This window comes from Pseudomonas sp. HP_14 (genome assembly GCF_055283875.1).
Genome location: NZ_JBTOQI010000003.1, coordinates 1 through 54,831, shown reverse-complemented (window position 1 = coordinate 54,831; position 54,831 = coordinate 1). Strand labels below are relative to the sequence as shown.

Below are 54,831 nucleotides of genomic sequence, written 5' to 3'. Positions count from 1 at the left end.
TGCCAGCCATCATTGATAAATATTTTCCGTATCAAGCTGTTACGTGATTTAAATTCCTGACAAAATGAATGCTAATAATTCTCATAAGCATTGATCTCATCGTTTTAACAGGAAGTTAGTCATGTCCCGCTCTACCCCGCTGCACTGTTTCAGCCCGTCACGCAATCTTCTGGCAATGGCCATCTGCATGGCCACCCTGACTCCGGCGATGGCCGATGACAGCAGCGAAGCGCAGGCGCAATCCAGCCCGACCACGGTAGAACTGGGCGCCAGCGAAATCACCTCAAGCCAATTGGGCAGCACCACCGAAGGCTCCAGTTCGTACACCACCGGCGCAATGTCGACAGCCACCAAGCTGCCGCTGACCATGCGCGAAACACCTCAGGCTGTCACCGTCATTACCCGTCAGCGCATGGACGATCAGGCCATGACCAGCATCAACGATGTAGTCAGAGCCTCTCCGGGGTTATTCCTCAATTACTCCAACGGCCCAGGTCGACAGTCCTACACGTCACGCGGCTTCGACATCGACAACCTCATGTACGACGGCATCCCGAGCGGCTATAACGGCGTGTCGGTCGGTGCACAGCCTAACCTCGCGATGTTCGACAGGGTTGAGGTGGTTCGCGGCGCGACCGGTCTGGTCACCGGCGCAGGTAACCCTTCAGCAGCGATCAACCTGGTGCGCAAGCGTCCATTGGCCGAGCAGAAAGTCACCCTGACCGGCGCTGCTGGCAGCTGGGATGACTATCGCGGTGAGCTGGATGCCTCCAGCCCGCTCAACGACAGCGGCACCCTGCGCGGCCGTGTCGTCGCCTCGTACCGCGACGCCAACAGTTTCATTGATGGCGCAGAAGAGGACCACGGTCTGTTCTACGCCGTCACAGAAGCGGACTTGAGCGATGACACTACGTTGACAGTGGGCTTCTCTCATCAGAAGGACAAGACCAACTACTTCTGGGGTTCAGCGATGATTGGCGAGAATGGCCATCACCTGGACCTGCCGCGTTCGTACAACCCCGGCACCGACTGGGAGAACAAGGATCAGGAAATCAACACCGTTTTTGCCGAGCTGCGTCAGCGTCTGGCCAATGACTGGAAACTTCAGATCAACGCCAATTACGCCGAACAGAACGCACTATTCTCCGGCTCGTACCAGTCACGCTGGGCCGCCGACAGGACGCTGCAGCGCACGGTTTACCAAGCCGCCAATGATGAGAATCAGGCCGGTCTGGACGCTTTCGTCAGTGGTCCGTTTGAAGCGTTCGGGCGGACACATGAACTGGTAGTGGGTGCAAGCAAGCGCATTTACGACATGACGACCCAGGACTACGACCCGTTCAACTACTTCTACTGGCCGCTCAGTGCGGGCAAGCCCGACTTCGTCCACACCACAACCGGACGCGAAGTGACGACTCAGGATGGCGTGTACATGACCACCCGCCTGAGCCTCGCCGATCCGCTGAAGCTGATCCTCGGTGGCCGCCTGGACTGGTATGACTACGACAACCGTGATGGCGACGGCGACTACAAGGTCACCCGCAACGTTACGCGTTATGCCGGTCTGATCTACGACCTTGATGATCACCACTCGGTCTATGTCAGCTACAGCGATATCTTCACGCCACAGAGCGCCAAAGACACTTCCGGCACTCCACTGAAACCGATCGTAGGCAAAAACTACGAGATCGGCATCAAAGGCGAATACTTCGACGGTGCCCTTAACGCGAGCATGGCGCTGTTTCGTGTAGATCAGGAAAACCGCGCGGTTACCGTGGTGACGCCAGACTGCCCGCAATCCTCTTGCTCTGAAGCCTCCGGCGAAATTCGCAGCCAGGGTGTCGACTTCGAACTGCAAGGTGCGCTGACCGAAAACTGGCAAGTTGGCGGTGGCTACACCTATGCTCGTACGCATACCGTCAAGGATGCGGCAGACCCGAGCAAGGTCAACAAGCAATTTGACACTGACCTGCCTGAGCACCTGTTCAAGCTGACCACCAGTTATCACTTCCAGGGCCCGCTGGAGAAACTGCGCGTCGGCGGCAACGTCTCCTGGCAGAGCCGCATGTACAACGACATCGCCCTGGCCGATGGCGGTAGCTATCGACTGGAACAGGGCGGCTACGCCATCACCGACCTGATGGCGGGCTACCAGGTCAACAAGCACCTGGACCTGCAGCTCAACGCCAACAACGTCTTCGACCGCAAGTACTACTCAACCATCGCCAACTCCTCAGACTACGGCGGCGACAGCTATGGCACGCCACGTAACATGATGCTGACGGCTAAATACAGCTTCTGATTGATCGCAGCATGCGGACCGGAATAAAGACGCGCCGGTTTTGATTTTTTTGCTTTGCATAAAGTCTGAATTGACCGCCAGAAGGCCCGGCGGTCAATCCATACGCCAGCACCTAAAGCGGCGGACGCTGAAGGTTCACCCACTCCTGCACACTCGGCCTTTGCCATTGGCGCTGCGCAAAATCCACCAGCGCAGGGGGCACCAGATCGCCATTGAGTATCAGCCGGTTAAGCATCACGGCCAGATCCACGTCAGCGATTGACCATTCGCCGAACAAGTAATCGGGGCTGTCGGCAAGCAGTGCTTGTGCAGCACTGAACAGCTTGCGTGTTGCTGACTCGGCCTCTGTGGACAGCGGACCGGCTTTGCCCCCATAGAAAACCACCAGCGTGGATCGCTCCTGACGAATCGGCAGCAGATCACTGCGGATCCATGCCTGAACTTGCCGGGCTTTTGCACGCTGCCTGGAATTTTGTGGATAAACCGGAGACTGTGGGAAAACCTCTTCCAGATACTCGGTGATCGCAGAGGACTCGGACAGTGCAAAGTCTCCATGTATCAGTGTCGGGACCCGCTGAGTCAACGAAAGGCTGGCGTAATCAGCTGACTGATTTTCAGAGGCGTCCAGATCCACAGTACTCATCTCGAAATCGAGGCCCTTCTCGCGCAGCACCACGAAAGCCGACATGGCATAAGGGCTGGTGAATTGGGCATCAACATACAAGCGCAGGTTGTTCATAGCGTCATCTCCTTATGTAGAGAACGCACGCTACGAGATCCATGAAGATAATTAAAATTCATGATTTTCATGGGCGTATTCCAGAGCGGAATACGCCCATAGAATTACGCAGCACCTGTAGGAGCTCACCGAGGTTACGAGGCCAGCGATAGCGGAGTGTCAGACAAACCGCTATCGCTGGCCTCGTAACCTCGGTGAGCTCCTACAGTTTTTATATTCCGCCAGATATCCCGTCGGTGCCGATTGCGGTTTATCTGACACACCGCCATCGCAGCCTTCGGCAGCTCCTACAAGGAGCAGGCCTTCACGCCGTCTCGCGAGCCCGTTTTCGCAGCAAATCAATGAAGTGCTGCAACTCACGACTGACCGGCTCGCCTTTGCGGCGTAGCAAGCCGAATGGCGCCATCTGTGCGTCGAGGGTGACCGGTAGCGCCTTGACCAGGCCCATCTTCAGGTAATCACGCATCGCCGACTCGGAGAGCACCATCAAAGCATCGGTCAGTTGCACCAGTTGCTGCATGGAGTACACCGAGCTGCACTCGATGATGTCAGCCGGTATCGGCAGTTCGAGCTTTTGCAGCGCTTGCTCAATGGCGATGCGCGCCGGGCTGGTTTCGGGTTGCAGGATCCACGGCCAGTCCCTGACCAGTTCTGCCCATTCCAGTTTGCGGCGCCGGGCCAATGGATGCCCGCTGTGCACCACCGCAATCAGCCGCTCGTTGCCCAAGGGCTCGAACTCATATTGCTCACGATCGGTGATGAGGTTGCGACGGGTAACCGCGATATCAACACGGCCTTGTTCCAGTAACTGGACCACCTGATCGCTGGTATCGCCCATGATCCGGATGCGTAATTTCGGGTTGAGCCCTTTGATTTCGGCGACGGCGTTCATTACCAGGTCCGGTGCCGCGCCCATGATCGTGCCAATCGACAAGTACCCGTAACCACCCTGCTTGCGCACGGCAATATCCGCAGCGCAGCGATCCAGCCCACTCAAAGCCGCCTCGGCAAATCGCAGCAGTTCACGCCCCAATGCGGTCGGGCGCATGCCCCTCGGCAAACGCTCGAACAACTCGCAGCCGAACATGTCTTCGATTTCCTGAAGCATCCGCGTTGCAGCAGGCTGGGACATGCTCATGCTCAACGACGCGCGGTGCAAATTGAGGCTGGAGCCAAGCACGACCAACATCTGCAGATGCTTGTAACGCAACCGACCAAACAGCTGATGGGGAGACCGCTCGACACTCATGCTGCCCTCTGCAATCGATAACTTTAAGGTATCGACTATAAGCTTAATTCGATTAGTCACGCATCCCAGGTAGCAGTAGAGTCCTCAGCACAAGAAAACAACACCCACCGAGGTGAATCCAATGAAACGCTCTGCCGTCCTTTATTTGCCGCCCGCTTACATCCCTCGCGCTCCGCAACCCAGTCCGTCATCTGCATCCTGTTGAGGCTCAACGCCCTTCACCTGCTTTGAAAATTTACGCAGTCAAATAATTCCAAAAAGGAAACTGACGTGAACACTCTACCCGCGACTTTACTGCGCAAGGTCTCCTGGCGGCTGCTGCCGTTTCTGTTGCTGATGTACATCATGGCGTTTCTTGATCGCGCCAACGTCGGCTTTGCCAAACAGGCATTCCAGGCCGACACCGGTATCAGCGACGCCGCCTTTGCGTTCGGCGCTGGTGTTTTCTTCGCCGGTTACGCGTTGCTGGAGGTGCCCAGCAACCTGATCATGCACAAGATCGGCGCTCGCCTGTGGATGTGCCGGATCATGGTGACCTGGGGGCTTGTCTCCGCCGCCATGATGTTCGCCCACAACGAAACCACCTTTTACATCCTGCGCTTTTTACTCGGCGTCGCTGAGGCCGGTTTCTTCCCAGGCGTGATTCTGTACCTCACCTACTGGTTCCCCAGTGCCTCGCGCGGCAAGGCCATGGGCTTCTTCTATTTCGGCGCACCACTGGCGTTCATCTTCGGCAGCCCGTTGTCTGGCTTGCTGCTTGAACTGGACGGTTTCATGGGCACCCACGGCTGGCAGTGGCTGTTCGCGGTCGAAGGATTGATGGCCAGCGTGGTCGGTGTCTGGGCTTATTTCTATCTGGACAATCGCCCGGCCGATGCCAAATGGCTCACGCCTGAAGAACGTAGCCAGTTGCAAGCCGTGCTGGATGCCGAGGACAGCCAAAAACAATCCCATGGCAGCCTGCTGAAAATCCTTTGTCAGCCTGCGGTCCTGTATTTGTGCCTGATCTACATGCTGATTCAGGCCAGCGTTTACGGCGTGGTCTTCTACCTGCCGAGCCAGGTTGCAGGGCTGCTGGGCACCAAGGTCGGCTTGATGGTCGGTCTGGTCAGCGCCGTCCCATGGATCTGCGCGTTACTGGCTGCCTGGAAAATCCCCGGCATCGCTGACCGCACCGGCCAGCGCCGCACGGTTGCCGCGTTGACTCTCGTGGTTTCAGGGCTGGGAATCGCCGCCTCGGTGACTTTCGCCAGCCCGCTGCTGGGCATCCTCGCCCTGTGCTTCGCCGCCTCGGGTTTCATCGCGGTACAGCCGGTGTTCTGGACGTTCCCCGGAAGCTTTCTGGCAGGTGCCGCCGCAGCCGGTGCCATCGCGCTGATCAACTCTTTCGGCGCACTGGGCGGGTTCATCGCGCCCATTCTGAAGAACTGGGCGGAAGCCTCCTTCCACTCTCCAGCAGCAGGCTTGTACGTGCTGGCCTTCACCACACTCATTGCAGCAGCCCTGATCATGGGCATTCGCCCGCCGAGTCAGGCTGTCCCTCGTAAGCAACCGACTTTCCAAGTCTGACCAGGAGAAATCACATCATGGCCATTCCAACCATCAAACATGTTCGCGCCTTTGTCCTGCGCGGCGGTGGCGCTGACTATCACGATCAGGGCGACGGTCACTGGATCGACGACCACATCGCCACGCCGATGAGCAAATACCCGGAGTACCGCCAGAGCCGTCGCAGTTTTGGTATCAATGTGCTCGGTACTCTCGTCGTTGAGGTCGAGGACTCGGAAGGCAATATCGGCTTTGCCGTCACCACGGGCGGCGAACCGGCGGCCTATATCGTCGAGAAACACCTGGCGCGCTTTGTCGAAGGCGCGAAGGTCACCGACATCGAGCGTATCTGGGATCAGATGTACTTCTCCTCGCAGTACTACGGCCGTAAAGGGCTGGTGATCAACACGATTTCCGGTATCGACCTGGCGCTCTGGGATCTGCTCGGCAAGGTGCGCAAGGAGCCGGTGCACCAATTACTCGGCGGCGCGGTGCGTGACGAACTGCAGTTCTACGCCACCGGTGCTCGTCCGGACCTGGCGCAGAAAATGGGTTTTATCGGCGGCAAGCTGCCGCTGCACCATGGCCCGGCAGAAGGTGAAGAAGGCCTGCGCAAGAACCTCGAAGAGTTGGCAGTGATGCGCGAGCGCGTCGGCAAGGACTTCTGGCTGATGCTCGACTGCTGGATGAGCCTGGACCTCAACTACGCCACCCGCCTTGCGCAAGGTGCCCATGAGTTTGGTCTGAAATGGATCGAAGAAGCGCTGTCACCTGACGATTACTGGGGCTACGCCGCGCTTAAAAAAGCGGTACCCACCGGCATGCTGGTCACCACCGGCGAGCATGAAGCAACACGCTGGGGTTTCCGGATGCTGCTGGAAATGGGCTGCTGCGACATCATTCAGCCGGATGTCGGCTGGTGTGGCGGTATCACCGAACTGATCAAGATCTCGGCACTGGCCGACGCTCACAGCGCAATGGTCGTGCCTCATGGCTCGTCGGTTTACAGCTATCATTTTGTGGCCACGCGCACCAACAGCCCATTCGCTGAATTCCTGATGATGGCGCCCAAGGCCGACGAAGTCGTGCCCATGTTCCATCCACAATTACTGGGTGAACCGGTCCCGGAAAACGGTCGCATGCGTCTTTCGAAGCTCGATCAACCAGGTTTTGGCGTGACGTTGAACCCTGAGTGCCAACTGCATCGCCCTTACCAGCACTGAGTCAGCCAACCCTGGATGTCGGGTCTGACTCGACAGGAGTCCCTATGAAAATGCCACGCAACGGCTTCAAGGCCGCCTTGGCCAAAGGCGAACCGCAATACGGTATCTGGGCAGGATTTGCCACAGGCTATGGCGCCGAAATCACCGCCAGCTTCGGCTACGACTGGATGCTCATTGATGGCGAACACGCCCCGAACACCGTGCCTTCGATCCTCGCCCAATTACAGGCAGTAGCGCCCTACTCCACAGCGCCGATTGTGCGTGCGGTCAGTCACGACCCGGTGCTGATCAAGCAGTTGTTGGATATCGGTACTCAGAGCCTGATGATCCCGATGGTCGAGACCGCCGCGCAGGCTCGCGCACTGGTGCAGGCCACCCGCTATCCGCCACACGGCATTCGCGGCGTCGGCGGCGGGTTGACCCGCGCCACTCGCTGGGACGGCGTGCCGGACTACATCAACACGGCCCATGAAGAGCTTTGCCTGATTGTGCAGGTCGAGTCCCGCGCAGGCGTGGATAACGTCGCGGAAATCGCTGCGGTGGAAGGCGTCGACGCGGTTTTCATCGGCCCCGCAGACTTGTCCACGGGGCTGGGCCATATCGGCAACCCGTCACACCCTGAAGTACAGGAAAAAATCCGTCACGCCATCGATGCCACGCTTGCGGCCGGCAAAATCAGCGGGATTCTGGCTCCGGCTGAAGAGGATGCGCGCCGCTATCAAAGCTGGGGCTGTCAGTTCATCGCCGTGGCTATCGACATCAGCCTGATGCGTCAGGCGGCACTCAACAACCTCGCGCTTTATCGCGACACCACCGAACAACGCCCGGCCTCACGCACCTATTGACTGGAAGGAGCCCGACCATGTCTTCAGTACCGGTTTACGAAAACTATATAAACGGCGAATTTGTCCCCAGCGCGGAGCACTTTGAGGTGCTCAACCCGGCCACTGGCGCAGTACTCGCCAGAGTCCCCGCCTCGGATGCCGATCAAGTGGATCGTGCGCTGGCCGCAGCACGCTCGGCCCAGTCCGCATGGGCAAAGCGCCCGGCCAACGAGCGTGCAGGTTATCTGCGCAAGATCGCCAGCAAGCTGCGCGAAAACGTTGCCCACCTGGCCCGTACCATTACGCTGGAACAAGGCAAGATCTACGCGCTGGCCGAAGTAGAGGTCAACTTTACTGCGGACTACCTCGACTATATGGCCGAGTGGGCACGGCGCATTGAAGGTGAAATCATCACCAGCGATCGTCCCGGCGAAAACATCTTCATGTTCCGCAAACCGCTGGGCGTCGTGGCGGGCATCTTGCCATGGAACTTCCCGTTTTTCCTGATCGCACGCAAGATGGCTCCGGCGCTGGTTACGGGTAATACCATTGTGATCAAGCCCAGCGAAGAGACACCCAACAACTGCTTCGAGTTTGCCCGACTGGTCGCTGAAACCGACCTTCCTGCGGGCGTGTTCAACGTGGTGTGCGGCGATGGCCGGGTGGGCGCGGCGCTGACCTCACATCAGCAAGTGGACATGATCAGCTTCACTGGCAGCGTTGAAACCGGCGCACGAATCATGAGCGCCGCGGCACCCAACATCACCAAACTCAACCTTGAACTGGGCGGCAAAGCGCCCGCCATTGTGCTCGCCGATGCGGACCTGGACCTTGCCGTCAAAGCCATTCGCGATTCGCGGATCATCAACACCGGGCAAGTGTGCAATTGCGCTGAGCGGGTGTACGTCGAACGGGGCGTCGCCGACGAGTTCGTCGACAAGATCAGCGCTGCCATGGCGGCCACCCGCTACGGTGATCCACTGGCCGACAGCTCTGTCGAAATGGGTCCGCTGATCAACCGGCAAGGCCTGGAAAGCGTCGCCGCCAAAGTCAAAAAAGCTCAGGCACAGGGCGCCAGCCTGATCACCGGCGGCAACATCGCCGACCTCGGCCAGGGCTTTCACTTCCAGCCCACCGTGTTGACGGGTTGCAGCGCGGACATGGAAATCATGCGCAAGGAAATATTTGGCCCGGTGCTGCCCATCCAGATCGTCGATGACCTGGATGAAGCTATTGCCCTGGCCAACGACTGCGAATACGGCCTGACGTCGTCGCTGTACACCAAGGATCTGAGCAAGGCCATGTACGCCATCCGCGAAATCGACTTCGGCGAGACGTACATCAACCGTGAGAACTTCGAAGCCATGCAGGGCTTCCACGCGGGTGTCAGAAAGTCCGGTGTGGGCGGCGCGGACGGCAAGCACGGTTTGTATGAGTACACCCATACGCATGTTGTCTACATTCAGGCTTGAAAGTAATCCGGGGGCTCGTTAGTGCAAACGAAGGGCCCCCGGCTTTGCCTCCAACGCTCGCAGTCTGACCTCAATGTATTGAATCTGCCCTGCATAGTCCGGATCCACTTTACGGACGATTTGCAGGGCTTTTGAATACGCATCGCGGGTCGGTAGCAAGCAGCCTAACCTTGATCAACAAGCTCTAGAGCAGTAGCCGCCAGTTGCTCACCCACCCGCTCCTTCAGCGTATCGATAAAGCGGCTGATCTTCGCATCGACGAATTGCCGCGAGGTATAGACCGCATAAACGTTGCGCTCGTGGGTATGGTATTCCGGCAAGACCCGCACCAGTTTCCCTGAGCGCAAATCGTCGATGGCTGAAAAACCGGCCAGCAAGCCGATGCCTGCTCCGTCGCGCACCGCAACGGCCATGGCCTCCATATCGTTCACGCTGAAGCTCGGGCCCGTGGGGACGAAGGTGGCGTTGTCGGTTTTGCTCTTTAGTTGCCACTCATCTCGTGCGTAGTCGACAGTGCCGAGCAACAGGCATTGGTGGTCGCGCAGGTCCTGCGGTTCCTGTGGCGCTGCGTGTCGTGACAGATAGTCGGGGGACGCCACCAGCACGCAGTGACTGACTCCGATTTTCTGGCTGACATAGGCCGAATCCGGCAGCGTTCGGGCAATCAGAATAGAGACATCCAACTGGTCCTCCAGCAGGTTGGGCATGCGTTGCGAGAGCAGCAAATCCACGGTGACGTCCGGGAATTTCCTGCGGTACTCCAGCGCCGCACACGTGACGAGATGCCGCGCAAGGCCTGGCACGCAATGCACGCGTAGCGTGCCTCTGGGCTCCAGCAGTGCATTGCTCGCTTCAGCTTCTGCGATCTCAAGATCCGCGAGGATTGTCTTGCATCGCTCGTAAAACCGCCGCCCCGCATCGGTCACCGAAAGGCGTCGGGTTGAGCGCTGCAGCAGGCGAGCATCAAGCATCGTTTCCAGGGCAGAAACCGCTCGGGACACATTGCCCACTGTCGACTCCAGATGGTTGGCCACAGCGGTAAAGCTGCCCATCTCAACGACCTTCACGTACACAGACATATTAGAAAACTTGTCCATCTATTGCATCCCTTAAAGCCTGTTGCACAGCGGTGAAGCGGCATCATCGCCGCTCATTATTGGCGGTGCAACCCGCTCTGCCCGGACTGATATTTCCTTTTGACACAACAATGATTCCCTTCTTGCCGGCTAAATCAAATGCGTTGCCCTCCATAGACTTGGTTGCACAGGCCGCCTGTAACGGCACTGCGGCAAGCCATTGAAGCGTCGAGATACGCAACTGGCTTCAACCCGAATCCTGACAACCATGAAGGCCAACGCCATGAACACTGCTTACGACCCGCTTTATCTTTTCATCGGTGGTGAGTGGATCGACGCTCAAGGGCGCGATACCGCTGCTGTCGTCAATCCGGCAACCGGGCACGAAATCGGAAGCGTACCGCTGGCCACGCAAGCTGACCTTCAGCACGCACTGGAAGTCGCCCGAATCAGCTTCGACACCTGGCGCAAAACGGTGCCTGACCAGCGTGCGAAAGTTCTCAAACGTGCTGCCGATCTGATCCTCGAACGTGCACCGCATATCGCTGCCCAGATGACACTGGAAGAAGGCAAGCCGCTCACCGAAAGCCTGGATGAAGTAAAGCGCGCAGCGGAGTACTTCGAATGGTTCGCTGAAAGCGCGCGCCGTATTGACGGTCGTGTTGTACCCGCCAACCGTCCGGGTGTTCTGCAACTGGTGAAGCGTCAGGCAATTGGTCCGGTAGCCGCCTTTACCCCGTGGAATTTCCCGGCCATCACCCCGGCCCGCAAGCTTTCAGCAGCCCTGGCAGCCGGTTGCAGTGTGATCCTCAAGCCGGGCGAAGAAAGCCCGTCCACAGCCTTGGCCCTGGCCCGTGCGCTGGACGATGCAGGTTTGCCCAAAGGCGTGCTGCAAATCGTTTTCGGCATCCCTGATCAAGTCTCCAGCAAACTGATTGCCTCACCGATCATTCGTAAAGTGACGTTCACCGGATCGGTGCCGATTGGCCGCCTGCTATCTGCCCGTGCTGCCGAAGGCGTCAAGCCCATCACCCTTGAGCTGGGTGGTCACGGGCCGGTATTGGTGTTTGCAGATGCGGAGGTTGAAAAAGCGGCGGTAGAAGGCGTTGCAAACCGGTTTCGCGGCACCGGACAGGTGTGCATTTCGTCCACACGCTTTCTGATTCAGAAAGCGGTGTATCAAACGTTCGTTGATCACTTTGTGACGGCCACCCGCGCCTTGAAAATCGGCAATGGTTTACAGCCAGACACTCAGGTCGGCCCGCTCGCCAACCCAAGGCAACTGGCCAAGATGGAAGAGCTGGTGGCCGATGCCGTTGCTCAGGGTGCGCGACTGCTCGCAGGCGGCAAGCGTCTGCCGGGTGACGGTTATTTCTTCGAGCCTACTGTGCTGGCCGATGTGCCCATGAGCGCTCGGGTCATGCACGAAGAACCCTTCGGACCCATCGCGATATTAATGCCATTCGATGAACTGGAAGACGGTCTGGCAGAAGCAAACCGCCTGCCTTACGGCCTGTCTGCCTACGCGTTCACTTCAAGCGCACGCACCGCAATCGATGTTGCTGACGGCCTGGAGGCCGGCATGATCGGCATCAATCAGTACCGGATCGTGGCCACTGAACTGCCCTTCGGAGGCATGAAAGAAAGCGGTCACGGCTCCGAAGGCGGCGTTGAGGGTATCGAGCACTACCTGACTCACAAATTCATCAGCCAGATCTGAGGACGTCTCCCATGCCGAACATCAATTTCAGTAGCCCGCGCGAAGCCGCCCGAGCCTTCACCCCAAAACTGTCGCAGTTCGTTGACTCGACCTTGTACCCGCAGATCTGGAGCGATCCGGCACTGTCGCCACGCGACCGCAGCCTGGTCACCGTGGCAGCCCTGATTGCCGGGGGTCACTCTGAAGAACTGCCTGCCCACCTCAAGCGTGCAGTCAGCAATGGAGTCAGCCACAGCGAAATCGCCGCAGCAATCACTCACCTGGCGTTCTATGCCGGTTTTCCTGCGGCCATTACCGCATCCGCCATTGCCAATGCGACCTTCACTGAATCGGAGACAACCCAGCCATGAAAGCCATCATCATTGAAAACTTCGGCGATGCCGATGTACTGAAACTGCAAGACGCGCCAAGTCCCGAAGTACGCCCGACCGACCTGTTGGTGCGCGTCTACGCTGCCGGAGTCAATCGGGCAGACCTGACCCATCGCACCGGCGGCTATGGTCGACCAGACTTCGGCGACTCACCGATCATCGGGCTTGAGATAGCCGGTGAAGTCATTGAAACAGGCAGCGACGTGTCGGGCTTCAAAGTCGGCGATCGGGTAATGGGCGTGGTGGGTGGCGGTGCCTATGCCGAACAGGCGCGCATCGACTACCGCATGGCGATGCACATTCCCGCGCAACTGGACTATGTGCATGCTGCAGCCATTCCCGAAGTGTTTGTCACCGCCCATGAAGCGATGATGCATCTGGCTCGACTCAAGTCTGGCGACTCGGTGCTGATTCACGCGGCGGCGGGAGGCGTCGGTTCAGCGGCCGTCCAACTGGCCTATGCCACAGGCGCCACTGTTTATGCGACAACCGAAGGCAGCAAACTGGCGCGTGTCGAGCACCTAGGCGCCGATGTTGCCATCGATTACAAAACCACTGATTTCGCCGAAGTCATTGCCGACAAGACCGGTGGTCGCGGTGTGGATGTGGTCATCGACTTTGTCGGCGAACCTTACTTCGCACGCAACATTGCCTCGCTCGCCAACGGCGGCAGGCTTATCCAGGTGGGCATTCTTGGCGGCGGCGGCCAAGTGTCGATAGCGCTGGAGCACATCCTTTACCGCCACCTGCAAATCATCGGCACGGTGATGAAATCCCGCACCCAACCGGAGAAGCACGACATGATCAAACGCTTTCGCGAGCACTGGCTTGAGCGGTTTGAAGGCGCTGGCAGCCTGGAGCCGGTGGTGGACAGCACCTTCGCGCTGTCACGTGCGGCGGATGCACATCGCCGGATGGAGTCAGCCGAAAACGTCGGCAAGATCATCCTGACGATGCAGCCTGAAGACTTGCTCTAAGTCAGGAAACTGATTCGGATGCCCGCAAAATCCGGGGCATCCGACTATGCCTGTCATCGACAATGCAATCGACTCAAAGCGCTCGACCGGGATCTGGTTTAGAATTTCGAACCCGCACCACCCAGCATTGACTCGCCGAGCCGAAAACATGAACCGCCAGAAAAAACTACAGCAGCTATTCAAGGCCAAAGCCAAAAAGGCCAACGCCAAGCTGGCCCCGAAAAAGCCTAAATACATCAGTAAAGCTGAACGGTTGAAAATGGACGCCGAGACCGCTCAGGACTCTACTACGCCTTCCGAGAGCTGATCCTGGCTCACTCAATCGGCCCTGAACGCTACGCGATCAAGCAACGTAGCGCCAGCGAGCCTCTACGCTAAGCAATCGCTGAATTTGTCCGGCGGTCACTTGGCAAACACATACTCCCCACCCTGCTCCAGCGCCTTGCGATACGCGGGTCTGTCCTGAAAGCGTTGCACCCACGCGGCAACATTCGGATAAGGCTGCAACATGCCCTGAGCCTTGGCGAACTCGCCGATGAAACTCATCTGGACATCCGCACCGGTTAGCTCGTCGCCCACCAGAAACGGCGTCAGCCCCAAGGCCTCATCCAGATAGCCCAGATAATTCGCCAGCTCGGATTCGATACGAGGATGCAACGGCGCACCCGCCTCCCCCAGCCGCCCAACGTACAGGTTGAGCATCAGCGGCAGCATGGCCGAGCCTTCGGCAAAGTGCAGCCATTGCACATATTCATCGTAGGTGGCCGTGGCAGGGTCCGGTTGCAGGCGACCATCGCCATGGCGACGAATCAGGTAATCGACAATCGCGCCGGACTCAATCACCACGTGCGGGCCGTCTTCAATGACCGGGGACTTGCCCAGCGCATTGATCGCCTTGAGCTCTGGGGGCGCCAGATTGGTTTTTGGGTCGCGCTCATAGCGCTTGATCTCATAAGGCAGGCCGAGTTCTTCAAGCAGCCAGAGAATGCGCTGGGAGCGCGAGTTGTTGAGGTGATGAACAATGATCATGAAAGCTCCGCCGGGCGAGAGTGAGGTCTATGAACAGACTACACCCGGCGGAGATAGTTGTGGCTTTGCGCAGGAATACGCAGTGAGAACGGGCCTGCCTGTTAAAGCAGGTTCTTCATGCGGAAATAGACGAAGCCAGCCGTCCCTAAGACAGCAAAGATGGCGATCAGGCTTTCGCGCTGCAGCAGATGCCACGGCAGCCGTCCAGCCTGGCGCTTGACTGCCGCCAAAGCCCGCGCCCCAAGTGAAACCTGGCCGCCGCTCAGCGCTTCATCGGTGAAGTAAAGCGTGCCTAATAACACCAACATCGGGCCCATCGGTATTAACGCCGTTGTACTGGCAGACCATACCCAGGCCAGCGCCGCAGGCACCAGACAGGGCACAATGTGCCGGAACAACAACAGTCCGGCACCTTGTCGGTACCAGCGATGCGGGACTAACTCCCGACTGATGATTACATCCAGCTTTCCCAATGCCACGGCCACCATGGCCCACACGTGATACGCCTTCATGCCGATCCACATCACCACCGGCACAAACACTGTCAGAAAAATGATCGGGGCCAGTAGATCAGTCTTACCTGGCCCAAGCAGCGCCGAAGCTATAAGGACAGCAGAAAGCGCCAACCACAAGAAAATGTAAATGCTTCGATAGCTGGAGGGTGGCAACCAGTCCCGCCAGTTTTCAAGCGGTTGCAGCCCCAGCCTGCGAGGTATATCAGGGTTCTGATACTCGATGCTCTGCGCAAGCTGAGTAAAGCGTTGCCAGTCGAGGCCGGTGAAATAGTCGGCCATGCTACGTCGGCGGTGATCACTCATGGGTTTGAGCAGCAAGGCAGCGGCCTGCCCGTGGAGTTTGTCGGCGTCATATCTGGCCAGTTCGCTGCGTATGGTTTCTTCCATCGCCCGCGCTTCACACCTGTAAATCAGTCGGTCCCAGCGCCAGTAGTCGCACGGAATACTGCCTTGGGCTTCGTCCCAGTGCATTGCCTGACACACGGCATCGAAGAAGGCTGGCGACCATTCAGGGGCAGACTCAAGCCAATCCAGTACCCGCTGCTCGAACTGCTGGCGGCGCTCGAAAGGCAATAGCCAGTCGCTCGCCAGCCAGATGCGCAGTGCATCCAGGACCTGCCGCTCTTTACCCTCGTCCAGCCACTGCTGTATCTGCTCCAGAGAAGGGTCTGGCGGGCTGACGTCGTCGAGTACCTCAACACGCTCAAAAGGCATCACTAAGGCAGGGACGTCAGCTTGCAGCGTCGACTGCGCAGCCGTGTCTTCAATCGTTACCAGCGCAGGCTCATCGATAACCTCGTCATCGGCCTGCGCACGCCAGCGAGCTTCAGCCAGGGAGCTTTCATAAGCTTCACGCAGGCGCTGGAACGCTTCGGGATCATCATCTGGCCGATGGGTTTTGAGCAGCCGCGCATAGGCGCGCTTGATGCTGCGTTCGTCCGCATCCGGAGTCAGATCGAGCAATTGCCAGTGGCTCATGACGGCTTAAACCTCTCGCTCGAAATGGACCAGGCGCTGGGTAATATCGCTACGAGCTTCGCGTATCTGGCGTTCGTCCTGTGTGTCGAGCATTTGCTGGAAATGGTTCGCCAGGGCGGCAATGTGCAAACGACCGTCACCGAGGCTTTCCTGATACAAGCGATCCAGTCGGGCGAGCAGCAGAGTATTGACCTGCTGATCACGCGGATGCACTTTCAGCGCCTCAAGAGCCGTCAGACGCCGGGCGATTTCTTCAGGAGCCAATACGCCAGGGTTGTTCTCGATCACCAGACGCAGGGTTTCGCCATTGATTGGCAAATGGACCTGCGCTTCGAGCAAGCCATTGTTGTCGTAGGTAAAACGTACGTCCAGGCTGACTTCACCGGCCTTGCGCGGCGGCACCGGAATTTCCAGCTGGCCAAGGAAAATATTGTTGCTCACCAGGCGGCTTTCGCCCTGGTAGATCAACAGATTGACCACCTTCTGGTTATCACTGAGGGTGGACACCGAGCGGGAACGGCTGACCGGCACCACGGTATTGCGCTCGATGATTGGCAGGTAGTGACCGCTTTGATAACCGGCACCGACCTGCACCGAAGTCTCGATCCCCAAGGTATAGGGGCATACATCGGTCAGCACCACCTCTTCCAGAGATTCATGGCGTGCCACCAGCGCAGCCTGAATCGCCGCGCCCTGCGCGACCACCTCGTCCGGGTTGAGCTGCATCGCCGGGATTCGTCCGAACAGTGCCGCGACCAGTTTGCGCACCAACGGCATACGCGTTGTGCCACCCACCAGCAATATTTCGTCGAGGTCTGCGACCTTGATTCGGGCATCGCGCAACGCGCGCTCGATCGGGGCGCGTAAACGATCCAGTAACGGACGGACAATCTCAGCGAGGTCGCTCTGCGTCAGCTCAAGGCTCCATTCGCGTGTCTGCTCACGCAGGGTGAAATGCGCAACCTGCGCTTGCCCCAACGAGTGACGAATACGCTGTGCCTCGCGCCGCAACCGCTGGGCTATCGCCGGCAGGGTTGTGTCTGGCAGGTCAGAGGCGCCGATTTTGGCGATGAAGTGCTGCACGAGCAGATCATCGAAATCTTCGCCGCCCAGAAAGTTGTCCCCCGCACTGGCACGAACCTCCATGACGCCTTCGAACAGCTCAAGGATGGACACGTCAAAGGTGCCCCCGCCAAGGTCGAATACCAGAAAGGTCGCTTCATTTCGCTGCTGAAGGCCATAAGCCAACGCTGCGGCGGTGGGTTCGTTGACCAGCTTTTCAATCTTCAGCCCGGCAAGTTCACCAGCGATCCGCGTGGCCTTGCGCTGAGCATCACTGAAATACGCAGGCACGCTGATGACCGCTTCGTGGACTGGCTCACCCAGAGCACGTTCGGCGTCAGCCTTGAGGCTGCGCAGCAACATTGCAGAAAGCTCTTCCGCGCGATAGGCGCGACCGCCGAGACTGGTTTCACGGGCACTGCCCATGTAGCGCTTGAACAGCGACGCGGTCAGCTTGGGATGGGTATGCAAACGCTCACGGGCGATGTCACCGACCACCAACTGACCATGGTCGTCGAGGCCAACCACGCTGGGGGTCAGGAAGTTGCCCAGGGCATTGGGAAGTATCCGGGCCTGCTCGCCATCCCAAGCGGCCACGAGGCTATTGGTGGTGCCCAGGTCGATACCAATGATCACAGTCACTCTTCCTTAAATGACGCGACCTTCAAGCACAACGCTTTGGTCGCAAATTCAGTCATTGCCGTTATAGCGACGGCGCACGTATATGGCCGGTGTTATCGGCAGCGAGGGCGGTAGCTTTAGAATCACGAATGAAGCGTTCAGAGTATCGGGATCACCATGACATCCCTAAAGCAGATCGTGATTGCACAAAACGTCGGCAAGGCAGGATGATCCAGACGCACATCTGGAAGAATGGCCTGATCTATCGCCCCGCCGACCGGGACAATCCTGCAATAAGGAGTACGGATGCATCTTATTGATCGTTACCTGCCTGACTATCAGTTCAGTGAAACCCACTGGCTGGAAACCGCAACCTGCCCGGCCCGGCTGATGACTGAAGCCGTTCAATACCGGCCTGAAGATGACCGGTTCTTTCGTTACGCCATTCAGTTACGCGAGCTGCCCATGCGGTTATTCCAGCGCTCGGCAGCAAACGACAAAGCGAATTTTGGCATGGACAACTTCACCCTGCTGCATCGCGATGGCGACACAGAAGTCGTCTACGGACTGGCAGGAAAGTTCTGGCAGGCTGACTACGGCCAGGCCCATTTGGCTGATGGAGAAGCCTTTCAACACTTTTGTGAACCGGGCAGCGTCAAGCTCGCGATCAACTTTACTTGTCAGCGCCTGGAGTCAGGGCTAACCCGGATGACAACTCACACGCGGGTGCATTGCGTTGATCGTCAGGCGCTCAGACGTTTCACGCCTTATTGGTACGCGATACGGCCAGTGAGCGGCATGATTCGTCGCCGCATGCTTCAGGCAATTGCCCGGAGATCTTTAGAAAGTGGGCACTGATTGAAAACTGTCCGCTGACGTCTCGGCCAAGGGAAGTTTCAAGACCGCCTCAAACCCATCCACCAGATTGGCGAACGACAACTCCCCCTGACTGCTGATGACAATGGCATCGACGATGGCCAGACCAAGCCCGCTTCCCCCAGCATGCCCCTTGTGCCAGAAGCGTCTGGTGATGTCTTCAAGCTCGGTCGCTGAAACACCAAAGCCTCTATCCCTGACGCGGAAGCTGACCCTGTTTCGGTCTTTGGAGATTATCAGGTCAACCTGGGTATCCGGCCGGGTATGGCGCAGAGCGTTATCTATCAAGTTACGCAGTGCGGCGGTGGCGAGGGCAGCCGGCACATTGAGCGGTAACCGGGCCACATCGTCCTGAATCACCAACGTGACGGCCTCATGCCGTTCCGAATCTGCCAACGCCTGCCTTGCAACGTCCACCGGCAGTGTCGGGACTCCATCCTCGAATGACAAACGCCCCTCTACTCTCGCCAGCAATAAAAGCTGTTCCAGAATGCGCTGTAAACGATCAGCGCCCTCTTCCGCTTTTGCCATGGCATTTTTTGCCACATCGCCCTCAGTGAGCTGAGCAACCTGTATGTGTGTCTTGATTGCAGTCAGCGGGCTGCGTAATTCATGAGCAGCGTCACCTGTGAGTCTACGCTCTCGCTCGATAGCCTCGGCAATTCGCGCCAGCAAGGCATTCTGTGAATTGACAAGCACCTTCAGTTCGGCAGGGAGTTTGTTGATATCCAGAGGATCGAGACAGTCTGCATTACGCCGGACCAGCGCGTCCTTGATGCGTAACAGCGGCGCGAGCCCTTTGCCAATGCCGATCCACAGAAGAATCAGGCTGCCGACCAAGGCAAGCAGCACCGGCAAGGCTGCTGCAAGGAGAATCGAGTATTGCAGGCTACGGCGTTGATCCACCCGGTCGGCGGTACTGATCCGGACGCCATTGGCCTCCAGCGTAAAAGTACGCCATTCGATACCATCGGCCATCTGGTCATGGTAACCCTCACCCAGCGCGCCGAATGTCAGGTCCGGTGCGTTATGGCTCTGAACGAACACTTCACCCCTCAGGGACGTGAGCTGGCAGGCCATCCCGCTGGCGAGCGCCGCCTCGCCCGTCGGCGAACGAACCACGCTGGAGAGATCAGCCTGTTCAATCGGCGAAGCTGACAGTGGGACCAGGCTGATGATCAGCCGGGCCGTTGCAGCCAGCCGCTCATCCAGCGACGTGCTCACGTTACGTTGCAGGTCACACAACATCCAGGTCGCAGCAAGCGCCCACAACAGAATAAAACTGGAGCCCAGTATCAGGCTCAGACGACTTCTAAGACTCATGGGATTCATCCGTCTCTGCCGGGCCGATTCGATAGCCCATTCCTCGAACGGTTTGCACAATGTTGTTGCCCAACTTGCGTCGCAGATTAAAGATATGAACGTTGAGTGCGTTGCTTTCTACATCGTCTGCAAATCCATACACCGCGTCTTTGAGCTGGTCAGAACTCATAATCCGGCCCTTACAGTCCAGCAATGCTTTGAGCAGCGAATGCTCTCTTCTGGAGAGGTCCACAGGCTGACCGTCGAGAAAGGTTTCGCGCGAAACAGGGTCGATAGAAAGGCTGCCGTGCCGGATCAGGTTGGAACTTCTACCGAGAAATCTCCGGTGCAGGGTGTGCAGTCTGGCGGCCAGTTCTCGAAGGTCGAAGGGTTTCAATAAATAGTCATCGCCCCCCGACTCCAAGCCTGCGACCCGATCGGCGATAGAGTCCCGGGCAGTAAGGATCAGCACGGGAATATCAAATGAACGCTCCCGCAGCCGCCGCAACAATGTCAACCCATCCTTGTCCGGCAAACCAAGGTCCAGAATCATCACATCGAATTGGGCGGCAAGTACCATGGCTTCGGCACCCGCAGCGTTCATGACGTGTTCAACAGTAAAGCCTTGAGCGCCCAAGCCCGCTATTACGCCTTCGGCAATCAATTTATCGTCTTCTGTTAACAGGACACGCATGCTGGCCACCCGCAAATAAAAGGAGCTTATGCCCCTGACATTAAGGGAACATTAAATGATTCAGCAGCTGTTTAAAATTAGTTTTTTTCAGCACACACCCCAACTTCTTAATCCTCTCTTAATTGCGCACACCCATCATGGCATGACGTTCTTCAACACCCCTTCTTAATCCTGGAAGCGTCACCATGAAAAACTGCATTGTTGTTGTCTTGCTGCTTGTTTTATCCGGCTGTGCCGCAACGGTTCCCACGCCGGATCAATCGTCCAGTATTGTCTATCTGTCCGCCGATAACAGAAGCACACTCCTGGCTGAAAAACTGGATGGCAGCTCAGTGGGTGACGGTCGTTATTTCAAGCTCAATGCCGGGCGCCATAGTTTGCAAGTATTGGTCATGACTGAACACTATAACGATTCCGTATGCACCCGGTTCCTGACGTTCGAGTACGACAATTTTCAGCCACAAAAAGCATACCAACTGCTACTGACCGGCACTACATTCAGCCGCGCATTGCAGTTACGGGATCAAGAGAGAAACCTGATTAAAGACGTCACACTGTAAACCTCGTTATTGATGCCCTGCGTACTGTTAGTCCCCTTAAAACATTAAAAACCCCTCCGAGAAAGTAATATGACCGACCTCAAAAAAGACTACGTTAGTTTAGCGGCGCGACTGCTTTTAAGCGTGCTGTTTCTATACAGCGGCCTAGGCAAACTTATGGCCCCTGCCGCAACGCTCAACTACATCGCCAACGCCGGCCTCCCGTTTCCCGAGATCGCCTATGCAGGTGCCTTATTTGTCGAACTGGGATTGGCAACGGCGTTGGTCCTGGGGTTCCATACTGCCGCTGTTGCAGCCGTCATGACCGTATTTACTCTGGTGACAGCGGCTGTGTTTCACACTAACTTCGCAGACAAAATGCAGCTTATTGCCTTCCTGAAAAACATCTCGATCTGCGGTGGCCTGCTGCAGGTAATGATCAGCAGTCCTGGCGCCTTCAGCCTGGACGCAAAACTAAAGCGAAACGCTTGACGACCAGGGAAGGCTATGACGCGAAGCGGCGGTGACTCGGGCTCTGCGCGCGACATCGATCAAGCTCGCGTCACTTTTCAATGAAACGTGGAGCATTCTGCAGCACTTTCGATAGCCTATAGCGAGCAAGCTCAGCTCCCGCAGGCTTTGGTAAGGCCCGTCGCAACAGAGAAGCAACCTTCCTGGATCATATGTCCGCCCCTAACGCTGGTAAAACCCTGCCCCACCAAAAGTAGTTTTCACTCACAACAATGAGTACCCTGCGCTGCATTCAAATAGCGTGACGCAAGGAAGCCAATTCATGTTTATCAATCGATGGAGCGGCACTCTGCTCGGGTGCCTGCTGTCGCAACTGTGTCTGGCCGACACACTTCAGATAGATCCACATGCTGAGAGCCTCTACCAGCAGGCTGTCCCTTATCTACAGCATGCGCAGGACAAACTCGACGTAATCCCGGCTACGCCTCCGACAGCCAGCGCGGAGGTGAGAGCACGTGCCGAAGCACTGTCGATTGAAGCGGGGTCTTTTCTGAAACCAGCCATCGAATTGCTTGATCAGGCCGTAGCCCTTGATCATCCCGTCGCCCAGTATCGTCTTGGATTGATCTACGCAATCATATATCCGCTGGATGCGGTTCAGGCCAACGCTTGCCCTTTGTTTGAACGAAGCGTGGCTCAAGGCTTTGCTCCGGCAGCACTGTTAATTCCATCCTACTGTTGGGCGTTCAGCGACACGCCTCAGTTCCAGGCTGCACTGCAAGGTATGCAAGCCAGCATGCCCTTCTATGAGAAGTACTTTCCACAGCCAGCCGTAAAGCTTGAGTGCAGTCAGGAGCAACCCGTGGGCCTGACCATGCAATGGGGCACCCGCCGTGAGTATCAGGCTGAAATCTTCCTGATACAGGGGGACATTAACCGGCCACTACGCACGGCGTATTACCAAAAAGCTGTTGAAATCAATGACTGCTACAAGGCTAAAAAACGCTTGGGGATTTTCCGGCAACCTTGAACAACACAACTTCCAGCTAACGCGAGTCGCCCGAATATTCACCGCGTCATGCTCCAGTAGCAGCCAGCAACTCAGTAATCCACCGAACCTGCCGGGTGGCGTCTTCCAGCCTTTCCTCCGGCAGCGCCTGACGAGCGCGTTCGAAGTGCTTCAACGTCTTCTGCTTGTAGCGCAATAAGCGCTGCCACTTGAGCAGGAATGCCGGACTGCGCTCCTGCATCTGTAATGGACCAAAGTACAGCTCCTCAGCGGTGTAGATCACCGGCCCGAGGCGCTGCGCAACGATGATTTCATAATCGAAACGGTTTTCCCGCAGGACCTCTTCATAGAGGATCCGGTAGTCATGCTCCATCAGCCATAGGCGCAACGGTTGCTCCCCGCCGTTGGGCTGCAGGATCAAGCGCTCCCGGCCACTCAAATGCGACTGACCACTTTCGAGGATGTCACGGATGGTTTCTCCGCCCATGCCGCAGATGCTGATTGCAGTGACCTGGTCCTCTGGCTTGATTGCTGCCAGCCCATCGGCCAGACGCACGGTGATCTGCTGATCGAAATCGTTTTCGCGCACGGTGCGTTTGGCAGCACGAAACGGTGTATCAGCCACTTCGCCCGCCACCGCTGCTGCAATCAACCCTCGGCGTAATAATGCCACTGGCAGGTAGCCGTGGTCCGAGCCGATATCGGCCAGCCGTGCACCGGCCGGTACCTGCGCTGCCACGCGCTCAAGGCGCATGGACAATGTCTGTTCGTTCAACTACAGCCCCTTTTAACCGCTAACCTCCAGCACCCATGACCGGACAGGAGCGCGATTCTGGCGAGCAATGTTGTGCATATCAATCTTGTGCGACCTCAGCCTTGCCTCGCTGCTCAGCTGAAATCCGCCTTTCGGCCCAAAGCAGAATCGAATCTAGCCAAGTCACCCACCTGTGGGAGCGGAGCTTGCTCGCGATAAGGCTGAACGCGACCTACCTGACAACTGTGTGGCAATCATCGCGAGTAAGCTCGGCTCCCACAGAACCGATCGGACCTGTGAAATCAGAAACACCGACGCGCCAACGCAGTTGCTACATGACAATCAATATCCAATAGCGCCGCATGAAATCCCGGCCGTGATATTCGCAGGTGCTCACGGGCACCGGCCCATCGACTAACAATACAAGCCAGAATCTCGACAGCTCCGGGTTCTGCCGGGCGCCACGCCAGCGTACTTTCAAAGACATCACTAAATGCATCCCAATGCTCGCAAAGCCGGGACCTTGCGCCGTTAACCAACTGCTGCAACTGTTCTTTATCCCCCTTAGGCAACCAGCGTTCCGGGTAATCAATCATGCCGATGGCTGTGTAGCAGTTGGTGGCGATGTAGACCAATCCTCGCAGTTGCAGGGCTCGTTCAGACGGATTCAGGGACAGCAGCCCTGAGGCCGGGAAATCCAGTCCGAGAGAGGTCAATATCGCCGCGCTCTCGGTCAGCACGGTGCCGTCGGGTAAAACCAGAGTTGGTACTTGCAGTAGCGGATTAAGCCGTCGCAGTTCATCTCTGCCACTGCCCTCCTCCCAGGAGCTGGCTGCCACCAATCGGTAGTCTGCGCCGCAGTATTCCAGCGCAATCTCGATAGCAGCCGAACCGGAACCCACTGCCCCGAAAAGCGTGTACATGCTTTTACCCTCCATTGGCTGAAAGTACGAGGGTAAGATTCGGCCGCCATGGCGTCTACCGGCAGTAGCGAGCAGACGCAAATACCGACAACCGGCGACCTCCGGGAAATTGTTGCCACGCCAGGAGCGCCTTATACTGCCGCGCATACTAACAATTCAGGGCGTGTCCTTTTCATGCAAGAGCTTCTGGGGCATCTCCTTGATCGTGCGGTAGACGCAATGTCTTCGGGTGCCCCGGCCGTGCCTTTACTCAGGGAATTTGCCGTTCTCCTGCAGGAAAAGATGCCCGGCTGCGTGGTGGGTATCAATGTGCTGGATAAGCCGGGCAAGACCTTTCGCCACGCAGTATTCCCCAGTTTGCCCATCGAGTTTTCCAGCAGTCTGGAGAACAACATCATCACCGGCAACCGAGGCTCGTGTGGCCTTGGCGTGTTGACGGGCCGGTCGGTGTTAGTGCCGGATGTAGCCAACGATGAACGTTTTTCGGCGGAGTGGAAGGCGCTGTTCGCCAGACATGGTCTGTCATCCCTGATCTCGATTCCGGCCCAAACCTCAGACGGGATTGTGCAAGGCAGCCTGGCCATAATCCACCCCGCCGGGTCACCGTTGACGGATGAGCAGATGCTCTTGGCCCGGCAAGCTTCAGCTCTGTGTGCCAAGGCTTGCGCCTACAGCCGGACTCAAGAAACCACACAGCTTTTGCTGGGCGAGCTTGAACACCGCATGCGTAACCTGTTCTCCACCATGGGTGGCGTCGCCAGCCTGACGATCAAAAGCTATCCGAATCCATCTGAATTTCGCCGGGTTTTCGCCGAGCGTCTGGTGATGATGCATCGGGCTCATTCGCTGGCGTTTGACGCGAAGGAAATCAGCATCGAATCGCTGATCCAGGAAATGCTCGCCCCGTATCGCAAAGAGTGCGACGTAGCCATTGGCGGGCCAGACATTGTCCTGACCCCGGCAGCGGCCTCTACGTTTGCTCTTGTCCTCCATGAACTGGGAACAAACGCGTCCAAATACGGCTCGCTCTCTCACTCAGATGGCGCCCTGAGCGTGAGTTGGCAGGTGATTCATGAAGACGAAGGACATACCACTTTCAAACTGTACTGGACGGAAAGCCATGGCCCAGAAGTGCAGCCACCAGAGCGAAAGGGATACGGCAGTACAATGATCAACGGCAACCTTCGCAACTCCGTGGACGGGTCAGCCCTGTTCTTCTTTGATCCGACAGGATTGCGCTGCGAAATTACTGCGCCGTTCACGCAGAGACTAGGGAGTGAAGTCTAATCCGGACTCAGAGAGTGAAGCGCGCTTCGCTGCTTTGTTTTTTGCCACATCGATCCAGATTTGCTCATCTGGCTTAAGCTCTGGAAAAGCCTTGATCGCACGATTAATAGTTTCCTCAGCGACCGCCCCCATAGCGTTACCAGCGGCACGTTTTACATCTGAGTGCAGCTCTTCAGGAAAATGGTGCAATGTTTCTCGAATCATCTCATCCAGTGCGGCCATGGCATCAATCCCGCCATCCCTGAGTGCACGCGCAGCATCCAATGTCAGCCTCATTATTTGGCTTCCTGACGTTCAGGCTATGAAGTCCTGCAGATGCTAACAGAAGCGCAAAGGCGCTAGAACGCTATATCAAAACTCAGCGTCCAAGATGCATTCCCCAGTCTTTCAAGTCCCACTTTCGCGCAAACCAACCTCTCCGCCCTGCCCCCTCAACCCCGAAATATCACGCTTGGGCGGTACGCCAAACAGGCGGCTGTATTCGCGGCTGAACTGAGACGGGCTTTCGTAGCCAACCTTGAAGGCCGCAGTGGAGACGTCTTTGTGCTCGTTGAGCATCAGACGCCGCGCTTCATTCAATCGCAGCCACTTCTGATACTGCAAAGGGCTCATTGCTGTGAGCTGTCGGAAATGGTGATGAAAAGTGGCGGAACTCATTTGCACACGGGCGGCCAGTTCGTCGACTCGCAGCGCGCTGGCGTAGTTCAGCTTCAGCCAGTCGATGGCTTTGGCTATTCGATAACCCTGACCGTCGACAGCAGTGATTTGTCGCAGCCTGTTCGCCTGGTCGCTCATCAATAGCCGATAGTGGATTTCGCGCTTGATCAGCGGCGCAAGAACCGGAATGGCTTCGGGTTCCTCAAGCAACGCCAGCAGGCGCTCGAACGACGCCAACAACGCGTCGGTGACAGAGCCGATGCCGACGCCCGCCCCGACGGATCGATCACGTACCGGCGACAGACCGCTCTGCGTGGCTAACTCGGCCAGCATGCGCACGTCCAGCTTCAACGTCAGCCCGAGACACGGCTGTTCAGGGCTTGCCGCCAACACTTCTGAGTTGGCAGGCAAGTCCAGTGAGGTAATCAGAAAGCGGGTCGTGTCATAGGGATAGCCCTGGCCGCCTACCCACAACTGCTTTTCGCCACTGGCAACCAGAATGATGCTCGGCTCGACCATGCACACCACGGGCGACGAAGGATGTTCGCGCCTGAAAAAGCCAAGACCTTCGATGGGCATGCCGAAATCACCCGGAGTGGAAATCCGCTCGCCAATGACCTGCGCCAGCCTTTCTTGTGCCGATGAATGTTGAGCGGCAGTGTTTTGTTTGATCGCCATGTTCGTCTCGCGCCTCTTCACTGAACTCTACCCCGCTGTCGTCCGGGCGTCCTGCCTAAAGAGCAAGACTCAGAGGATCAGGCAAGTAAGTCATTGGAATGCGCTACAGAGCGTCCGGTCATCCGGGGAAAATAGTTCATCAATGACAGGCCTATGGGCACGTCCCTTTCGCGGTTGCGATATCGATGCCGCGACGCTTCACGCTCTACAGGACACATCATTCAATGACCGATACATCTCACCTCTCCACTCAGAACGACCAGCACTCATGGGGCGCAGTGCTCGCGATGTCACTCGCCGCCTTTGCACTGGTCGCTTCGGAGTTCATGCCGGTCAGTCTGCTGACGCCAATTGCAGCCGATTTGCACATTACCGAAGGCCAAGCGGGTCAGGGCATCTCCGTCTCCGGGCTGTTCGCCCTGCTCACCAGCCTGCTGATTCCAGCCGTGGCGACACGGGTTGACCGAAAGCTGTTATTGCTCTCGCTCACGCTGCTGATGATCGTCTCCGGCACCGTAGTGGCGTTCGCGCCCAACTACACCCTGTTCATGGCCGGCCGTGCGTTGATCGGCGTCGCAATCGGTGGCTTCTGGTCCCTGTCAGCAGCAACGGCCTTGCGCTTGGTGCCAGAAGATCAGGTGACGCGAGCGATGGCCGTCGTCAATGGCGGCAACGCTCTGGCCACCGTCGTAGCAGCGCCTCTCGGGAGTTTTCTCGGTGCCTTGATCGGCTGGCGCGGGGCTTTTTTCTGCGTAGTCCCGGTCGCCCTGCTCGCCTCGGCATGGCTACTTTTCAGCTTGCCGACGATGAAGGCTACCGGCCGCGCGGGCAACAATAACGTCTTACAACTAATGAAAAATACGCCCGTCGCACTCGGCATGGTGGCCGTCAGCGTGTTCTTCATGGGCCAGTTCATGCTGTTCACTTACCTGCGCCCGTTTCTTGAGGCCGTCACGCATGTCAGTGTTTCTATGCTTTCACTGATGCTGCTTATTCTGGGCCTCGCCGGTTTGGCAGGTACTTTCCTGATCGAGATATTCCTGAAAACCGGCCTGCATCGAACACTGATTGTCATTCCCGTGTTGATGGCGGCGATTGCACTGGCCCTGGTTTCGTTCGGTAGCTCAGCACTGACAACTGCGGTACTGCTCGGCCTCTGGGGATTGGTCGCAACTGCCGCCCCGGTTGGCTGGTGGACATGGCTGGCCAAAACACTGCCCCAAGATGCAGAAGCAGGCGGCGGACTGATGGTCGCCATCATCCAGTTGGCAATCGCATTGGGCGCTACTGTCGGCGGCTTTGTATTCGACTTCAGTGGCTACCGGGCAACCTTTGAATTAAGCGCGGCGTTGCTGGTGATTGCAGCCGTACTTGCGCTGCTGGCGGCGCGGGCCGCGACCGGTCAATCGCTTGCTACGGCCAATACAGCGAGCTGAGGTCTTACTCATATACCATTTTGGCCGGGTGAAGATGCTCAGGTACCAACACCAGGTTTGGCGGTGTGTTTGCGGTACCCTAAACATCACCGCATGGCACTGCAAGCCGGTGTCTTCCTGTCACGGGCGAAGGCTATCCAATATAAGAAAAGACCGCGTACTCAAACCCGTTGAATGAAAAGCGAGCAACCTCATTCATGCCCATTTTCAAATGCGCCCGCAATGAAGGTTCATTGTCCTGACGTATGAAAAGAACGCCCTCGCGCCCCGCCTCAAGGCGCCGGAGATCGGCAAACATCTTCTGCGCCAGCCCCTTGCCACGCTCTTGCTCACCGACGCAGATCGGGCCATAGACATAGGCGTCAGGTGTGCCCTGATAGGCGGCGAACATGGCCTTCACTATCGGCAGATCAGCATTCATCGCTCGGGTGGTGGTCATCAGAAAGCCGGTAATGTGCCCGTCACGGCGCGCAACGATCAGTGGCATTTCATTCATCATCGCCTGCACTCGCGAGCGTGGCAGGCTGGCCGAAAGCGAACCACCCCGGGTGATCTGATTCGCTGCCTGAAGCTCCAGAATGCCGTCCAGATCAGACTCGTCGGCCCTGCCTATAAAAGGTTCATGCGTTGTCATTTGAGCTATTCCGCTATTCGTGTGCCGACGCCGGGACTGGCCGACGGGCCGTTATACACAGGTGACTGTCGCCGCTAACGATAGCCGATAGCTGCGGTGATCCAGCTGCTGTCGGCCGAACCAGCGCCTGACACCTGAAGCGTGGTACATCCATGGTTAATGTACTGGCTGAAACGCCGCCCTCCCGAATAAATTCGGTCCTACCGGCGTCAGGCGGTAAGAGCGCGCTGACCGGTAGGAGCGAACTTGTTCGTGAAAGGAGCAGTACATCCACAGCCCATGTATCGACTGGAACACAGCCTTCCCGATTAAATTCGGTCCTACCGGCGTCAGGCAGTAAGAGCGCGCTGACCGGTAGGAGCGAACTTGTTGGCGAAAGGAGCAGTACATCCACAGCCCATGTATCGACTGGAACACAGCCTTCCCGAATAAATTCGGTCCTACCGGCGTCAGGCGGTAAGAGCGCACCGACCGGTAGGAGCGAACTTGTTCGCGAAAGGAGCAGTACATCCACAGCCCATGTATCGACTGGAACACAGCCTTCCCGAATAAATTCGGTCCTACCGGCGTCAGGCAGTAAGAGCGCACCGACCGGTAGGAGCGAACTTGTTCGCGAAGGGACGGTACATCCACAGCGTATGTATTGACTGAAACACCGCCCTCCCGAATTCTCCCGTGCGCTGACCAGAAGCCAGCGAATCATCTGCGCGACACCCGGCTATTGGCGGGCACGCGGTAACGGCAACCAGCAGCCCCAGTCGTCGAGTGAGGGCTATGGTCGAGTTTCTTGCTGATCAATTGAAGGATGACTAGCTTCGATTTCCGTAAAATGGGTGCCCCGTCGGCAAATTCCCCGACCATTGCCGCTTGCAACCTGTACTGGTATTTCTGGCAAGGCGGAGCCTCTCTCAAAACGAGAACATCGAGTGAACCACGTGGACATTCAGCTGATCACCGCACTGCCTCCACAGATTCAGGCACTGGAAAAACAAGCGAGCGCAGAGGGTTTCAGGTTTCTCACCCGCTTGATTGAGGAGTGGCAAACCGGAGCGAACCGTTTTGAGGCGCAGGGTGAATGCCTGATGACGGCGTATCTGGGAGACCGTCTTGTGGGCATTGGTGGCCTGACGCGTGACCCGTTTGCTGGTGAGGACATCGGTAGGCTACGCAGGGTGTACATCGCCCGTGAAGCAAGAAATCAGAACATCGGAAAGCGGTTGGTCAATCAGCTTGTGGAATACGCGACTGAGCATTTCCGCATGGTGCGCCTGTACACCGATCACCCGGATGCGGCTGCATTTTACCTGCGCTGTGGTTTTCAGCCATTGGACGACGATCACGCCACGCATGTGCAGCTTCTTCGAAATGCCGACGGCGCAGACCTACAACAGCCCCATGAATCGTTAAAACCTGACGAGTTTTATTAAATGCTGAATGTGCTTTTCGTCTGCGGTAAAAACAGATTACGCAGCACCCCGAACTAAGGACGGTGGACCAGAATATCCAGGCCTTCTTCCATTGTGGGAGCCTGGAAATAACGGGTGATCAAATCAAACTCGGCGTCAGTGGCTGCAAAGTCGTGCTCGGCGCGCTCGTTACGGGCGTGAAGTCTGGCACGGCAAACATCATCGTCCAGTTCCAGATAGTGCAAACAGTGCCTGACCTTCGCGCCCTCCGACAGGCCGCGCAGCCACTCACGATCAGCGCGGGTATTGCCCGGAAAGTCCAGAACCACATCAACGTCTGACTTCAGCAGATTGATGACCAGTGGGCCTAATACATCGCGTATCCGGTGCGCAGATCGCACGTAGTCGGCGACTGAGTTGATCTCGCCGGGGTAGAGCTTTGAGAGCCAGTGATCCTCACTGAGCAAAATCGCCGAATGCTCGACGGCCAGTGCTTTGGCGAGTGTTGACTTGCCGGATGCGATCTTGCCGCACATGAGGTGAAGTTTGGGTGTGTGCATGGCGACGCGTCCTTTTGTCAAACCGTGATACTGCCCGCCGAAGACCGAACGGGCAATGACCGGCAGCGATCAAAGATCCCGCGTCATCAGCCATTGCGCCTTATCCCAGGCCTCAAAGCATTCCAACAGCTGCCACCCGCGCTTCGCGTAATACTCATGGCGATCATAGGTATGCAGGTAAATGCGTGAGGTGCCAGCCCTCTTCGCTTCAATGCAGATGCCTTCGATCAGTTGCTCTGCCAAGCCTCGCTGCCGTGCATGCGGGGCAATGAAGACGCACGCGAGCCACGGCCCCAACTCCGGGCGCTCAGTGAGGTCGTTTGTGGCAAGTGCTGCGCCACCCAGTAACTGCTCATCCTCGACAGCGATCAGGCATTGCCAGTCACCGTTCAACTGTCCTTCGGCAAACTCATGCTGCCAGTCGGCCAGGGACTGACCGATATATTCGTATGCGAACTGTTGATGCAGCCACTGTGCGAAGGTATTGCTGTGTTGCATCTCATCACGCAGCCAGATCAGGCGATGCATGTGGAATTCCTTTTGGCTGGTTTTCCATGACGCCTGGCGAGCGAGCCACGGGAGCGTCATTAATCTACGGTATCGGACCTGTAGGAGTTCACCGAGGTTACGAGGCCAGCGATCGCGGTGTGTCAGACAAACCGCAATCGCTGGCCTCGTAACCTCGGTGAGCTCCTACAGGACAGGGTTCAATCGGGAGATGCAGTGAGTGGCCGAAGGTTTTGGCCCTTCAGATAACGTCACGCTCAATCATAAAACGGCTCAACCGATGCCCGGCTGCCGACGAAGAAACTGTCCGCAACCAGCCTCAGCGGTTGCAGGTCAAGGTCGCTGGTTTTGCTCGCAATCAACTGCTGGAAGTGTCGATAGACCGCAGCGTATTCACCCTCTTCGGAAACTACTTGGCGCACGCCATCGATACTCAACAGTGCGCCGCCATTGTCGAGCCGCAAAACACCTTCAGCGCAGCGAATTTCGATGCTCCAGAGCTCATCATGGCCGTGATCGAAATCAAACTCCGCGCGAACATCAAGGTGGCGCGCATCGGACATTTTGATCGAGGCGGCGATAGGCGACTGGCAATTACTCGGGACCCGCAAGTCAGCCGACGCAACGAACAGCGGTAACGGCAGCAAATGAGTGGCGATCGACAACGCATTGATGCCCGGATCGAAAACACCTAATCCACCTGGCTGCCAGATCCACGCCTGGCCGGGGTGCCATTTGCGCACGTCTTCCTTCCAGTCGATCTGTACGCTTTGCAGGGTGCGGGTGGCCAGCCAGTCACGAGCTGCTTCGATACCCGGCGCGTAACGCGAATGCCAGGCGAACAGGCCGCTGACGCCTTGCTGCTCAACGTGACTCACCAAGGCCATGGCCTCACCCAACGTGGCACACGGCGGCTTCTCGACCAACACATGCTTGCCCGCTGCGAGCGCTTGTTGCACCAGCGCGAATCGCCCTTGCGGTGGCGTACAGAATGCAATGGCGTCGACCTGCGGGCTCTTTTCGAGCAGTTCATCCAGGGATTTGAAATTCTCGACCCCGGCACAGGGCTGTCCTTGCGTAGCCACCGCCACCAGTTGAAAAGCCGGGTTGGCATTGATGGCTGGCACGTGTTGATCCTGGGCGATCTTGCCGTAGCCCACCAGACCGAGACGGATTGGTTGCATCGATGACTCCTGAGTTTTTGTATTTATTCTGGAAAGCGTAATGAATCGATTATGGCCGCAGTTCTGGTCAGACGTCGACGCTTACCTAAGCAGTCAGTGGTTTATGACAGCGTGAGGATTCAGTCCAATTCCAGCCGTATCGCCTGCCATTGATTCCAACAATCCTCCGCGAGGATGTCGGGATAGCCGCGTGCTGTTTCCATCTCAAATGCGCTGCTGAGAGAGAGGGCAATGCACGTTGCACGGTCGCGAATGTCGAACACCTCCGCCTCTGTAAGCGGCGAACCTTTGTGAGTCTCTGCTGCGCGCAGGACCGCCACAAGAGCGGGTACGAATACAAGGCATAGCGAATCGTCAGACATCAAATGACCTCTTTGGTGATAACGCAGCTTATATGAAGTATCGCGTCGCTTCATTTCCTTGGCGCGCAGATTTTTTGTGGGAGGCTTGCCCGCGAAGAACGATGACCCGGATCATCTGGAATACCAGGATAGCGGTGAATGCAGACCGCGAAATACTGCCGAACAAGCTCAGCAGCACCTGACTAAAACTTCTAATGCCACCGTTTGAAAGCCTTGCGCCCTCTTAATATGCCCCATGTCATCGCAAGTCCCGCGCCGCTGAAGAAGATGAAGCCTGCCAGGGTTTCCAACAGATACCACAGGAAACGTATCGGCTGATCATCGAACACCAGGTGTTCTTTAACCGATTGCCGACGCGGCCCTGTAAGTGCATCGAACTGCCAGAGCGTCAGGGCGTCATACAGGCGCTCCCCTGCCCACCAGGCGCCGCTCAGGCAGAACAAGGCAGCGATGAAACAATAGATGCGGACGCGATATCCCGGGATCACAGACACTCCGTTTACTCACTGTGCAGGTGATGATTATCGGTGGCTTTCAAGCGCACTTAAGTGCCTATGCCTGGCTACTGTTTGTGGTCAGCAGCTCGCGGAGATTCATCACCGCCTTTTGCTGAGTTTCGCGCTCTTTTGCATTCAAAGGGCGCTCGCAATACACGCGACTCAAAAAAAGAATCACATCGTTGCCGTCAGGCTCGTCTGCATAATCCGCATGGCTCGCGACTTCCGCCAGTAACGTCTGTGTGACGGGAGCGACATGAAAATGCAGATTGAAACCCGCGGACAAACCCAGTTTGTAAACGATGACTTTCCAGGGTTCGTAAGCTCGAAAAAGAAGTTGCTCGGTTTCGCGTAATACACTTCCGAGCGAAGCCAGCGCAAGGTCGTCGAGGTCCATGAAATCACTAGCAGAAGCCACCGAGCTGACCATCAGGTAACCGCTATGACGAGCATCACGTCGATGGCTGACCCGCCAGTGCTCAGTTTCGAAAATGTCCCACTCAGTCATGCGCATTCACTCCTCTTTTGCTCTCCTGCATCAATGCTAAAGACAAAGATGTTTTAATGCCCGCAGCCACTCAAAAAAACGACCCAGGTAACCCGCAATGCCAGACGCTACAGACCAAGCATTCTACGATCGTGCAGACGCGCACATCGAGCTGTCCAACGAACAGCTCAAAACTTTCGAAAACATCGGTCAGGTCAACGCATCCATGATGTTTGGCACCACACGCTTCAATGCCTGGGTCAGCGCGCGCAGCTTCAAATCCGGAGAGGAAATGGCTCAGGCGCGTGAGGCGATGCTGAAGTATTTCTGTGATCAATACAGGCTGATGCTTGAAGATAACCTGGACGATCACATCAATAACTTCAGCCAGTACATGATGGTGCAAAAGCCTGATTGATGTGGACGGACGTATAGCCTTCAAGGCGTGCAGATCGGAAGTAGGCGAAGCTACCAATCGCAGCCTTCGGCAGCTCCTAAAAGGTATCCCTGACACAGCACTGTCGCGCAGCAAACACGGGGATTTGTTGGAGCGAGGCTTGCCCGCGAAGAACGATAACGGGGTGTGCCTGATCTACCGAGTCGGCCAGTTCGCGGGCAAGTCTCGCTCTAACAGCCCCCCTCGACCGCCTACTGGTTATATGCAGTTAATCAGCGTTGTCGGAAGTCACGACGGTGCCGATGGCGGACAGCCGCTGGCTAAAGAAAAAGCACAAACCTGCTCTCTGCCGCCTCGTCATCCAGCGGCTGCTCAGGCTGGAACCCGCATCGCTCAAGGACCTTCATCGAACCGAGATTTTCCTTGAAGACGTAAGCAACCAGTTGCGTAAGTCCCCGACTCCTGGCCTCTTCAATCAGATGCTTCAGCGCCAGTGTTGCCAGCCCTTTCCCACACGCAGCGTGATCAATTCGATAGCCCACTTCGGCGCAACGCGCTGGCAGGTTTATATCCTTCAGATTGGCCCGGCCTATTATTTCTCCACTGACGTCTTCGATAACAAATGGATGCCAGACGCCGAGCGCAAAGTCGGCCAGATAGCCTTGAATATGCTCCGCGACACCCAGTGACGAATAGAACGAAGGATCTCGCGCATCAATGTGAGATTCAAACCAGTCACGATTACGGAGTTCAAATGCCAGCAGCGAATCAGTGTCGGAACGGTCTAACTGGCGAATTTTAAATGGCTTCATGGGCGACTTTTAACGCTCTGATGAACTTGAAGATAGGCCGTCAGCAACAAGGTCAACTGCTGCTCAAGGCACTCTGTGAAATCAGGCGGCGAGAACCCCTCAAGCATGGCTCGTACCGGCCCGATCACCGCGTGCAAAGAAACTTGCGCGACCAAAGCCGGAGCCTCGAAGTGCGCATCCGCTGCGGTTGCCAGCATGTTGGCGATGGCGGCCACCATGCGCTCGCCGATGCGAGCCATCAGTTCAGCACCGCCCCGCTCCGCCGCAATCGCGTAAAGCGCTTTCGAAGCCGTTGGGTTTCGCAGCTTTACGACCAGAAACGCCGAGACAAAGCCCGCGGCCATTTCAGCAACAGCCTTACCGTGATAACGGGCACAAGCCAGCTCCACCGTTTCGACGACTTCCAGCAGATGCTTTTCGAGCACCGCTGCCAGCAGCGCGTCGCGATTCGGATAGTACTGATAGACGCTGCCCACCGACATTCCGGCTCGCTCGGCAACCCGCGTGGTCGTGCAGCGAGTCAGCCCGTATTGCGTCAAAACCTGAAGGGTCGCGGTGTGAAGTGCATCTACCGTTGCGACGGATCTGGCTTGAACGGCTGATTTTCTTGGCTTTAGTGAAGCTTTGGGAGTGCTCATGGAATGCGAATTCAAAACCTGAAGGTTCCTTCATATCATAGTTTTTTCCTCAACGAAGCAAGAGCGATAGATATGACGGTGTTAAACAAAAGCGACACGTTCAATCTCGGCGACCGCCAAGTGAAGCGAATCGGTTACGGCGCGATGCAGTTGGCTGGCCCCGGCGTATTTGGTCCGCCAAAGGATCGTCAAGCCGCGTTGGCAGTCTTGCGTGAGGCTGTCGACTCTGGCGTAAACCACATCGACACCAGCGACTTTTACGGGCCGCACATCACCAACCAGATCATTCGCGAGGCACTGCATCCGTATCGAGACGACCTCACCATCGTCACCAAAATCGGCGGCCGTCGTGGAACCGACGGTGCCTGGCTTCCAGCCTCCTCAAAGCAAGAGCTGACGCAGGCGGTGCATGACAACTTGCGCAATCTTGGCCTGAACGTGCTGGATGTTGTGAACGTGCGGATCATGTTCAATGCAATGGGAACAGCTGAAGGGTCGATCGAAGAACAATTGACCGCAGTTGCAGAACTGCAGCAGCAGGGGCTGATTCGCCACATCGGCATCAGCAACGTCACACCGACGCAAGTCGCCGAGGCGCGAAAGCTGGTCAAGTTCGTTTGCGTACAAAATCTCTACAACATTGCCCAGCAGCACGACAACGCTATGATCGACGAGTTGGCCCGTGACGGCATCGCCTACGTGCCGTTTTTCCCGTTGGGTGGATTCACACCGATTCAGTCGTCTGCACTGTCGACGATTGCACAGCGACTGGACGTGACGCCAAAGCAGTTGGCGCTGGCATGGCTGCTACGTCGGTCATCCAACATTCTGCTGATCCCCGGCACCTCCTCGGTGACTCACCTGCTTGAAAACCTCACAGTGAGCGAACTGGACCTATCGGATGAGGTTATGGCTGAACTGAATGCAATCGCAGGTTGAGCAACATCAATCATTCACCGACTCGATCCGCCTGCTGATCCACTCATGGCTGTAGGCGAGAACCCGCCACGTCATTGCGGTGGGGAAATGGATGAAGCCATGTGCGCAAGCAGGCACTCTCTGCAACTCAACGTCCGCAGACTTCGTCCATCGCTCCGCCATCTCCACGGTGTCGTCCAGAAGCGGGTCCAGCTCACCGGCGAACATCAGCGCTGGAGGTAAACCTTCAAGGTCGCCATACAAGGGCGACAATGGCGGCACGCGGCGCTCCTCGTCGCTCAGACCGGGTGTAAGCAGGCGCAGTGCTTCGACCATACCGGGACCGTCCAGGACCAGCGTTTCTGGCCCGGCGGCGCGTACGCTGGCCGTGCCGCTCAAGTCATAAACGCCGTAGTAAAGGACCGCCCCGCTCACCCGGCGAAGTAAATCGGGCCAGGCCTTGAGCCGTAAAAGCGTCGCGGCTGCGAGATGCCCACCCGCCGATTCACCGACAATGATCACAGGCAAATCCGCAAACTCTTTGCAGGCACCGCTCAATAACCAGCGCGCCGCCGAAAGACAGTCCTCCATCAGGCCTTCAACAGGCGTCGACACGGCGAGTCGGTAGTCCACCGAAACCACCACCACATCACACGCATTGACCATGGCCACGTTGAGGTCGTCATTCATCTGCGCATTGCCGATCACCCACCCTCCACCATGGATATCAAACACCACGCCTCGGGCTTTACCTTTGGGCCGCAAGATCCGTACGGGTACCGATAAACCGTCGACACCAACCAAACGCTTTTCAGCCAGCAGCCCCTGTTTGGCCAGCTTGTTTGCGCCGCCGATTTGCCCTGCGCGCAGCAGTGTCTGAATAACCCGGGGCGTCAGGCGGTTGCGGATTCGAAAACGCGGCAACCAGCCGAGCTTTTTGTTGAAACGCTGCATTTCTGCGACTTCATGCTCGCTAAAAGGCTCAAGCTCGTGGATATCCAAAATTTTGCCCCTCGCCAACATAATAAGTTTCGGTTTAAACCATCCTGCGGATCATTCAATAGAACGCCGGATCTGTTACGAGTGCAGCGCACTCTCAAGAAACTCGATGAACGCTCGTACCTTCGCATTCAATGCCGACCGTTCCGTGACACAGGCGTAAATATCCATCGGTTCAGACTCTGCAAAGGCATCGCTACGATTGCCTGATTCGAACAAGGGCAGCAAGCGCCTGCTGTCGATCAGCGGTTGCGCAATGAAGCTTGCCAGGCGGGCTATGCCACCGCTGTTCAGGGCAATCTGGGTAAGCATGTCGATGTCATCACAAACAAAAACCGGATTGACCTTCGCCTCGAAACGTTTGCCGCTCCGTATGAAATTCCACGGCAGAAAACGTCCGTCAGTGGGGTAGCGAAACACCAGGCAGGCGTGCTCTTTCAGTTCTTCCGGGGTGGCGGGCACGCCCGCCCGGTCGAGGTAGGCAGGCGATGCGCAGAACACGAATGGGAGTGACGTGATACGTCGCACGACCAACTGATCGTTCAATTGCGCCTCAATACGAATGCTGACGTCTACACCTTCCAGACGATGATCGACACGCCGATCAGCACTGATCAGCTCGACGCTGATGCGCGGGTACGCCGCCTTGAACGCAGGCATGAGTGGCGCCAGCACATGCCGACCAAACGCTGCCGTCGTCGCAATCCGCAGCGGCCCCTGAGGTTCGGTAGCGACGGCGGCAGCCTGAGAAGCCAGTTCGATATCGCGTGGTATGTGGCGCACTTTTTCGTAGTACCGCGTACCGCTTTCAGTCAGCGCCATCCTGCGTGTGGTGCGAGAAAGCAACTGCGTGCCCAAATGCTTTTCCAGCCGGGTAATGCTCTGGCTCACCGCTGCCGCACTCATACCCTGGGCTCTGGCCGCTGCGGCAATGCTGCCAACCTCAACGACGCGAATGAACGTATTGATCAACCCCAGAATATCCATCGAACTCCCAGCGCTCCATTCGTTGATTTTACTTAACAGTGATTCAAGCATTACGCGGCTACCGGCACATGCAGCAGCTTGTTAGGTTAGCGGCTCCTGCGAAACCCACTCTTGACGAGGTTAACCGATGACTGCCGGAAGTACCCAGAACACCTTACGCCTACGCTTCCCAAAACGCGCCACGCCTTATGTGTTTGCACTCTACATGGCGACCATCATGGCGTTTCTCATGTGCCTGGTGATTACCCTGGCTGAATTTGGTTTTGATGGGCATTACATGAGTAATGTGATGAATGCGTATCGAGTGGCGATGCCATCTGCGTTCATCTGCGTGCTCGTGGTACGCCCGATGGTCGCCCGGCTGGTGGCGTGGACCGTACACGGGCATTGAAGAGGCACGCGGCATACGGTGACGACGCGAGATCCACTTGCAACCGCTCACCTGTGGGAGATTGGGCGGATGTCCAACTTACGGAGCGCATGCCACACCTGTGGGAGCCGAGCTTGCTCGCGATGAACGATGACGCGGTCAGGCTGCGATCCCGCAATGTCGAGGGACCGCACGTCCACGTGTTATCGCCGACCTTCAATGACCATCCGCACCGCCAGCCCCATGAGTACCGTGCCCATCAACCAGCGCTGTACGACCTGCCAGAACGGCCTGCCCACGAAAAGCGCCGCAATTGAACCCGCCATAATCGCAATCATCGCGTTAACGCTCACGCTGATGACAATTTGCGTAAAGCCCAGCACCAACGATTGCAGCAGAACGCTGCCATGCCCGGGGTCAATGAACTGGGGCAGTAGCGATAAATACATGACTGCCACTTTGGGGTTCAGCAGGTTGGTGACGAAGCCCATCATGAACAGCTTGCGCGGGCTGTCTTTTGGCAGGTCTTTGACTTGAAACGGCGAGCGGCCACCCGGCTTGACCGCCTGCCACGCCAGATACGCCAGATACAACGCGCCGCCCACTCGCAATGCGTCATACGCATAAGGCACCGCCATGACCAAAGCAGTTATACCCAGGGCCGCCAACACCATATAAACAACGAAACCCAGTGCAACGCCGCCCAGTGAAATCAACCCGGCCGTACGCCCCTGACAGATTGAGCGTGAGATCAGGTAAATCATATTCGGCCCGGGGGTCAGTACCATCCCGAGTGAAATCAGACCATAGGCCAACAGGCTGGACAGTTCGGGCATGGTATAGCTCCTGGAATCACTGGCATTCGGCTGGGCCGGTTCTCGGAGGCAAGAGTAAAGTGCAGGAACGAAAGGCGTTAGATACAGATTCAGGAACAAAACGTCATACACAGTGCAGCAATATTCACATCGATACTTAATTGGTAACCTCTGTGCCTCTCGAACAAGGACAGCTCGTAATGATTACCTGCCATGTGAAGTATCTGATCGACCCGTACCAAATCCCTGCCTTTGAAATCTATTCCCGCTTATGGATCCGCCTGGTGACGCGCATGGGCGGTTTGCACCATGGCTATTTCCTGCCTGCCGAAGGCGCAAACAACATCGCCTATTGCCTGTTCAGCTTCCAAAGCCTTGCGGACTATGAGCGCTATCGCAAAGAAGCCGAAACCGATGCTGAATGCATCGAAGCGGTGGCACAGGCAGTCGAGAAGAAATTCATTGTCAGCTACGAGCGCAGTTTTATGCGCCCCGTGCTTGATTGATATGTCCACCCACGGCGAACCTCGAATGCTCATTGTCTTCAGCGGCCTTCCCGGCACAGGTAAAACGACGATCGCACGTGAACTCGTTCGCCGAACACAGGCGGTATATCTGCGTATTGATTCAATTGAACAGGCTATCCGTAACTCCGGCGAGCTTGCCCAAGATATCGGGACTGTCGGCTACCGGGTCGCGAATGAGCTTGCGCTGGGCAACCTTCAACTTGGCCAATCAGTCATCGTTGATTGCGTTAACCCGGTGCTGGAAAGCCGAAACGCCTGGAGAGACATTGCCACAAGCGTTGGCGCTCAGTTGGTGAATATTCAGGTGGTGTGCTCCGACAAACAGGAACACCAGCGCCGGGTTGAAAGCAGGAAAAGTGATATTCCGGGCCTGACTCCGCCCGGTTGGCAGTCGGTGCTGGACCACGAATATGAAGCGTGGGATGAGACGCTGCTTACTGTCGACACAGCGCTAATGTCTTCGACCGAGGCCGTCACGATAATCACCGAGCGATTTCTGTCAGGGTTTAGTGGTCGCTAAAGCAACTGACTACAGCCAATCAGCCCAGAGCCTCTCAATAAGGAACGTATACATGCTGACAGGACAATGCCTCTGTGCAAGCGTGGTTTTTACCCTCAAAACAGAGCCGCTGTATTTCTACCGATGCCACTGTTCTCTCTGCCGTAAACAAACAGGCACGGGTTACAACTGCGCGACCATTGTTCCGCAATCCACTTTCCAGTGGGAAGCGGGACAGTCAGAAATCAGCTCTTGGGTTAAACCCAGCGGTTACAGAAATGACTTCTGCAAACAGTGCGGTTCGACAGTACCGAATGCCTTGCGTGGCTCGCCGTACATATGGATTCCCTTGGGTCTTCTGGAATCGCAAGCTCACGCCATGGAATGCGTTGGCGACTACTGCCTGAGCGACGCAATGCAGTGGGACACGGTGAAGTCGGACAACACGTTTGACGGAGCTACCGAATCTTTAGCGTCACTGCTTGCGGCTTTGCGAGTTGGCTGCTGATAGCATTCTTTATGGGAGGTCTTCATGTCGCCACCTGTTTTAGCCGCAGCCCAATGCACCATTCTTGCGGGCGATATCAGTGCCAATCTGAACCTCCACATGGAGTTCATGCGGCAAGCAAATGAACACGGGGTGGATCTTCTAGTCTTTCCCGAATTATCGCTTACGGGATATGAACCCACTCTGGCTGAAACTCTGGCGCAAGATCTGGATAGCCCACTGCTGTTGCCCTTGCGACAACTCGCACGCGATATCACCATGACCGCCATAGTAGGTTTACCGCTGCGTCTGCCAAGCCTCAAAAAACCGTTAATCGCGGCCGTCATACTCCACTGCGATGGCTCGGTCGGGGTCTACACCAAACAGCATTTACACTCTGGCGAAGAACAGTATTTCAGTGCCGGCAACGGGGGCGACTTGATAAGCATCTCTGGCTTACCCGTCGCGCTTTCGGTGTGCGCCGACTTCAGCCATCCGGAACATCCATCGGCAGCCGCCAAACAAGGCGCGCAGGTTTATGCCTCAAGCGTGCTTATTGGTGAAGCAGGTTACCCAAAAGACAGCTCACTGTTGCAAAGTTATGCGCGACGTCATGGCATGGCCGTGCTCATGGCCAACCATGGCGGGCCTACAGGTGGATGGACAGCGGCTGGGCGAAGCGCGTTTTGGAATGAGCAAGGCACATGCGTTGCTTCCACGGCCGGTGTGGGAAATTGCTTGCTGGTGGTTTCCAGACACCCCCATGGCTGGCAAGGTTTCGAAACCCCGGTCGAGTGCATTGCCCCTTCGCGTGTATAAAAAATGTGCCAACAGTACCGTTAATTTTTACGGGCAACTGTCCATGCTGTATGGAAAACGCTCAGGCAGGAACACTCTGACGAACATAGTAATGATCAAACTCGCCACTCTCTAAACACTGAAAACCATGGCGCAGGTAAAACCGATTCGACGCGCTCTCTTTAAGCGCGCCGACTTTAATCGGAAGCCCGGCGGCATCTGCCTCTTTGAAGATCACCGACAGCACCGCTGAGCCTATGCCCGAGCCCTGCGCGCTCAGTTTCAGATAAAAGTGATCAAGCACCCACTCATGCTCGTGCCGCTTGACCACGACAAAACCAACCCGCTCTCCAGACACTTCGATATAGCGTGTATTACGCGCATCGAAACCACTGACAAAGCGCTCGCGAGCACGCACCGGATCAAAGCGCCCTACCCGCTCCAGACTTTCGCGCATCGCTTCAATCCGGATGGCGACCAGGTCGTCGAGGTCGGTTTGTTGGGTCGGGGCCAATGTCACGTGAGAATTGAAGCAAGATGTATTGGGCATACTTCCTCTACTCTGAGAACCATGGTGGATTCAGTAAGCAGGGATTGTAAGTATGACCACGAATCACGCCACTAACTTTTAACCACTCCTGCCTGCTCTAACACCCGAATCTCCTCCTCGCTATACCCCAACTGGCTCAGCAGCTCAGTCGAATGGCTGCCAAGTTCAGGCACGTTAAGGCGCGTGCCGAAACGCTGGCCATTCATTTCGAACGGCAACATCGGCACTTTTACAGCGGTGCCGTCGTCGGCCGTCAGCGCCGCCATGCCGCCCGACTCATTCAGGTGCCTATCCTCAAACAGATCCTCTGGACGCTGGATCGGCGAGAACGGAAGGCCTGCGGCTTCGCAGCGCTCCATCACTTCTACCTTACTCATGCCGCCCAGGCACTGACTCACCTGCGGCAGAAGGTCGTCGCGCGCCTGCACCCGCTGGTTATTCAGGGCCAGCGTAGGGTCTACGGCCCACTCGTTGAAACCGAAGGCCTTGCAGAAACTTTGCCATTGGCCGTCGCTGACGACCCCGAGGAAAACCTGTTCATCGTCGGCGGTGGTGAATACATCGTAGATCGCCCAGGCCGAGACCCGGTTGGGCATCGGCGCGGCGGCCTTGCCCGTGACGACTTTTTGCATCATGTGCTGCGCCACGAGGAAGGCCGAGTTTTCAAACAGGCCGGTCTGCACAAACTGGCCCAGGCCGGTAGCGTTACGCTGATGCAACGCGGCCAGGATTGAAATAGCGCTGAACATGCCACCCATCACATCATTTACCGAGGCGCCCGCCCGCAAAGGCCGCCCCACCGGGCCAGTCATGTAAGCAAGGCCGGTCATCATCTGCACCACTTCATCCAGCGCTGTGCGTTGATCGTAAGGGCCGGGCAAAAAACCTTTCATCGAGCTATAGATGATGGAAGGCTTGATCGCCTTGACCTGCTCATAACCCAGCGCCAGTTTTTCCATGGCACCGGGTCGAAAGTTTTCGGTGACCACATCGGCACTGGCGATGAGCTTGCGGACGGCCAACATCCCCTCTTCGGTTTTCATGTCGACGGCAAAGCTTTTTTTATTGCGGTTATAGGTCATCCAGTAGCCTGCGCCGGAACCTCGCAAGCGGCGGGTGTTGTCGCCAGCAGGGGCCGGTTCAACCTTGATCACCTCTGCACCGAGGTCAGCCAGTACCAAACCGCAGGTCGGCCCCATGACCATGTGCACAAACTCGATCACACGGATGCCTGCCAGTGGCAGCGCCTTTTCATCAGTCGACTGCATGTCATTGGTCCTTTGCGTAACGAAAATTCTTGCCCACACCGGCATCAGGGATGAATCCATAAAGCGGCTCCCCCGGCAGGCCCTTGTGCAGCCATTCGCGCGCGGCGACCAGACGATCAATATCAACGCCAGTGCGCAGGCCCATGGATTCCAGCAGGTAAACCAGGTCTTCAGTGACGATGTTTCCCGAAGCGCCGGGTGCATAGGGACAGCCGCCCAACCCACCCTGAGAAGCGTCAATCGTGGTCACGCCGACATCCAGCGCGGCCACGACATTCGCCAGCCCCTGCCCCCGGGTGTTATGAAAGTGGGCACTGCCCGCGACAGGCCCCAGCTCATGACGCAACCGGGTGAACAATTGACGTACCTGAGCCGGATTGGCATAGCCCACCGTATCGGCCAGCCCCACCTCATCGACCCCGAGACCGGCCATGGTGAGGGCCATCCGAATGACGTCATCGGCTGGCACAACACCTTGCAGCGTGCAGCCGAATACGGTGGAGAGCCCCGCCTCAATCTGGATGTGCGGGTACTGTTGATCACGTAACGCGACGACAGAGCGGACTTCTTCAATCACCTGCGCATGCGTCTTGCGGATGTTTGCCAACGAGTGCGGTTCGCTGACCGAAATCGGCAGGGTGATCTTTTGCACCCCGGAATCGAACGCTGCCTGCGCGCCTTTGAGATTGGGCACCAGAGCGGTGACAAACAGCCCGGGCAAGGTTCGCGCATGAGCGACCAGTTGTGCCGCATCAGCCATTTGTGGAAGCAGTTTCGGCGAAACGAACGAACCGATCTCGATCTCACGCAAACCGGACGCTGAGAGTGCCGTGAGCCATTCGATTTTGAGCGCGGTAGGCATGCTCGCCTTGACGCTTTGCAGCCCGTCGCGGGGGCCGACCTCACTGATCAAAATATCTATGTCGTGATTGTTGTGCATGAAGTGACCTCGGGTGCAGACCGCCGACACTGAGCCAGCGGCCGTGACTTAATGAAGGATGGAAAGCGCGCCGATCAGCAGCGACATCACAAACATCACGCCGACCGTGCCCACCGACCATTTGAAAGAAATGCGCTGGTTGTTCGCATAGTCGACATCCAGCAAGCCGCACAGCAGATACGTCGATGCCACCAGCGGACTCAGCACATGAACCGGTTGACCGATAAGTCCAGCGACGGCCATTTCCATAGGTCCGATGCCGTAATGGCTGGCGGTGTCGGCAAGGATTGGCAGGATGCCGAAGTAGAATGCGTCGTTAGTCAGTACATAAGTGCCAGGCATGCTGATCAGCGCGGTGATCAATGACATGTACTGCCCCGCCCATTGCGGAATGACATAAATCAGACTTTCGGAAATAGCCTTGATCATGCCGGTACCGGTCATGATGCCGACGAAAATACCGGCGGCAAAAATCAGCAGGGAGACCAGCATCACGTTGCCCGCATGGCGTGAGACAAGGGCCTTCTGGTCTTCGATTTTTGGAAAATTGACGACTGCGCCAATGCCGAACGCGAGCATGAACAGAATCGGCAGCGGCAATACACTCATGACCATGCACGTGATCAGAGCAGTCGTCAGCACGGCGTTAAACGCAAAGCGCCAGTCGCCCGGTGCCGACTCCTTGAAGTGATCCATGCCCTCGCCTTCGCGTAACTCGATCACGCCCAGACGACGCTTCTCCATGCGGCCCAGCAGAAACGCAACAAACACCACCCACACCAGGGCGGCGAGCATCATCGGCAGCATTTCCATGAACAGGTCGGCAACGTCCACGTGCATGGCGCTGGCGGCACGAGAAAACGGCCCGGCCCAGGGCAGCATGTTCATCACGCCATTGCTGAGCAACAACACCGTCGCCATGACTTGCAGGCGAATCCCTGTGCGCCGGTACAGCGGTAGCAGCGCGGCAGTGGTGATGATGTAGGTCGTCGCACCGTCGCCATCCAGGCCAACGCAGATACCGAGAATGGCGCTGCCAATCACGATCTTCTGCGGATCGCCCTTGACCACTTTCAGGATCATTTTGACCAGCGGGTTGAACAGCCCGGCATCGGTCATCATCGAAAAGTACAGGATCGCAAAGGTCAGCATGATCCCGGTCGGTGCGAGCATCTTCACGCCGTCGATCATCATCGGGCCAAGCCCTGCGGCGAAACCACCGATACAGGCAAACACCACGGGCACCAGCATCAACGCCACCAACGGCGAGAGACGGCGGCTCATGACCAGATACATGAAGCAAGTGATCATCGTATAGCTGAGGATCGTCAGCATGGGTTCCCTCTTTTTTTTAGTTTTATCTGGGTGACTTTTTACAAATGCGAAGCGCCAGCTACCGGCATGGATAGCCCGTGCAGTGGTTTACGAGAGTCAGTGCAAGGTGCTCAGACCGGCAGACCTTTGGCACGCAGCAGTGCGTCGAAGCGTTCCGGGTCGGCAGTGCCGAGCCGATTGGTTTCGCGGATCGCGGCCTCGCGCTCAAGGTGGGCGATGGCTTTGGGCAGCAGTGCCGCGACATCTGCCTGCGGCACTGCGAGTACGCCGTCAGCATCGCCCAGCATCAAATCGCCGGGCATGACGCAGAGCCCTGCGCAGGCTATCGGCACATTGATTTCGCCGGGGCCGTCCTTGCTCGGGCCGCGGTGCGTGTGGCCCGCCGCGAACACCGGCAGGATGCCTTCGGCCAGTTCTTCGAGATCACGAACCGCGCCGTCGATGACAATGCCGCCAAGCCTGACCCGCAATGCCGTGGTACGGACAAGACCACCGATCACCGCCTGGCTCACGTCACCCGCGCCATCAATGACCAGCACATCGCCGGGTTGAACCATCATCAAAGCCTTGTGCACCATCAGGTTGTCACCGGGACGCACGCGCAGCGTGAACGCCGGGCCACACAACTTGAGCGACAGATCGCCGTGATAAACGTGCAGGCCTCTGGCGCCGATGCCGCGCCCCAGACAATCCCCCGCAACTGCCACCGGGACGCTGCGGAACGCCTCGATCAGGTCAGCGCCAAGGTTGCCGTTACGCGGATTGATGCGGTAGCCGGTTGGCCAGTCATTGAGAGCAGAAGCGGTCATGGTAAATCTCCGGTCAAAGGGGAAGCAGGTCAGCGTTGACGCACGACGTACGAGGCACAGGCTTGCCGTCGAGGAAATCCAGTACGTTGTTCGCAGCATCCCGAGCCATTGCGGCCAGTGCCGCCGGGGTAGAACCGCCGACATGAGGGGTCAGCACAACGTTGCCCAGATCCAATAAAGGGCTGCTGGACGGCAAAGGTTCGATGGCCATGGTGTCCAGACCTGCCGCGTACAACTGGCCGCTGCGCAGTGCCTGGACCAGAGCGGCTTCGTCGACCACCTCGCCGCGCGCGGTATTGATCAACAGCGCGCCTTCGGGAAGCATTGCCAGTTCGGCAGCGCCAATGAGGTTGCGGGTTTGTGCAGTGAGCGGCACATGCAGGCTCAACACATGACTTTCGCTGAGCAACGCTGCCAATGAGTCGACGGCCACAGCGCCCAGCAGGTCGCTGTCGGCTTTAAGAAACGGATCGTAAACCCGCACCGGCATACCGAGCGCCTGGCACACCGTCGCGACTTTGCGCGCCACTTGACCAAAACCGACCAGGCCCAGCGTACGCCCTCTCAGCTCCAGACCATTCTGCGCACGGGACCAGCGACCGGCGCGGATCTCGCTGTCCATCCAGCTGACTTTGCGCGCCGCAGCGAACATCAGGGCCAGGGTCATCTCACACACCGATTGCGCGTTGGCACCGGGCGTGACATAGACCGGAACGCCACGGGCTGTCGCCGCAGCAACATCGATATTGCTGACGCCAACGCCGTGTTTGGAAATGACTTTCAGGGTCGGGCATGCGCCGATCGCCTGTTCACTGAGGTCGAAAGTCCGCGAGATCACTGCATCAATCGGTTCGCTAGCCATCAGCCGTTCGATGTCAGCAACTTCCTGCCCTGCGCTGACAAACAGCACTCGACAGCCGCGTTGCATGAGGATGTTCAGTCCGGCTGGAGCCAGACGCTCAGCGGTGACAAGAATGGTGTAGGTCATGGAGGACGCCTTGTTTTCATTATTGGCATCGGTTCAGACATCGTCAGGCGACATCCACCGTTATGGCATCCATGGTTAACCTATTCTTCGTATAAATCTATTTCCGCTTTTTTATTCAACTATGAATTTAATTGATGTAATTACCCACGACTCACCCTCGCTGGGGTAATGGGTAACACTCGGATAAAAGGCTCAGGTCAGATCGGAATGATCGGTGAACAATGCCGTGCCTTCGCGCTTGAGCAGATCGACGACGTAAGCGGTGGGTGGCGAGACATAAGCCTCGCGGCGCATCACCAGGCCGAAGCTGCGCTTCATGGTGGTTTCTGCCAGCGGTACCTCGCGCAAATGCGCGCCAATTTTGCCCACGCCGAGGTTATGCCTGGAAATGAAACTCAGCAGAGGGGTGTGAGCAATCAGCCGCGGCATCATGTTGATGGAGTTGGTCTGGATCTGAATCTGCGGCGTGTCCAGTTGGTGATTGAAAAACGTATTGTCCAGCCAGCGCCGTGTGGCCACCGTTGGCGCCGCCAGCACCCAGCGCCATTCGCACAGATCCGCCATGACAATCGGGCGCTCGAACAAGGCATGGTCGGCGCTGGCAACCACCACGACTTCATCCTGCAGCAGCGCGAAGGTTTCGAACTGGGCCACATCCACCGCCGACAATGGACAGATCAGCAGATCCAGCTGCCCGGTTCGCAACGAATTAAGCAACATGTCGTTCTGACCGGTGACAAGTTCCAGCGTCAGATCCGGGGCAGTGTCCAGTAAGAGCGACACCAGGCTCGGCAACAAATATTCCGCAGCCGTCGGGCCGCAACCGAGGCGTACATTGCCCACCGTACCTTTGGCAAAGTCCTGAATTTCCCGACGGGTTTCCTGCACGCCCTGACGCAGAAGCCGGGCACGCATCAGCAGCAGTTCACCCGCTGGAGTAAGCCGCATGCGCCGCCCCTCACGAAAAAACAACGCAGTGCCGAGGGTCTCTTCCAGTCGCTGAATGCTTTTTGAAAGCGCAGGCTGGGTGCGATGCAGCCTTTCACCCGCGCGCCCCAGGTTGCCCAGATCAGCGATGGTTTCGAAATAGTAGAGGTCGCGTAAATCCATCAATACACATCCACATGGCGTTAGGTCTCTGCGCTATCCGGATTGCGTGAACCGGGTAACGAGCGCTGCATGATGGCCGGTGTATCGCCGCGATACGAGAGGAAAATCCATGGCGGGGCTTTACTGCCAAGAGATCGAGGGTTTTCTTGCGGTCAGTCTGAGTGTGCGTCCGCTCGACCAGGAGAGGCCTGTTGCGCGGACGCTTTTCAGATACGCGGACTGCTTACTTGCTCAGTTTCCTTGAAAGAAATTCGCGGATGTACTCAGCAACTTCCACCGTATGGGTTTCCAGTGCGAAGTGGCCCGCGTCCAGCAGATGCACTTCAGCTGTCGGGATATCTTTACGATAAGCCTCAGCACCCGGCGGGATAAACGCAGGGTCGTGCTTGCCCCACACGGCCAGCAGCGGCGGTTGGTGCTTGCGAAAGTACGCCTGAAACGCCGGGTATGCCGCTACGTTGGTGCGGTAGTCGAGAATCAGGTCCAGCTGAATGTCTTCCGCGCCCGGCCGCGCCATGTACAGGATGTCGAGGTTGTAGCCGTCTGGTGACAGCTTCTGCGGATCAGATCCTGTCCCGTACTGCCAGTCACGAATCGTTTCCGGCGACAACGAAGGGCGGCAGGCCTCGCGGTTGGCGGCCGAGGGATCACGCCAGTAGGCTTGCCACGGGCCCCATTGATCGCTGAAACCCTCCAGATAAGCATTGCCGTTCTGGCTGATGATTGCCGTCACTTTTTCCGGGTTCGCAGCGGCAAGACGCAAGCCGGTTGGCGCACCGTAATCGAAGATGTACAGCGCATATTTCTTCAGCCCCAAGGCCTCGGTAAAGCCTTCGATCACCCTGTAGAGGTTTTCGAAGCTGTAATCGAATTGCCCTCGCGGCGGCGCTTTGGTGTTTCCGAAACCCGGTAAATCCGGTGCGATGAGGCGGTACTGGTTTGCCAGCAATGGCATGAGGTCGCGGAACATGTGGCTGGCGCTCGGGAAGCCGTGCAGCAGCAGGAGCACCGGCGCGTCTTCGCGGCCTGCAGCGCGATAGAAGACCTCTACATCACCGACTTTCTGCGTGTGAAACGTGACACGGAAGTTATCGTCGAGCGGCATAGTGCTTTCCCCTGTTGTTGGTCCTTTGCTGGCCGCACTCACAAGAGATGCGCCGATAGCAGACGCTGCGCCTACCGCAGATGCCTGCAAAACTTTACGCCGACTGATGCCGAACGCTGGATCGTAATGGTTCATGACAAGACCCTGTTTTGAATGAATTGAGATCAATGCTATTCCTTGCGCCAAATGCACAGAATCACCGTAAAACTCAATTCACCATTTCTATTTCTGCAATGCTGGTAGCATTCCCGTCACACTCGCTACGCTGCAGGCAGGACATGGACCGAATTCAGGAAATGACAGTGTTCGCCGCCCTGGCCGACCAGACCAGCTTCGCCGGAGTCGCGCGACACTTTGGGCTGTCCACCGCTACGGTGACCCGGGCAGTCGCCAGCCTGGAGAGTCGTCTGGGGGTGTTGCTGGTGGTGCGCAACACTCGCAACATGCGTCTCACTGAAGCCGGGCAACGCTTTGCCGTTGACTGCCATCGTTTGCTGGCCGACCTTGATGAAGCGGAAAACGCAGCGGGCGGTTTGCACGCACTGCCTGGCGGCTTGCTGACCGTTACCGCACCTCAAATGTTTGGCGCGCTGCATGTCACACCGGTTCTAACGCGTTTTCTCAGCCGATATCCGGCAATAGAAGTTCGCGCGATTCTGGTTGATCGGGTGGTGTCGATGCTGGATGAAGGGGTTGATGTCGCCGTGCGCATCGGCCCCCTGCCCGATTCCTCGTTGACGGCAATTCCCGTGGGCAGCGTGCGGCGCATGGTTTGCGCCTCCCCCGCCTACCTTGCTGAACATGGCACGCCACAGCATCCGGACGACTTGCGCCACCACTCGACCATCTCGACCTCCGCATCAGAACGAGCACCTCAGTGGCAATTTCGAGTTGATGGCCACGACTACTCAGTGGACGTCGGCTCAAGGCTTAGCCTTACATCATTCCAGGCTGCCATCGGCGCAGCTGTGCAGGATTGGGGGCTGACCCAAGTGCCGTATTACCAGATACGCGAGCACCTGAGGGACGGAAAACTGGCCTGCGTGCTGGAAGCATTCGAGATCGAACCTGAGCCGGTTCACGTGGTGTATCTGGAGGGGCGACGCGGCTCGTCCAAAGTGCGCTCGTTTGTGGACTTCTGTGTCGAGGCATTGCGCCAGGATCTGCGGTTTGAAGAAGGTGGGGCTTAACAGAGCTGGCTCCCTTCCCGCATCACGCCCTGCGCAAACACCGAACCGGTAGGACCGAACTCATTCGGGAAGGCGGTATGCCTATCGACGCAAATCCAGCGGATGTATCGGCCTATTCCCGGATAAATCCGGTCCCGTGTCTCATGCGTTCAGCAACCGCGCCAACTCACGCGCGGCTTGTTTTGCCTGCGCCCGAGTGAGCGCTGCAAAGCCCAGGACAAACGCAGGTTCAAGCTTGATCTGACGGCACGATTGCCTAAGAGGCTGCAACGCCAGGCCCAATTGCCCGGCGCGCTCGATCAACGCGTGCTCATCCTGATCGGGTGCCAGCCAGAGAATCAGATGAAACCCCGCATGCTCACCACTGATTCGATAACGCCCCGGCGCTTCAGCCCTCAAGGTTTCAAGCACGATGTCGCGTAACGTCTGGTACTCCATACGGGCGCGACGCAGATGCCGCAAGAAGGCCGAACCCCGCATGAAATCCGCCAACCCCAACTGCTCAGACACCCCGACACTACGACCCACCGTATGCCACAGCGCCAGGATCCGGCTGTGCAACTCCGGCGGCGCCAGCAAATAACCCAGCCTGAGATTGGAAAACAACGCCTGATTGAAACTGCCGCAGTAAACCACCCGCTGCATCGAATCGATGGACTTCAGGGCTGGCAGCGGCGCGCTTTGATAGTTGAACTCACTGTCGTAATCGTCTTCGATGATCCACGCGTTTTGCCGTTGCGCCCAGTCCAGCAACTCCATACGCCGGGTCGCGGACATGATCACCCCAAGTGGCGACTGATGGGCTGGCGTCACGTAGGCCAGTCGTGTTTTCGCGGTATCGGGTATGCCGCGTAAATCAATGCCCTCCTGATCAATCGGCGCATACACCAGGCTCGCGCCTGCCTCCTCGAAAATCCGATGCACTGCCGCGTATCCGGGATCTTCCACGCAAACATGATCCCCAGCCGCCAGCACGCAGCGCGCCACCATATCGATGCCGTGCCGAATGCCATTGGTGATGAGCAACTGGTCAGGCTGACAATCAATACCTCGATGATTACGCAGATAACGCGCGATCTGCTCACGCAAAACCAGCGCTCCCTGCGGCTCGACGCTGCACATCTGCTTAGGCTGCATCGCGGCCATTGCCCGTTGCAGATGCGCGGCCCATTGTGCGGGTTCGAGGAGTCGAGGGTTGGCCAGCCTCGCCACGAAAGGCACGTCAACCTGTGCGCGATATTCCAGAACCTGCCCTGCCGGTTTCTTTGTCATGGCGGCTGAAACAGGCGTCGCCATTCGCGTAGCGCTGACGGCCTTCAAGTAGCTGTCCGGAATGACCGCACTGACGCGGCTGCCGGACCCCACCTGCCGGACGATATAGCCCTCAAGCTGCAAACGCTCGAAGACGCTCTCCAGCGTCCCCCGCGCGATGCCCCAGCGTTGTGACAGATCACGCGTGGACGGCAAACGATCAGCCGCCTGCAGCAGGCCACTCAATATCCCGTCGCGTATCGCCAGGTAAGCTCGCTCCTGCTTGGTGACTGCCTCGCCGTAAGCAGGCAATGGGAGCTCCATCGCGAGGGTAACTTTACCTTTGCTCATAATGGTCCATACCAGATTCACTTATATGGCCCTGCCGACTGAGCCACTTACGCCCTAGTGTAGCGACATCTCTTTCACGAGTTCAGCTCGGGGTTCGCCATGTCGCTCACAGACTACTTTCTATTCGCCCTCATAGCCGTCGTTCAGGTCGGCTCGCCAGGCCCTTCAACGATCTTCCTGATCAACAACGCACTCATCTACGGCCCGGCCCGAGCGGTCTGGATACTGACCGGCGATTTGCTGGCAATCTCCGTACTCGCCAGTTGCTCGCTGCTGGGTATCGATGCACTACTGCTAGCAAACCCCGGCGTGTTCATGGCCGTAAAAGTTGCAGGTGCTGCGTATCTGGTGTGGCTAGGTATCCAGCAACTCCGAATAAGCAGAAGCTCACGCGCCAAAACCCCACAGCCTGCGCCTGCCGAAAGCATGCGTTCACTGTGGGGCAAATCCTTCGTGGTCGGCATCAGCAATCCAAAAGCGATTCTGTTCTTCTCGTCACTGTTACCGCAGTTTGTCGGCACCCCACAGGACGCCAACCTCGCCGCACTGCTCAGCCTGATATTGCTGTTTGTGCTGATCAAGTTTCTGGTGTCGGGAGGGTATGCACTCACGGCCAGGAAAATGGCGGAGAAGCTGGCCAGACCGGGCGCGGCGGTTTGGGGCAAACGAGTTACCGGAATTGTGCTGGTGACGTTTGGGGTGGTGATGGGGGTTGAGGCTTTTGAGTGAGCCTCCAGGTGACCGGTCTGCGGTTACCCCGCCCCAGCGACTAGGCTAGACGAAACCCAAATGACCTTTTCCCGAAGACCGTTTCGTAACGCTACCCTTGGAGCCCTGTCTATGACCAACACTCAACCGCTAACCATCGCGTTATTACTGGGCTCCGTGCGCAGTGACCGTCAAGGCATCAAAGCCGCACGCCTGCTCTTGGGCGCCCTTGAGGAGCGCGGCCACGAGGCGGTCCTCGTCGACCCCATGGTGACGCGCCTCCCTCTGCTGGACCGCATGTACAAGGAATATCCAACCGGCCAAGCGCCGGCAGAACTGGAACAACTCGCCACTCTCTATCGCCGCGCGGATGGATTTCTGCTCGTCAGCGCCGAATACAACCACGGCGTCCCACCGGCACTGAAAAACCTGCTCGACCATTTTCTGGAGGAGTACTTCTGGCGACCTTCGGCGATTACCTGCTATTCAGCGGGAGGTTTTGGCGGCGTTCGAGCAGCGATGCAACTGCGCATGATCCTGGGAGAGTTGGGCATGCCGAGTATCCCCAGCCTGTTTTCAATCCCCCGCATCGCAGACGCCTTGGCGGATAACGGTCAACCTACAGAGGCGCACACGTTGAAACAGATGAACCGGTTTCTCGACGAGTTCGAATGGTATGCGCGGGCGTTGAGGGGGCAGAGGGCCAAGGGGACGCCTTATTGAAAGTGCGCCTCTTGGGAGGGATCGTGCGGTTGAATCGCAGTGGATCTTAAACTTCGCTATCGTTTTCCTCAGGTAGCTGATGGTGCAATCCGCACACGAGGGTGCCCCTCGACCGCTTCGCAGCTTTTGACAGCTCCCATTAAAAATGCAACTTAAAAGATTTGGAATACTTTTTACTGTAGGAGTGAGCTTGCTCGCGATTGCGTCAGTTCCGGCGATAAAATTGTCGCCCCACAGACCGAAAAGCGAGCAAGCTCACACCTAAAGGGAGCGATTTTTTCCACTCC

General features: G+C 57.3%; 59 protein-coding genes. 26 read left to right on the top strand and 33 right to left on the bottom strand.

The window, feature by feature from the left end; translation table 11 throughout:
• The first annotated feature begins 121 nt into the window (after window positions 1-121).
• Window positions 122-2,302, top strand: a complete 2,181-nt coding sequence (locus ACYASS_RS03445; RefSeq protein ID WP_463585100.1) for a TonB-dependent siderophore receptor — start codon at window positions 122-124, stop codon at window positions 2,300-2,302.
• Between the two features lie 112 nt (window positions 2,303-2,414).
• Here the strand turns inward: ACYASS_RS03445 and yfcF are convergent, their stop codons facing one another.
• Window positions 2,415-3,041 carry a glutathione transferase gene (yfcF, locus tag ACYASS_RS03440; protein ID WP_463585099.1) on the bottom strand — a complete coding sequence of 209 codons (627 nt, stop codon included), beginning with the start codon at window positions 3,039-3,041 and terminating at the stop codon, window positions 2,415-2,417.
• Window positions 3,042-3,345: 304 nt separating this feature from the next.
• Window positions 3,346-4,290, bottom strand: coding sequence for a LysR family transcriptional regulator (locus ACYASS_RS03435; protein ID WP_463585098.1), 945 nt, complete (start codon window positions 4,288-4,290; stop codon window positions 3,346-3,348).
• Between the two features lie 270 nt (window positions 4,291-4,560).
• Here ACYASS_RS03435 and ACYASS_RS03430 point away from each other — a divergent pair, with 270 nt between their 5' ends.
• Genes ACYASS_RS03430 through aldA form a run of 4 tightly spaced genes read left to right on the top strand, consistent with a single transcriptional unit; the run spans window position 4,561 to window position 9,357 of the window.
• A complete protein-coding gene (locus tag ACYASS_RS03430; protein ID WP_087267318.1) occupies window positions 4,561-5,859 on the top strand; it encodes an MFS transporter in 1,299 nt (432 codons plus the stop codon).
• A 17-nt stretch (window positions 5,860-5,876) separates the two neighbouring features.
• On the top strand, window positions 5,877-7,061 hold the full coding sequence (gene rhmD, locus ACYASS_RS03425; protein WP_122664796.1) for an L-rhamnonate dehydratase: 1,185 nt from the start codon (window positions 5,877-5,879) through the stop codon (window positions 7,059-7,061).
• A 44-nt stretch (window positions 7,062-7,105) separates the two neighbouring features.
• Entirely contained in the window at window positions 7,106-7,906 is an 801-nt protein-coding gene (locus ACYASS_RS03420; protein WP_463585097.1) for an HpcH/HpaI aldolase family protein, read from the top strand.
• A gap of 17 nt (window positions 7,907-7,923) precedes the next feature.
• Window positions 7,924-9,357: an aldehyde dehydrogenase gene (gene aldA, locus ACYASS_RS03415; protein WP_463585096.1), complete on the top strand. Its 1,434-nt coding sequence runs from the start codon at window positions 7,924-7,926 to the stop codon at window positions 9,355-9,357.
• A gap of 164 nt (window positions 9,358-9,521) precedes the next feature.
• On the opposite strand, the gene ACYASS_RS03410 is transcribed toward aldA, so the two are convergent.
• Window positions 9,522-10,454: a LysR family transcriptional regulator gene (locus ACYASS_RS03410; RefSeq protein WP_463585095.1), complete on the bottom strand. Its 933-nt coding sequence runs from the start codon at window positions 10,452-10,454 to the stop codon at window positions 9,522-9,524.
• A 262-nt stretch (window positions 10,455-10,716) separates the two neighbouring features.
• Between ACYASS_RS03410 and ACYASS_RS03405 the strand changes: the two genes are divergently transcribed.
• From ACYASS_RS03405 to ACYASS_RS03390, 4 genes are all read left to right on the top strand, one after another.
• Window positions 10,717-12,153 carry an NAD-dependent succinate-semialdehyde dehydrogenase gene (locus tag ACYASS_RS03405; RefSeq protein WP_463585094.1) on the top strand — a complete coding sequence of 479 codons (1,437 nt, stop codon included), beginning with the start codon at window positions 10,717-10,719 and terminating at the stop codon, window positions 12,151-12,153.
• 11 nt (window positions 12,154-12,164) lie between these two features.
• Window positions 12,165-12,503, top strand: a complete 339-nt coding sequence (locus tag ACYASS_RS03400) for a carboxymuconolactone decarboxylase family protein (protein WP_463585093.1) — start codon at window positions 12,165-12,167, stop codon at window positions 12,501-12,503.
• On the top strand, window positions 12,500-13,501 hold the full coding sequence (locus ACYASS_RS03395; protein WP_122664806.1) for an NAD(P)H-quinone oxidoreductase: 1,002 nt from the start codon (window positions 12,500-12,502) through the stop codon (window positions 13,499-13,501). Before ACYASS_RS03400 ends, ACYASS_RS03395 begins: the two co-directional genes overlap by 4 nt.
• Before the next feature lie 148 nt (window positions 13,502-13,649).
• Window positions 13,650-13,808: a DUF2986 domain-containing protein gene (locus ACYASS_RS03390; protein WP_463585092.1), complete on the top strand. Its 159-nt coding sequence runs from the start codon at window positions 13,650-13,652 to the stop codon at window positions 13,806-13,808.
• A gap of 95 nt (window positions 13,809-13,903) precedes the next feature.
• Here the strand turns inward: ACYASS_RS03390 and ACYASS_RS03385 are convergent, their stop codons facing one another.
• The 3 genes from ACYASS_RS03385 to ACYASS_RS03375 all read right to left on the bottom strand — a co-directional run bounded on the left by ACYASS_RS03385 (window position 13,904) and on the right by ACYASS_RS03375 (window position 17,721).
• Window positions 13,904-14,530 carry a glutathione S-transferase family protein gene (locus ACYASS_RS03385; protein ID WP_463585091.1) on the bottom strand — a complete coding sequence of 209 codons (627 nt, stop codon included), beginning with the start codon at window positions 14,528-14,530 and terminating at the stop codon, window positions 13,904-13,906.
• 101 nt (window positions 14,531-14,631) lie between these two features.
• Window positions 14,632-16,023 carry a J domain-containing protein gene (locus ACYASS_RS03380; RefSeq protein ID WP_463585090.1) on the bottom strand — a complete coding sequence of 464 codons (1,392 nt, stop codon included), beginning with the start codon at window positions 16,021-16,023 and terminating at the stop codon, window positions 14,632-14,634.
• Between the two features lie 6 nt (window positions 16,024-16,029).
• On the bottom strand, window positions 16,030-17,721 hold the full coding sequence (locus ACYASS_RS03375) for an Hsp70 family protein (RefSeq protein WP_463585089.1): 1,692 nt from the start codon (window positions 17,719-17,721) through the stop codon (window positions 16,030-16,032).
• Window positions 17,722-18,012: 291 nt separating this feature from the next.
• On the opposite strand from ACYASS_RS03375, the gene ACYASS_RS03370 reads away from it, so the two are divergent.
• A complete protein-coding gene (locus ACYASS_RS03370) occupies window positions 18,013-18,564 on the top strand; it encodes a hypothetical protein (protein ID WP_463585088.1) in 552 nt (183 codons plus the stop codon).
• Here ACYASS_RS03370 and ACYASS_RS03365 read toward each other — a convergent pair.
• Window positions 18,547-19,905 carry an ATP-binding protein gene (locus ACYASS_RS03365; protein WP_463585087.1) on the bottom strand — a complete coding sequence of 453 codons (1,359 nt, stop codon included), beginning with the start codon at window positions 19,903-19,905 and terminating at the stop codon, window positions 18,547-18,549. The genes ACYASS_RS03370 and ACYASS_RS03365 overlap by 18 nt on opposite strands.
• Window positions 19,895-20,578, bottom strand: coding sequence for a response regulator (locus tag ACYASS_RS03360; RefSeq protein WP_463585086.1), 684 nt, complete (start codon window positions 20,576-20,578; stop codon window positions 19,895-19,897). Before ACYASS_RS03360 ends, ACYASS_RS03365 begins: the two co-directional genes overlap by 11 nt.
• 185 nt (window positions 20,579-20,763) lie before the next feature.
• Here ACYASS_RS03360 and ACYASS_RS03355 point away from each other — a divergent pair, with 185 nt between their 5' ends.
• From ACYASS_RS03355 to ACYASS_RS03345, 3 genes are all read left to right on the top strand, one after another.
• Window positions 20,764-21,138 carry a PA0061/PA0062 family lipoprotein gene (locus tag ACYASS_RS03355; protein WP_463585085.1) on the top strand — a complete coding sequence of 125 codons (375 nt, stop codon included), beginning with the start codon at window positions 20,764-20,766 and terminating at the stop codon, window positions 21,136-21,138.
• A gap of 69 nt (window positions 21,139-21,207) precedes the next feature.
• Window positions 21,208-21,609 (top strand): DoxX family protein, encoded by a 402-nt coding sequence (locus ACYASS_RS03350; RefSeq protein ID WP_463585084.1) that lies wholly within the window; start codon window positions 21,208-21,210, stop codon window positions 21,607-21,609.
• Window positions 21,610-21,910: 301 nt separating this feature from the next.
• Complete coding sequence (locus tag ACYASS_RS03345) at window positions 21,911-22,618, top strand: hypothetical protein (protein WP_463585083.1); 708 nt, start codon at window positions 21,911-21,913, stop codon at window positions 22,616-22,618.
• A gap of 46 nt (window positions 22,619-22,664) precedes the next feature.
• Here the strand turns inward: ACYASS_RS03345 and ACYASS_RS03340 are convergent, their stop codons facing one another.
• Window positions 22,665-23,372, bottom strand: a complete 708-nt coding sequence (locus tag ACYASS_RS03340) for a tRNA (adenine(22)-N(1))-methyltransferase (RefSeq protein WP_463585082.1) — start codon at window positions 23,370-23,372, stop codon at window positions 22,665-22,667.
• Between the two features lie 281 nt (window positions 23,373-23,653).
• Window positions 23,654-24,274 (bottom strand): glutathione S-transferase N-terminal domain-containing protein, encoded by a 621-nt coding sequence (locus ACYASS_RS03335; RefSeq protein WP_463585081.1) that lies wholly within the window; start codon window positions 24,272-24,274, stop codon window positions 23,654-23,656.
• A gap of 48 nt (window positions 24,275-24,322) precedes the next feature.
• Between ACYASS_RS03335 and ACYASS_RS03330 the strand changes: the two genes are divergently transcribed.
• Window positions 24,323-25,561, top strand: a complete 1,239-nt coding sequence (locus ACYASS_RS03330; RefSeq protein ID WP_463585080.1) for an HWE histidine kinase domain-containing protein — start codon at window positions 24,323-24,325, stop codon at window positions 25,559-25,561.
• Here the strand turns inward: ACYASS_RS03330 and ACYASS_RS03325 are convergent.
• On the bottom strand, window positions 25,544-25,837 hold the full coding sequence (locus ACYASS_RS03325; protein ID WP_463585079.1) for a hypothetical protein: 294 nt from the start codon (window positions 25,835-25,837) through the stop codon (window positions 25,544-25,546). The two genes, ACYASS_RS03330 and ACYASS_RS03325, sit on opposite strands and share 18 nt — an antisense overlap.
• 111 nt (window positions 25,838-25,948) lie before the next feature.
• Complete coding sequence (locus tag ACYASS_RS03320) at window positions 25,949-26,896, bottom strand: AraC family transcriptional regulator (RefSeq protein ID WP_463585078.1); 948 nt, start codon at window positions 26,894-26,896, stop codon at window positions 25,949-25,951.
• Window positions 26,897-27,120: 224 nt separating this feature from the next.
• Between ACYASS_RS03320 and ACYASS_RS03315 the strand changes: the two genes are divergently transcribed.
• The gene (locus ACYASS_RS03315) at window positions 27,121-28,332 is read left to right on the top strand and encodes an MFS transporter (RefSeq protein ID WP_463585077.1); all 1,212 of its coding nucleotides are present in this window, start codon (window positions 27,121-27,123) and stop codon (window positions 28,330-28,332) included.
• A gap of 133 nt (window positions 28,333-28,465) precedes the next feature.
• On the opposite strand, the gene ACYASS_RS03310 is transcribed toward ACYASS_RS03315, so the two are convergent.
• The gene (locus ACYASS_RS03310; protein ID WP_463585076.1) at window positions 28,466-28,966 is read right to left on the bottom strand and encodes a GNAT family N-acetyltransferase; all 501 of its coding nucleotides are present in this window, start codon (window positions 28,964-28,966) and stop codon (window positions 28,466-28,468) included.
• A gap of 926 nt (window positions 28,967-29,892) precedes the next feature.
• Between ACYASS_RS03310 and ACYASS_RS03305 the strand changes: the two genes are divergently transcribed.
• On the top strand, window positions 29,893-30,393 hold the full coding sequence (locus ACYASS_RS03305) for a GNAT family N-acetyltransferase (RefSeq protein ID WP_463585075.1): 501 nt from the start codon (window positions 29,893-29,895) through the stop codon (window positions 30,391-30,393).
• 53 nt (window positions 30,394-30,446) lie between these two features.
• Here the strand turns inward: ACYASS_RS03305 and ACYASS_RS03300 are convergent, their stop codons facing one another.
• The 6 genes from ACYASS_RS03300 to ACYASS_RS03275 form a co-directional block, all read right to left on the bottom strand.
• Window positions 30,447-30,932 carry a P-loop nucleotide/nucleoside kinase family protein gene (locus ACYASS_RS03300; protein WP_463585074.1) on the bottom strand — a complete coding sequence of 162 codons (486 nt, stop codon included), beginning with the start codon at window positions 30,930-30,932 and terminating at the stop codon, window positions 30,447-30,449.
• A 69-nt stretch (window positions 30,933-31,001) separates the two neighbouring features.
• On the bottom strand, window positions 31,002-31,460 hold the full coding sequence (locus ACYASS_RS03295; RefSeq protein ID WP_463585073.1) for a GNAT family N-acetyltransferase: 459 nt from the start codon (window positions 31,458-31,460) through the stop codon (window positions 31,002-31,004).
• A 236-nt stretch (window positions 31,461-31,696) separates the two neighbouring features.
• Window positions 31,697-32,623 (bottom strand): Gfo/Idh/MocA family protein, encoded by a 927-nt coding sequence (locus ACYASS_RS03290; protein WP_463585072.1) that lies wholly within the window; start codon window positions 32,621-32,623, stop codon window positions 31,697-31,699.
• A gap of 119 nt (window positions 32,624-32,742) precedes the next feature.
• A complete protein-coding gene (locus ACYASS_RS03285; RefSeq protein WP_463585071.1) occupies window positions 32,743-32,985 on the bottom strand; it encodes a hypothetical protein in 243 nt (80 codons plus the stop codon).
• Window positions 32,986-33,176: 191 nt separating this feature from the next.
• Window positions 33,177-33,479, bottom strand: coding sequence for a hypothetical protein (locus tag ACYASS_RS03280; protein WP_463585070.1), 303 nt, complete (start codon window positions 33,477-33,479; stop codon window positions 33,177-33,179).
• A gap of 58 nt (window positions 33,480-33,537) precedes the next feature.
• Complete coding sequence (locus ACYASS_RS03275) at window positions 33,538-33,990, bottom strand: HIT family protein (RefSeq protein ID WP_463585069.1); 453 nt, start codon at window positions 33,988-33,990, stop codon at window positions 33,538-33,540.
• A 97-nt stretch (window positions 33,991-34,087) separates the two neighbouring features.
• On the opposite strand from ACYASS_RS03275, the gene ACYASS_RS03270 reads away from it, so the two are divergent.
• Window positions 34,088-34,387, top strand: a complete 300-nt coding sequence (locus tag ACYASS_RS03270; RefSeq protein ID WP_463585068.1) for a DUF3144 domain-containing protein — start codon at window positions 34,088-34,090, stop codon at window positions 34,385-34,387.
• Between the two features lie 299 nt (window positions 34,388-34,686).
• On the opposite strand, the gene ACYASS_RS03265 is transcribed toward ACYASS_RS03270, so the two are convergent.
• Together ACYASS_RS03265 and ACYASS_RS03260 are read right to left on the bottom strand one after the other, a co-directional pair.
• Window positions 34,687-35,178 (bottom strand): GNAT family N-acetyltransferase, encoded by a 492-nt coding sequence (locus ACYASS_RS03265; protein ID WP_463585067.1) that lies wholly within the window; start codon window positions 35,176-35,178, stop codon window positions 34,687-34,689.
• On the bottom strand, window positions 35,175-35,816 hold the full coding sequence (locus tag ACYASS_RS03260; RefSeq protein WP_463585066.1) for a TetR/AcrR family transcriptional regulator: 642 nt from the start codon (window positions 35,814-35,816) through the stop codon (window positions 35,175-35,177). Before ACYASS_RS03260 ends, ACYASS_RS03265 begins: the two co-directional genes overlap by 4 nt.
• Before the next feature lie 72 nt (window positions 35,817-35,888).
• Between ACYASS_RS03260 and ACYASS_RS03255 the strand changes: the two genes are divergently transcribed.
• On the top strand, window positions 35,889-36,755 hold the full coding sequence (locus ACYASS_RS03255; RefSeq protein ID WP_463585065.1) for an aldo/keto reductase family oxidoreductase: 867 nt from the start codon (window positions 35,889-35,891) through the stop codon (window positions 36,753-36,755).
• A 6-nt stretch (window positions 36,756-36,761) separates the two neighbouring features.
• On the opposite strand, the gene ACYASS_RS03250 is transcribed toward ACYASS_RS03255, so the two are convergent.
• Both ACYASS_RS03250 and ACYASS_RS03245 read right to left on the bottom strand, forming a co-directional pair.
• The gene (locus ACYASS_RS03250; protein WP_463585064.1) at window positions 36,762-37,736 is read right to left on the bottom strand and encodes an alpha/beta hydrolase; all 975 of its coding nucleotides are present in this window, start codon (window positions 37,734-37,736) and stop codon (window positions 36,762-36,764) included.
• A 75-nt stretch (window positions 37,737-37,811) separates the two neighbouring features.
• Window positions 37,812-38,720 (bottom strand): LysR family transcriptional regulator, encoded by a 909-nt coding sequence (locus ACYASS_RS03245; protein WP_463585198.1) that lies wholly within the window; start codon window positions 38,718-38,720, stop codon window positions 37,812-37,814.
• Between the two features lie 127 nt (window positions 38,721-38,847).
• Here ACYASS_RS03245 and ACYASS_RS03240 point away from each other — a divergent pair, with 127 nt between their 5' ends.
• Window positions 38,848-39,111 (top strand): DUF2798 domain-containing protein, encoded by a 264-nt coding sequence (locus ACYASS_RS03240; RefSeq protein WP_243246012.1) that lies wholly within the window; start codon window positions 38,848-38,850, stop codon window positions 39,109-39,111.
• A 182-nt stretch (window positions 39,112-39,293) separates the two neighbouring features.
• Here ACYASS_RS03240 and ACYASS_RS03235 read toward each other — a convergent pair whose 3' ends face one another.
• Window positions 39,294-39,926, bottom strand: a complete 633-nt coding sequence (locus tag ACYASS_RS03235) for a LysE family translocator (protein ID WP_463585063.1) — start codon at window positions 39,924-39,926, stop codon at window positions 39,294-39,296.
• Window positions 39,927-40,105: 179 nt separating this feature from the next.
• Here ACYASS_RS03235 and ACYASS_RS03230 point away from each other — a divergent pair, with 179 nt between their 5' ends.
• From ACYASS_RS03230 to ACYASS_RS03215, 4 genes are read left to right on the top strand one after another with little or no spacing between them, the layout of a single operon-like run.
• The gene (locus ACYASS_RS03230; protein WP_243246015.1) at window positions 40,106-40,411 is read left to right on the top strand and encodes an NIPSNAP family protein; all 306 of its coding nucleotides are present in this window, start codon (window positions 40,106-40,108) and stop codon (window positions 40,409-40,411) included.
• A gap of 25 nt (window positions 40,412-40,436) precedes the next feature.
• Window positions 40,437-40,952: a P-loop nucleotide/nucleoside kinase family protein gene (locus tag ACYASS_RS03225; protein WP_463585062.1), complete on the top strand. Its 516-nt coding sequence runs from the start codon at window positions 40,437-40,439 to the stop codon at window positions 40,950-40,952.
• Window positions 40,953-41,004: 52 nt separating this feature from the next.
• A complete protein-coding gene (locus tag ACYASS_RS03220) occupies window positions 41,005-41,439 on the top strand; it encodes a GFA family protein (protein WP_463585061.1) in 435 nt (144 codons plus the stop codon).
• A 24-nt stretch (window positions 41,440-41,463) separates the two neighbouring features.
• Complete coding sequence (locus tag ACYASS_RS03215; RefSeq protein ID WP_463585060.1) at window positions 41,464-42,237, top strand: carbon-nitrogen hydrolase family protein; 774 nt, start codon at window positions 41,464-41,466, stop codon at window positions 42,235-42,237.
• Between the two features lie 61 nt (window positions 42,238-42,298).
• Here ACYASS_RS03215 and ACYASS_RS03210 read toward each other — a convergent pair whose 3' ends face one another.
• The 8 genes from ACYASS_RS03210 to ACYASS_RS03175 all read right to left on the bottom strand — a co-directional run bounded on the left by ACYASS_RS03210 (window position 42,299) and on the right by ACYASS_RS03175 (window position 50,321).
• Window positions 42,299-42,766 (bottom strand): GNAT family N-acetyltransferase, encoded by a 468-nt coding sequence (locus tag ACYASS_RS03210; protein ID WP_463585059.1) that lies wholly within the window; start codon window positions 42,764-42,766, stop codon window positions 42,299-42,301.
• 71 nt (window positions 42,767-42,837) lie between these two features.
• Window positions 42,838-44,034, bottom strand: a complete 1,197-nt coding sequence (locus tag ACYASS_RS03205) for a CaiB/BaiF CoA transferase family protein (RefSeq protein WP_463585058.1) — start codon at window positions 44,032-44,034, stop codon at window positions 42,838-42,840.
• 1 nt (window position 44,035) lies between these two features.
• A complete protein-coding gene (locus ACYASS_RS03200; RefSeq protein WP_463585057.1) occupies window positions 44,036-44,974 on the bottom strand; it encodes a hydroxymethylglutaryl-CoA lyase in 939 nt (312 codons plus the stop codon).
• Window positions 44,975-45,022: 48 nt separating this feature from the next.
• Entirely contained in the window at window positions 45,023-46,309 is a 1,287-nt protein-coding gene (locus ACYASS_RS03195) for a CitMHS family transporter (protein ID WP_463585056.1), read from the bottom strand.
• A 110-nt stretch (window positions 46,310-46,419) separates the two neighbouring features.
• Window positions 46,420-47,118, bottom strand: coding sequence for an RraA family protein (locus tag ACYASS_RS03190; protein ID WP_243246028.1), 699 nt, complete (start codon window positions 47,116-47,118; stop codon window positions 46,420-46,422).
• Window positions 47,119-47,131: 13 nt separating this feature from the next.
• Window positions 47,132-48,106 carry a hydroxyacid dehydrogenase gene (locus tag ACYASS_RS03185; protein ID WP_463585055.1) on the bottom strand — a complete coding sequence of 325 codons (975 nt, stop codon included), beginning with the start codon at window positions 48,104-48,106 and terminating at the stop codon, window positions 47,132-47,134.
• A gap of 192 nt (window positions 48,107-48,298) precedes the next feature.
• A complete protein-coding gene (locus ACYASS_RS03180; RefSeq protein ID WP_463585054.1) occupies window positions 48,299-49,216 on the bottom strand; it encodes a LysR family transcriptional regulator in 918 nt (305 codons plus the stop codon).
• A gap of 223 nt (window positions 49,217-49,439) precedes the next feature.
• Window positions 49,440-50,321 (bottom strand): alpha/beta fold hydrolase, encoded by an 882-nt coding sequence (locus ACYASS_RS03175; protein WP_463585197.1) that lies wholly within the window; start codon window positions 50,319-50,321, stop codon window positions 49,440-49,442.
• 278 nt (window positions 50,322-50,599) lie between these two features.
• Between ACYASS_RS03175 and ACYASS_RS03170 the strand changes: the two genes are divergently transcribed.
• On the top strand, window positions 50,600-51,511 hold the full coding sequence (locus tag ACYASS_RS03170) for a LysR family transcriptional regulator (protein WP_463585053.1): 912 nt from the start codon (window positions 50,600-50,602) through the stop codon (window positions 51,509-51,511).
• Window positions 51,512-51,652: 141 nt separating this feature from the next.
• Here ACYASS_RS03170 and pdxR read toward each other — a convergent pair whose 3' ends face one another.
• A complete protein-coding gene (pdxR, locus tag ACYASS_RS03165) occupies window positions 51,653-53,113 on the bottom strand; it encodes a MocR-like pyridoxine biosynthesis transcription factor PdxR (RefSeq protein ID WP_463585052.1) in 1,461 nt (486 codons plus the stop codon).
• A gap of 99 nt (window positions 53,114-53,212) precedes the next feature.
• On the opposite strand from pdxR, the gene ACYASS_RS03160 reads away from it, so the two are divergent.
• Entirely contained in the window at window positions 53,213-53,842 is a 630-nt protein-coding gene (locus tag ACYASS_RS03160) for a LysE family translocator (RefSeq protein ID WP_463585051.1), read from the top strand.
• A gap of 111 nt (window positions 53,843-53,953) precedes the next feature.
• Window positions 53,954-54,544, top strand: coding sequence for an NADPH-dependent FMN reductase (locus tag ACYASS_RS03155; protein WP_463585050.1), 591 nt, complete (start codon window positions 53,954-53,956; stop codon window positions 54,542-54,544).
• Window positions 54,545-54,831 lie beyond the last annotated feature (287 nt).

Bases quoted from the DNA above. Each gene is read 5' to 3' on its own strand.
- ACYASS_RS03350 (WP_463585084.1), top strand. From the start codon at position 21,208: ATGACCGACCTCAAAAAAGACTACGTTAGTTTAGCGGCGCGACTGCTT.
- ACYASS_RS03420 (WP_463585097.1), top strand. From the start codon at position 7,106: ATGAAAATGCCACGCAACGGCTTCAAGGCCGCCTTGGCCAAAGGCGAA.
- ACYASS_RS03200 (WP_463585057.1), bottom strand. From the start codon at position 44,974: ATGCACAACAATCACGACATAGATATTTTGATCAGTGAGGTCGGCCCC.
- aldA (WP_463585096.1), top strand. From the start codon at position 7,924: ATGTCTTCAGTACCGGTTTACGAAAACTATATAAACGGCGAATTTGTC.
- ACYASS_RS03225 (WP_463585062.1), top strand. From the start codon at position 40,437: ATGCTCATTGTCTTCAGCGGCCTTCCCGGCACAGGTAAAACGACGATC.
- ACYASS_RS03390 (WP_463585092.1), top strand. From the start codon at position 13,650: ATGAACCGCCAGAAAAAACTACAGCAGCTATTCAAGGCCAAAGCCAAA.
- ACYASS_RS03395 (WP_122664806.1), top strand. From the start codon at position 12,500: ATGAAAGCCATCATCATTGAAAACTTCGGCGATGCCGATGTACTGAAA.
- ACYASS_RS03315 (WP_463585077.1), top strand. From the start codon at position 27,121: ATGACCGATACATCTCACCTCTCCACTCAGAACGACCAGCACTCATGG.
- rhmD (WP_122664796.1), top strand. From the start codon at position 5,877: ATGGCCATTCCAACCATCAAACATGTTCGCGCCTTTGTCCTGCGCGGC.
- ACYASS_RS03410 (WP_463585095.1), bottom strand. From the start codon at position 10,454: ATGGACAAGTTTTCTAATATGTCTGTGTACGTGAAGGTCGTTGAGATG.
- ACYASS_RS03330 (WP_463585080.1), top strand. From the start codon at position 24,323: ATGGCGTCTACCGGCAGTAGCGAGCAGACGCAAATACCGACAACCGGC.
- ACYASS_RS03230 (WP_243246015.1), top strand. From the start codon at position 40,106: ATGATTACCTGCCATGTGAAGTATCTGATCGACCCGTACCAAATCCCT.
- ACYASS_RS03265 (WP_463585067.1), bottom strand. From the start codon at position 35,178: ATGAAGCCATTTAAAATTCGCCAGTTAGACCGTTCCGACACTGATTCG.
- ACYASS_RS03240 (WP_243246012.1), top strand. From the start codon at position 38,848: ATGACTGCCGGAAGTACCCAGAACACCTTACGCCTACGCTTCCCAAAA.
- ACYASS_RS03195 (WP_463585056.1), bottom strand. From the start codon at position 46,309: ATGCTGACGATCCTCAGCTATACGATGATCACTTGCTTCATGTATCTG.
- ACYASS_RS03160 (WP_463585051.1), top strand. From the start codon at position 53,213: ATGTCGCTCACAGACTACTTTCTATTCGCCCTCATAGCCGTCGTTCAG.
- ACYASS_RS03370 (WP_463585088.1), top strand. From the start codon at position 18,013: ATGCATCTTATTGATCGTTACCTGCCTGACTATCAGTTCAGTGAAACC.
- ACYASS_RS03205 (WP_463585058.1), bottom strand. From the start codon at position 44,034: ATGCAGTCGACTGATGAAAAGGCGCTGCCACTGGCAGGCATCCGTGTG.
- ACYASS_RS03380 (WP_463585090.1), bottom strand. From the start codon at position 16,023: ATGAGCCACTGGCAATTGCTCGATCTGACTCCGGATGCGGACGAACGC.
- ACYASS_RS03275 (WP_463585069.1), bottom strand. From the start codon at position 33,990: ATGACTGAGTGGGACATTTTCGAAACTGAGCACTGGCGGGTCAGCCAT.
- ACYASS_RS03335 (WP_463585081.1), bottom strand. From the start codon at position 24,274: ATGTACACGCTTTTCGGGGCAGTGGGTTCCGGTTCGGCTGCTATCGAG.
- ACYASS_RS03345 (WP_463585083.1), top strand. From the start codon at position 21,911: ATGTTTATCAATCGATGGAGCGGCACTCTGCTCGGGTGCCTGCTGTCG.
- ACYASS_RS03435 (WP_463585098.1), bottom strand. From the start codon at position 4,290: ATGAGTGTCGAGCGGTCTCCCCATCAGCTGTTTGGTCGGTTGCGTTAC.
- ACYASS_RS03365 (WP_463585087.1), bottom strand. From the start codon at position 19,905: ATGAGTCTTAGAAGTCGTCTGAGCCTGATACTGGGCTCCAGTTTTATT.
- ACYASS_RS03210 (WP_463585059.1), bottom strand. From the start codon at position 42,766: ATGCCCAATACATCTTGCTTCAATTCTCACGTGACATTGGCCCCGACC.
- ACYASS_RS03310 (WP_463585076.1), bottom strand. From the start codon at position 28,966: ATGACAACGCATGAACCTTTTATAGGCAGGGCCGACGAGTCTGATCTG.
- ACYASS_RS03325 (WP_463585079.1), bottom strand. From the start codon at position 25,837: ATGAGGCTGACATTGGATGCTGCGCGTGCACTCAGGGATGGCGGGATT.
- ACYASS_RS03300 (WP_463585074.1), bottom strand. From the start codon at position 30,932: ATGCACACACCCAAACTTCACCTCATGTGCGGCAAGATCGCATCCGGC.
- ACYASS_RS03170 (WP_463585053.1), top strand. From the start codon at position 50,600: ATGGACCGAATTCAGGAAATGACAGTGTTCGCCGCCCTGGCCGACCAG.
- ACYASS_RS03445 (WP_463585100.1), top strand. From the start codon at position 122: ATGTCCCGCTCTACCCCGCTGCACTGTTTCAGCCCGTCACGCAATCTT.
- ACYASS_RS03155 (WP_463585050.1), top strand. From the start codon at position 53,954: ATGACCAACACTCAACCGCTAACCATCGCGTTATTACTGGGCTCCGTG.
- ACYASS_RS03190 (WP_243246028.1), bottom strand. From the start codon at position 47,118: ATGACCGCTTCTGCTCTCAATGACTGGCCAACCGGCTACCGCATCAAT.
- ACYASS_RS03400 (WP_463585093.1), top strand. From the start codon at position 12,165: ATGCCGAACATCAATTTCAGTAGCCCGCGCGAAGCCGCCCGAGCCTTC.
- ACYASS_RS03290 (WP_463585072.1), bottom strand. From the start codon at position 32,623: ATGCAACCAATCCGTCTCGGTCTGGTGGGCTACGGCAAGATCGCCCAG.
- ACYASS_RS03270 (WP_463585068.1), top strand. From the start codon at position 34,088: ATGCCAGACGCTACAGACCAAGCATTCTACGATCGTGCAGACGCGCAC.
- ACYASS_RS03285 (WP_463585071.1), bottom strand. From the start codon at position 32,985: ATGTCTGACGATTCGCTATGCCTTGTATTCGTACCCGCTCTTGTGGCG.
- ACYASS_RS03320 (WP_463585078.1), bottom strand. From the start codon at position 26,896: ATGGCGATCAAACAAAACACTGCCGCTCAACATTCATCGGCACAAGAA.
- ACYASS_RS03175 (WP_463585197.1), bottom strand. From the start codon at position 50,321: ATGCCGCTCGACGATAACTTCCGTGTCACGTTTCACACGCAGAAAGTC.
- ACYASS_RS03235 (WP_463585063.1), bottom strand. From the start codon at position 39,926: ATGCCCGAACTGTCCAGCCTGTTGGCCTATGGTCTGATTTCACTCGGG.
- ACYASS_RS03220 (WP_463585061.1), top strand. From the start codon at position 41,005: ATGCTGACAGGACAATGCCTCTGTGCAAGCGTGGTTTTTACCCTCAAA.
- ACYASS_RS03215 (WP_463585060.1), top strand. From the start codon at position 41,464: ATGTCGCCACCTGTTTTAGCCGCAGCCCAATGCACCATTCTTGCGGGC.
- yfcF (WP_463585099.1), bottom strand. From the start codon at position 3,041: ATGAACAACCTGCGCTTGTATGTTGATGCCCAATTCACCAGCCCTTAT.
- ACYASS_RS03295 (WP_463585073.1), bottom strand. From the start codon at position 31,460: ATGCATCGCCTGATCTGGCTGCGTGATGAGATGCAACACAGCAATACC.
- ACYASS_RS03360 (WP_463585086.1), bottom strand. From the start codon at position 20,578: ATGCGTGTCCTGTTAACAGAAGACGATAAATTGATTGCCGAAGGCGTA.
- ACYASS_RS03185 (WP_463585055.1), bottom strand. From the start codon at position 48,106: ATGACCTACACCATTCTTGTCACCGCTGAGCGTCTGGCTCCAGCCGGA.
- pdxR (WP_463585052.1), bottom strand. From the start codon at position 53,113: ATGAGCAAAGGTAAAGTTACCCTCGCGATGGAGCTCCCATTGCCTGCT.
- ACYASS_RS03255 (WP_463585065.1), top strand. From the start codon at position 35,889: ATGACGGTGTTAAACAAAAGCGACACGTTCAATCTCGGCGACCGCCAA.
- ACYASS_RS03355 (WP_463585085.1), top strand. From the start codon at position 20,764: ATGAAAAACTGCATTGTTGTTGTCTTGCTGCTTGTTTTATCCGGCTGT.
- ACYASS_RS03260 (WP_463585066.1), bottom strand. From the start codon at position 35,816: ATGAGCACTCCCAAAGCTTCACTAAAGCCAAGAAAATCAGCCGTTCAA.
- ACYASS_RS03385 (WP_463585091.1), bottom strand. From the start codon at position 14,530: ATGATCATTGTTCATCACCTCAACAACTCGCGCTCCCAGCGCATTCTC.
- ACYASS_RS03405 (WP_463585094.1), top strand. From the start codon at position 10,717: ATGAACACTGCTTACGACCCGCTTTATCTTTTCATCGGTGGTGAGTGG.
- ACYASS_RS03180 (WP_463585054.1), bottom strand. From the start codon at position 49,216: ATGGATTTACGCGACCTCTACTATTTCGAAACCATCGCTGATCTGGGC.
- ACYASS_RS03245 (WP_463585198.1), bottom strand. From the start codon at position 38,720: ATGGATATTCTGGGGTTGATCAATACGTTCATTCGCGTCGTTGAGGTT.